The 57671-nt window shown below is 44.0% G+C and carries 59 protein-coding genes (1 of these 59 cut by a window edge); 39 read left to right on the top strand and 20 right to left on the bottom strand.

The window, feature by feature from the left end:
* Positions 1–348: 348 nt before the first annotated feature.
* From EX191_RS04815 to EX191_RS04830, 4 genes are all read left to right on the top strand, one after another.
* Positions 349–1503, top strand: a complete 1155-nt coding sequence (locus tag EX191_RS04815) for an EAL domain-containing response regulator (protein WP_193447248.1) — start codon at positions 349–351, stop codon at positions 1501–1503.
* Between the two features lie 4 nt (positions 1504–1507).
* On the top strand, positions 1508–1657 hold the full coding sequence (locus EX191_RS04820) for a hypothetical protein (protein WP_193447249.1): 150 nt from the start codon (positions 1508–1510) through the stop codon (positions 1655–1657).
* A 6-nt stretch (positions 1658–1663) separates the two neighbouring features.
* A complete protein-coding gene (locus EX191_RS04825; protein WP_193447250.1) occupies positions 1664–3025 on the top strand; it encodes a GGDEF domain-containing protein in 1362 nt (453 codons plus the stop codon).
* Positions 3026–3161: 136 nt separating this feature from the next.
* Entirely contained in the window at positions 3162–4049 is an 888-nt protein-coding gene (locus EX191_RS04830) for a LysR family transcriptional regulator (RefSeq protein ID WP_005395258.1), read from the top strand.
* Here the strand turns inward: EX191_RS04830 and EX191_RS04835 are convergent.
* Positions 4046–4654 (bottom strand): response regulator transcription factor, encoded by a 609-nt coding sequence (locus EX191_RS04835; protein WP_193447251.1) that lies wholly within the window; start codon positions 4652–4654, stop codon positions 4046–4048. The genes EX191_RS04830 and EX191_RS04835 overlap by 4 nt on opposite strands.
* A gap of 478 nt (positions 4655–5132) precedes the next feature.
* On the opposite strand from EX191_RS04835, the gene EX191_RS04840 reads away from it, so the two are divergent.
* A complete protein-coding gene (locus tag EX191_RS04840; protein ID WP_025998672.1) occupies positions 5133–6113 on the top strand; it encodes a chemotaxis protein in 981 nt (326 codons plus the stop codon).
* Between the two features lie 51 nt (positions 6114–6164).
* Here EX191_RS04840 and EX191_RS04845 read toward each other — a convergent pair whose 3' ends face one another.
* Complete coding sequence (locus tag EX191_RS04845) at positions 6165–6689, bottom strand: prepilin-type N-terminal cleavage/methylation domain-containing protein (protein ID WP_074190600.1); 525 nt, start codon at positions 6687–6689, stop codon at positions 6165–6167.
* Between the two features lie 446 nt (positions 6690–7135).
* Here EX191_RS04845 and EX191_RS04850 point away from each other — a divergent pair, with 446 nt between their 5' ends.
* From EX191_RS04850 to EX191_RS04865, 4 genes are all read left to right on the top strand, one after another.
* A complete protein-coding gene (locus EX191_RS04850) occupies positions 7136–7858 on the top strand; it encodes a sulfite exporter TauE/SafE family protein (protein ID WP_005395248.1) in 723 nt (240 codons plus the stop codon).
* A 101-nt stretch (positions 7859–7959) separates the two neighbouring features.
* On the top strand, positions 7960–8865 hold the full coding sequence (gene rarD, locus EX191_RS04855; RefSeq protein WP_005395245.1) for an EamA family transporter RarD: 906 nt from the start codon (positions 7960–7962) through the stop codon (positions 8863–8865).
* Between the two features lie 207 nt (positions 8866–9072).
* Positions 9073–9459, top strand: coding sequence for an MAPEG family protein (locus EX191_RS04860; RefSeq protein ID WP_005395243.1), 387 nt, complete (start codon positions 9073–9075; stop codon positions 9457–9459).
* Positions 9453–9986 carry a DNA mismatch repair protein gene (locus tag EX191_RS04865; protein WP_164665565.1) on the top strand — a complete coding sequence of 178 codons (534 nt, stop codon included), beginning with the start codon at positions 9453–9455 and terminating at the stop codon, positions 9984–9986. The genes EX191_RS04860 and EX191_RS04865 overlap by 7 nt, the downstream gene beginning before the upstream one ends.
* 292 nt (positions 9987–10278) lie before the next feature.
* Here the strand turns inward: EX191_RS04865 and EX191_RS04870 are convergent, their stop codons facing one another.
* A complete protein-coding gene (locus EX191_RS04870; RefSeq protein WP_193447252.1) occupies positions 10279–11643 on the bottom strand; it encodes an endonuclease/exonuclease/phosphatase family protein in 1365 nt (454 codons plus the stop codon).
* 352 nt (positions 11644–11995) lie between these two features.
* Here EX191_RS04870 and EX191_RS04875 point away from each other — a divergent pair, with 352 nt between their 5' ends.
* Together EX191_RS04875 and EX191_RS04880 are read left to right on the top strand one after the other, a co-directional pair.
* A complete protein-coding gene (locus tag EX191_RS04875; protein WP_193447253.1) occupies positions 11996–14101 on the top strand; it encodes a M4 family metallopeptidase in 2106 nt (701 codons plus the stop codon).
* Positions 14102–14251: 150 nt separating this feature from the next.
* Positions 14252–14566, top strand: coding sequence for a DMT family transporter (locus EX191_RS04880; RefSeq protein ID WP_054867402.1), 315 nt, complete (start codon positions 14252–14254; stop codon positions 14564–14566).
* Positions 14567–14648: 82 nt separating this feature from the next.
* On the opposite strand, the gene EX191_RS04885 is transcribed toward EX191_RS04880, so the two are convergent.
* Entirely contained in the window at positions 14649–15554 is a 906-nt protein-coding gene (locus EX191_RS04885) for a DMT family transporter (RefSeq protein ID WP_005395238.1), read from the bottom strand.
* 184 nt (positions 15555–15738) lie between these two features.
* Here EX191_RS04885 and EX191_RS04890 point away from each other — a divergent pair, with 184 nt between their 5' ends.
* The 3 genes from EX191_RS04890 to EX191_RS04900 all read left to right on the top strand — a co-directional run bounded on the left by EX191_RS04890 (position 15739) and on the right by EX191_RS04900 (position 18422).
* Complete coding sequence (locus EX191_RS04890) at positions 15739–16197, top strand: NUDIX hydrolase (protein ID WP_048624976.1); 459 nt, start codon at positions 15739–15741, stop codon at positions 16195–16197.
* A gap of 114 nt (positions 16198–16311) precedes the next feature.
* On the top strand, positions 16312–16884 hold the full coding sequence (locus tag EX191_RS04895) for a GNAT family N-acetyltransferase (protein WP_193447254.1): 573 nt from the start codon (positions 16312–16314) through the stop codon (positions 16882–16884).
* A 125-nt stretch (positions 16885–17009) separates the two neighbouring features.
* The gene (locus tag EX191_RS04900) at positions 17010–18422 is read left to right on the top strand and encodes a coniferyl aldehyde dehydrogenase (RefSeq protein ID WP_193447255.1); all 1413 of its coding nucleotides are present in this window, start codon (positions 17010–17012) and stop codon (positions 18420–18422) included.
* A 165-nt stretch (positions 18423–18587) separates the two neighbouring features.
* Here the strand turns inward: EX191_RS04900 and EX191_RS04905 are convergent, their stop codons facing one another.
* Positions 18588–19067 carry an aminoacyl-tRNA deacylase gene (locus tag EX191_RS04905; RefSeq protein WP_006742302.1) on the bottom strand — a complete coding sequence of 160 codons (480 nt, stop codon included), beginning with the start codon at positions 19065–19067 and terminating at the stop codon, positions 18588–18590.
* Between the two features lie 157 nt (positions 19068–19224).
* Here EX191_RS04905 and EX191_RS04910 point away from each other — a divergent pair, with 157 nt between their 5' ends.
* The 4 genes from EX191_RS04910 (at position 19225) to EX191_RS04925 (ending at position 24213) form a co-directional block, all read left to right on the top strand.
* Complete coding sequence (locus tag EX191_RS04910; RefSeq protein WP_193447256.1) at positions 19225–20766, top strand: glutamate synthase-related protein; 1542 nt, start codon at positions 19225–19227, stop codon at positions 20764–20766.
* A 185-nt stretch (positions 20767–20951) separates the two neighbouring features.
* Positions 20952–23123 carry a catalase/peroxidase HPI gene (gene katG, locus EX191_RS04915; protein WP_193447257.1) on the top strand — a complete coding sequence of 724 codons (2172 nt, stop codon included), beginning with the start codon at positions 20952–20954 and terminating at the stop codon, positions 23121–23123.
* 165 nt (positions 23124–23288) lie between these two features.
* Positions 23289–23741, top strand: a complete 453-nt coding sequence (gene parS / locus EX191_RS04920) for a type II RES/Xre toxin-antitoxin system antitoxin (RefSeq protein WP_193447258.1) — start codon at positions 23289–23291, stop codon at positions 23739–23741.
* Position 23742: 1 nt separating this feature from the next.
* On the top strand, positions 23743–24213 hold the full coding sequence (locus EX191_RS04925) for an RES family NAD+ phosphorylase (RefSeq protein WP_005376497.1): 471 nt from the start codon (positions 23743–23745) through the stop codon (positions 24211–24213).
* Between the two features lie 80 nt (positions 24214–24293).
* On the opposite strand, the gene EX191_RS04930 is transcribed toward EX191_RS04925, so the two are convergent.
* Entirely contained in the window at positions 24294–26144 is a 1851-nt protein-coding gene (locus EX191_RS04930) for an acyltransferase family protein (RefSeq protein WP_193447259.1), read from the bottom strand.
* Between the two features lie 241 nt (positions 26145–26385).
* On the opposite strand from EX191_RS04930, the gene EX191_RS04935 reads away from it, so the two are divergent.
* Positions 26386–26661: a nitrogenase-stabilizing/protective protein NifW gene (locus EX191_RS04935; RefSeq protein ID WP_005498697.1), complete on the top strand. Its 276-nt coding sequence runs from the start codon at positions 26386–26388 to the stop codon at positions 26659–26661.
* Positions 26662–26781: 120 nt separating this feature from the next.
* On the opposite strand, the gene EX191_RS04940 is transcribed toward EX191_RS04935, so the two are convergent.
* Together EX191_RS04940 and gloA are read right to left on the bottom strand one after the other, a co-directional pair.
* Positions 26782–27882 carry an alkene reductase gene (locus EX191_RS04940; RefSeq protein ID WP_140362023.1) on the bottom strand — a complete coding sequence of 367 codons (1101 nt, stop codon included), beginning with the start codon at positions 27880–27882 and terminating at the stop codon, positions 26782–26784.
* A gap of 11 nt (positions 27883–27893) precedes the next feature.
* Positions 27894–28280 (bottom strand): lactoylglutathione lyase, encoded by a 387-nt coding sequence (gloA, locus tag EX191_RS04945; protein WP_005481322.1) that lies wholly within the window; start codon positions 28278–28280, stop codon positions 27894–27896.
* A gap of 210 nt (positions 28281–28490) precedes the next feature.
* Between gloA and EX191_RS04950 the strand changes: the two genes are divergently transcribed.
* Together EX191_RS04950 and EX191_RS04955 are read left to right on the top strand one after the other, a co-directional pair.
* The gene (locus EX191_RS04950; RefSeq protein ID WP_025626181.1) at positions 28491–28919 is read left to right on the top strand and encodes a PaaI family thioesterase; all 429 of its coding nucleotides are present in this window, start codon (positions 28491–28493) and stop codon (positions 28917–28919) included.
* A gap of 26 nt (positions 28920–28945) precedes the next feature.
* Positions 28946–29335 (top strand): MazG nucleotide pyrophosphohydrolase domain-containing protein, encoded by a 390-nt coding sequence (locus EX191_RS04955; protein ID WP_031778662.1) that lies wholly within the window; start codon positions 28946–28948, stop codon positions 29333–29335.
* A gap of 45 nt (positions 29336–29380) precedes the next feature.
* Here the strand turns inward: EX191_RS04955 and EX191_RS04960 are convergent, their stop codons facing one another.
* Entirely contained in the window at positions 29381–30256 is an 876-nt protein-coding gene (locus EX191_RS04960; protein WP_025631890.1) for a universal stress protein, read from the bottom strand.
* 212 nt (positions 30257–30468) lie between these two features.
* On the opposite strand from EX191_RS04960, the gene EX191_RS04965 reads away from it, so the two are divergent.
* The 9 genes from EX191_RS04965 to def all read left to right on the top strand — a co-directional run bounded on the left by EX191_RS04965 (position 30469) and on the right by def (position 38094).
* Positions 30469–31815 (top strand): magnesium transporter, encoded by a 1347-nt coding sequence (locus tag EX191_RS04965; RefSeq protein ID WP_031821972.1) that lies wholly within the window; start codon positions 30469–30471, stop codon positions 31813–31815.
* 294 nt (positions 31816–32109) lie between these two features.
* A complete protein-coding gene (locus EX191_RS04970) occupies positions 32110–32646 on the top strand; it encodes an AAA family ATPase (protein WP_069502110.1) in 537 nt (178 codons plus the stop codon).
* Positions 32647–32759: 113 nt separating this feature from the next.
* Positions 32760–34205, top strand: a complete 1446-nt coding sequence (locus EX191_RS04975) for an AGE family epimerase/isomerase (RefSeq protein WP_193447260.1) — start codon at positions 32760–32762, stop codon at positions 34203–34205.
* A 100-nt stretch (positions 34206–34305) separates the two neighbouring features.
* Positions 34306–34557, top strand: a complete 252-nt coding sequence (locus EX191_RS04980; protein ID WP_048624989.1) for a DUF2999 family protein — start codon at positions 34306–34308, stop codon at positions 34555–34557.
* Positions 34558–34795: 238 nt separating this feature from the next.
* Positions 34796–35566, top strand: coding sequence for a hypothetical protein (locus EX191_RS04985; RefSeq protein WP_048624990.1), 771 nt, complete (start codon positions 34796–34798; stop codon positions 35564–35566).
* Position 35567: 1 nt separating this feature from the next.
* Entirely contained in the window at positions 35568–36107 is a 540-nt protein-coding gene (locus EX191_RS04990; protein WP_048624991.1) for a tetratricopeptide repeat protein, read from the top strand.
* A gap of 440 nt (positions 36108–36547) precedes the next feature.
* Positions 36548–36877: a YceK/YidQ family lipoprotein gene (locus EX191_RS04995; protein WP_005478428.1), complete on the top strand. Its 330-nt coding sequence runs from the start codon at positions 36548–36550 to the stop codon at positions 36875–36877.
* 31 nt (positions 36878–36908) lie between these two features.
* Positions 36909–37367, top strand: coding sequence for an ABZJ_00895 family protein (locus EX191_RS05000; RefSeq protein WP_193447261.1), 459 nt, complete (start codon positions 36909–36911; stop codon positions 37365–37367).
* 220 nt (positions 37368–37587) lie between these two features.
* Positions 37588–38094 carry a peptide deformylase gene (def, locus tag EX191_RS05005; RefSeq protein WP_005395192.1) on the top strand — a complete coding sequence of 169 codons (507 nt, stop codon included), beginning with the start codon at positions 37588–37590 and terminating at the stop codon, positions 38092–38094.
* A 64-nt stretch (positions 38095–38158) separates the two neighbouring features.
* Here def and EX191_RS05010 read toward each other — a convergent pair whose 3' ends face one another.
* Positions 38159–38566 carry a helix-turn-helix domain-containing protein gene (locus tag EX191_RS05010; RefSeq protein ID WP_020842055.1) on the bottom strand — a complete coding sequence of 136 codons (408 nt, stop codon included), beginning with the start codon at positions 38564–38566 and terminating at the stop codon, positions 38159–38161.
* Between the two features lie 84 nt (positions 38567–38650).
* Here EX191_RS05010 and EX191_RS05015 point away from each other — a divergent pair, with 84 nt between their 5' ends.
* The 4 genes from EX191_RS05015 (at position 38651) to EX191_RS05030 (ending at position 42306) form a co-directional block, all read left to right on the top strand.
* Positions 38651–39154: a DUF2938 domain-containing protein gene (locus tag EX191_RS05015; RefSeq protein ID WP_193447262.1), complete on the top strand. Its 504-nt coding sequence runs from the start codon at positions 38651–38653 to the stop codon at positions 39152–39154.
* A 232-nt stretch (positions 39155–39386) separates the two neighbouring features.
* On the top strand, positions 39387–40415 hold the full coding sequence (locus tag EX191_RS05020; protein ID WP_193447263.1) for a phospholipase A: 1029 nt from the start codon (positions 39387–39389) through the stop codon (positions 40413–40415).
* A gap of 94 nt (positions 40416–40509) precedes the next feature.
* On the top strand, positions 40510–40968 hold the full coding sequence (locus EX191_RS05025) for a hypothetical protein (protein ID WP_054867392.1): 459 nt from the start codon (positions 40510–40512) through the stop codon (positions 40966–40968).
* 333 nt (positions 40969–41301) lie between these two features.
* Positions 41302–42306 carry a metal-dependent hydrolase gene (locus EX191_RS05030; RefSeq protein ID WP_182036334.1) on the top strand — a complete coding sequence of 335 codons (1005 nt, stop codon included), beginning with the start codon at positions 41302–41304 and terminating at the stop codon, positions 42304–42306.
* A gap of 40 nt (positions 42307–42346) precedes the next feature.
* On the opposite strand, the gene EX191_RS05035 is transcribed toward EX191_RS05030, so the two are convergent.
* The 4 genes from EX191_RS05035 to EX191_RS05050 form a co-directional block, all read right to left on the bottom strand.
* The gene (locus EX191_RS05035; protein WP_182036333.1) at positions 42347–42739 is read right to left on the bottom strand and encodes a hypothetical protein; all 393 of its coding nucleotides are present in this window, start codon (positions 42737–42739) and stop codon (positions 42347–42349) included.
* A 504-nt stretch (positions 42740–43243) separates the two neighbouring features.
* Positions 43244–44965: an ABC transporter ATP-binding protein/permease gene (locus EX191_RS05040; protein ID WP_193447264.1), complete on the bottom strand. Its 1722-nt coding sequence runs from the start codon at positions 44963–44965 to the stop codon at positions 43244–43246.
* Between the two features lie 117 nt (positions 44966–45082).
* Positions 45083–45610, bottom strand: a complete 528-nt coding sequence (locus tag EX191_RS05045; RefSeq protein WP_193447265.1) for a DUF6795 domain-containing protein — start codon at positions 45608–45610, stop codon at positions 45083–45085.
* A gap of 251 nt (positions 45611–45861) precedes the next feature.
* Complete coding sequence (locus EX191_RS05050) at positions 45862–46476, bottom strand: 3'-5' exonuclease (protein ID WP_193447266.1); 615 nt, start codon at positions 46474–46476, stop codon at positions 45862–45864.
* Between the two features lie 195 nt (positions 46477–46671).
* Between EX191_RS05050 and EX191_RS05055 the strand changes: the two genes are divergently transcribed.
* Together EX191_RS05055 and EX191_RS05060 are read left to right on the top strand one after the other, a co-directional pair.
* On the top strand, positions 46672–46932 hold the full coding sequence (locus tag EX191_RS05055) for a DUF5062 family protein (protein ID WP_005376453.1): 261 nt from the start codon (positions 46672–46674) through the stop codon (positions 46930–46932).
* 240 nt (positions 46933–47172) lie between these two features.
* The gene (locus EX191_RS05060; protein ID WP_193447267.1) at positions 47173–47667 is read left to right on the top strand and encodes a YcxB family protein; all 495 of its coding nucleotides are present in this window, start codon (positions 47173–47175) and stop codon (positions 47665–47667) included.
* Positions 47668–47786: 119 nt separating this feature from the next.
* Here EX191_RS05060 and EX191_RS05065 read toward each other — a convergent pair whose 3' ends face one another.
* Together EX191_RS05065 and EX191_RS05070 are read right to left on the bottom strand one after the other, a co-directional pair.
* A complete protein-coding gene (locus tag EX191_RS05065; protein WP_193447268.1) occupies positions 47787–48527 on the bottom strand; it encodes a helix-turn-helix domain-containing protein in 741 nt (246 codons plus the stop codon).
* Between the two features lie 104 nt (positions 48528–48631).
* Entirely contained in the window at positions 48632–49093 is a 462-nt protein-coding gene (locus EX191_RS05070; protein WP_104972541.1) for a carboxymuconolactone decarboxylase family protein, read from the bottom strand.
* A gap of 241 nt (positions 49094–49334) precedes the next feature.
* On the opposite strand from EX191_RS05070, the gene EX191_RS05075 reads away from it, so the two are divergent.
* Positions 49335–49736, top strand: a complete 402-nt coding sequence (locus tag EX191_RS05075) for a VOC family protein (RefSeq protein WP_193447269.1) — start codon at positions 49335–49337, stop codon at positions 49734–49736.
* Between the two features lie 242 nt (positions 49737–49978).
* On the opposite strand, the gene gcvP is transcribed toward EX191_RS05075, so the two are convergent.
* The 3 genes from gcvP to EX191_RS05090 form a co-directional block, all read right to left on the bottom strand.
* Positions 49979–52843 carry an aminomethyl-transferring glycine dehydrogenase gene (gene gcvP, locus EX191_RS05080; protein ID WP_193447270.1) on the bottom strand — a complete coding sequence of 955 codons (2865 nt, stop codon included), beginning with the start codon at positions 52841–52843 and terminating at the stop codon, positions 49979–49981.
* A 128-nt stretch (positions 52844–52971) separates the two neighbouring features.
* On the bottom strand, positions 52972–53352 hold the full coding sequence (gcvH, locus tag EX191_RS05085) for a glycine cleavage system protein GcvH (protein WP_046876056.1): 381 nt from the start codon (positions 53350–53352) through the stop codon (positions 52972–52974).
* Positions 53353–53405: 53 nt separating this feature from the next.
* Complete coding sequence (locus EX191_RS05090; protein WP_046876057.1) at positions 53406–54701, bottom strand: serine hydroxymethyltransferase; 1296 nt, start codon at positions 54699–54701, stop codon at positions 53406–53408.
* A 377-nt stretch (positions 54702–55078) separates the two neighbouring features.
* Here EX191_RS05090 and EX191_RS05095 point away from each other — a divergent pair, with 377 nt between their 5' ends.
* Both EX191_RS05095 and gcvT read left to right on the top strand, forming a co-directional pair.
* Positions 55079–55702 carry a helix-turn-helix domain-containing protein gene (locus EX191_RS05095; protein WP_005395176.1) on the top strand — a complete coding sequence of 208 codons (624 nt, stop codon included), beginning with the start codon at positions 55079–55081 and terminating at the stop codon, positions 55700–55702.
* A 260-nt stretch (positions 55703–55962) separates the two neighbouring features.
* The gene (gene gcvT / locus EX191_RS05100; RefSeq protein ID WP_193447271.1) at positions 55963–57081 is read left to right on the top strand and encodes a glycine cleavage system aminomethyltransferase GcvT; all 1119 of its coding nucleotides are present in this window, start codon (positions 55963–55965) and stop codon (positions 57079–57081) included.
* Between the two features lie 132 nt (positions 57082–57213).
* Here the strand turns inward: gcvT and vdeR are convergent, their stop codons facing one another.
* Positions 57214–57671 carry the 3' portion of an efflux transporter transcriptional repressor VdeR gene (gene vdeR, locus EX191_RS05105; protein ID WP_006742273.1) on the bottom strand. 271 nt of this gene lie beyond the right edge of the window, so the window shows 458 of its 729 coding nt (coding positions 272–729); the start codon falls outside the window, past its right edge; the stop codon is at positions 57214–57216.

Here is a 57671-nt window from a genome sequence, read left to right on the forward strand (position 1 = left end):
GTTTTTTCTGACTTATTTCAAATTTTTATCTTTATATCAGCAATTTATATTTCATTTCGCTATTAGTCGAAATTTGACTTTTAGCCGACACAAATTAATCTGACTGCCCAGTCCGAGTAAGGCTTTATGCTCAGTACGATAAGTCGTATTACAGCGTTGTCCGTTGCCACATTTTTGCCAGTAGTTTCTTTTTTAACTCATTGATAGTGACAGTTATTGAGAACAGACAAGCAGACTGAGTTTTACATTGAGGCTGAGTAATGCTGGTCGATTTTGATCAGCGAGTGGCAGGATTAATTTAACCAATCGAGCAGGAGATCGAAAATATAGACTATTGGATAGAGATAAATGAATACACAGCTTAATGTGATGGTGATTGATGGTCATCCTCTACAAACCAAGATACTTACCCAAATATTGGGTCATAGTGGCGCTTCAGTCAGTACATTCAATTGTGTGGACACTGCTAGTCAATGTGCACAAGAGCAATATTTTGATGTGATCTTTTGCGATCTCCAGATGCCGGGAAAAGGCGGTATCGACATCTTGGAAGTATTCGACCAAATTCAGTATCACGGGCAAGTCGTGCTAGTCAGTTTGTTGGAGCAGAGCATCATTTCGGCAGTACGAGAAATGTGCGAAGGGTTTAGTTTTGAGATATTAGGAGAACTGCCTAAGCCGTACGACGAAATACAAGTGGTTAAACTCTTCAACCAAATAAAAGATGAAAGAACGCGAAAAACAGCGTTTGCTCAACCTATCGTACTGCAAGACCAAGAGTTTTTATTTGCTTTGGGTGAAGGGCGAGTGAAGAATTATTACCAACCTTTGGTAGACGCACACAGTGGTGAGCTTTTAGGTTATGAAGCGTTAGCGCGTTGGGTGCATCCTATTTATGGCGTGTTGTTACCAAACCACTTTCTTCCGATCGTAAAACGATGCCATTTGTCTTCTGAACTTTTTCAATCAGTGCTGATTAATACAATCTATGACATCAACAATAGGGGATTAACCCAAAAGGTCTCGATTAATGTCGACCACGAAAACTTGAACGACCCTGACTTCTCGCATCGTTTTATTCAACAATGCTCGGAGAGCGGTGTCGACCCGTCACAAATCACCATTGAGATTACAGAGCGGGAAGCTTTCCAAGCTAGCACGTCTATCTACAAAAACCTCATCAAACTCAGAATGAAAGGTGTCACGGTATCAATTGATGATTTTGGTACGGGCTCATCTACATTTGAAAAGTTGGCAAAGTTACCTTTTAACGAGATCAAACTTGACCGCGTTTTTGTCTACGGAGCGAGTGAAGACCTGAAAAAGAAAAGCATTGTCATCGCTATTTGTGCTTTAGCGAAAAGCCTCAATATTCGTATTGTCGCAGAAGGTGTCGAAGACGAAGTAACCTATAAAACCATGCGCGAATGTGGAATAGACATCTGCCAAGGCTTTTACATTGATAAGCCCATGCCGTTAGAGGTAATCACTATTTTGAAGTAAAAATATGAAAAAATTGAACTGTTTGATCTTTGATGAGCAAATGCTTATCTGTGTGGCTATCAGTGATAAAACCGTGAGTACCAAGAAACGTCGATTTCTAGACAAGTTTAATGTGAATGATGTTATTGAACTTGCAAAAGTAGTGGGAACATAAAGTGTTATGAATGTAAGAAGTTTTGTTTCTTCTTTTGCGGTTGCGATGTTGTTATTTATTGTATCGATGACCATGATTGGTGCTGTACTCATCTCTTATGAGGAGAAGCAATTTAATACGTACGCTAACAATTTAGCAAAAACAAAGCAGAAGGTCATTCTGCTAGGCTTGTTGACCGAAGCTCAATTGGCGCAGTATGAAAACTTCAGTATCGAACAAATAGAAGTACTGACTGACTTCAGTTTTCAAGATGCAATTTATGCTTTAAAGCCGTATAAAAACCTAGATTATGTGGAAACTGTTGCTCGTAAAGCACTACACCAAGCAGAAGCTCATTTGTCCAATGTCTACGATAGAGAAGACGCCATATTGTACTTTCGTTCTTACACTAGTGACAAACTCATCTTAGAACGACCAATCCCAGCTCTAGAGGGATCTAAAGAGACGTTTGATATAGAATGGTGCAGAGTGAATTACGCTTGTATTCTTGCCGCGTGGAAAGAGCAGCTCTCCGACCGAGTTCTTATCTCTAAGCCCTTCAAAACCACGTATTCTGATGAGATGGCATTAAGTATCATGAGTCCCGTCTACTATAGAGGGAAGCTTGTCGGCGAATTTTCGGAACAACTGTATTTATCATCGCTTTATAATGAAGGCAAAGCCGTTGACGTAGAGGTTAGTAACGGAAATAAGCAGATAATTATTTACTTTCCGAGCTACCCCTTAGCTCATTTTGCTTATACTCAATCCTATGTTGCCGACAATAATAATCTTGTTATTTACCAATATCCGTTTAGTAAAATAGTGGTGGACTACAGCTTTATTCTTGTCATCTATTCTGTCGTTGCGTTCGCCTATTATCGAAAAGCCAATGAATCTAAACAGAGCAAAATTCAATTAGAAAATGCTCTGAGTGATATAACGCAAGATGACTTAACCGGATTATTAAATCGGCGAGTATTTAAAGAAGAGCGGTTTAAACATCGAATGGAGGTTGAACCATACTCTATCATTGCGATTGACGGAAATCGTATCAAGAAGATTAATGATCGTTACGGACACCATGTTGGCGATGAAGTCATTGTTATTATTGCAGACTCAATGAGAAAGGTTTTTCGGAACAGTGACTACTTAGTCAGGACTGGTGGTGATGAGTTTATTGTAATTTTGCCCGGATGCAGCATGAGCAAAGCTTCCATGTTAGCGAAAAAGCTCCGTGGCGTTGTTAAACACAATCGTTTAAATACATTAGATATAGAGATCAGCGTTAGTACTGGTGTTGCTGTGCGCGAAGAGGATGAAACGCTGCAAGAGGTGATCGTGAGAGCAGATGAAGAGTTATATGAAATGAAAAAACAGCGTGTTTGAGGACAACAATACATAACCATGACATAACTGTTTGATAAATTTGACCAAGCAGTACCCTTGGTCTTTTATATTAGTCGAGCAATGCATAATGCTCCTTTGATTGCTGATTAGCATAAGACCCAACTGGTACTGTATCGTGAACAAAGACCTTGATCTAAACCTATTAAAAATACTGGTTCTGTTAGAAAAGCATCGTCAGCTTAAACCCGTAGCGAAAGCCCTGGGTAAGAGTGAGGCGTCGGTCAGTAAATATCTTGCTCGCTTACGCATCCAACTTGGTGATGAACTATTCATTCGTCACCCACATCATTTAGAACCCACCAACTTTCTGATGCGTCAGTTACCCAAAATTGCAGATGCATTAGATAACTTAGAAACATGCTTAGTTCGATCAGAATTCAAACCAGAAAAATACAGTAAGGATATAACGGTCTGTTTACCCCAAACGGCTCAGTACTCATTTGGACACTTGTTGGCGATGGATTTAATGACGCTGTTTCCTAAAGCTCATATTACTGTCGCAACCATCACGGAATATACGGTGGACGAAATCCTTTTAGGCAAAGTGGATGCCCAGCTTCATTACTTCAATGATGAATTGCCAAAATCTATCCATCAGAAATTTATTGGCTACGCGCCTGCTGTGGTTGTTGTTCCGGAAGAGCTTGGGATCACCACTCTTGAAGAGGCTGCCAAACTGCCATTTATTATGCTTGAAATTATCGGTTGGAAAGAGAAAGAGCAGCTTGCAAAACGAGCAATGGAGAATCACGGTATGGTGATCAATCGAATTGCAGCGCTAGATAACGTGAGCAGTGTGCTAAAGCTGCTCAAACAAAAAAAGGCGGCGACGGTTTTTCTGGAGTATCAGGCACCAATCGAAGGATACCGTTTTATTCGTATTCCTGAATCTTATTACCCCAACGGCTGGCCAAAGGTTGTACTTCAGATGAAGCAAAGCCATCGTCACGACGCAATGCATCAGATATTAACCGATGCCATTGCAAAATATATGAAGAACTAACGATCGTATTGAATGTTTTCAGCGCTTGGGATCGTATGCAGTAATTCAATCAATGAATCTGCATGGTATTTTTTCAAAATACGAGTTTTGTAAGTGCTGATGGTTTTAGCGCTGAGCGATAGTTGTTCTGAAATACGTTTATTTGAATAGCCCTGAGCTAAGTAGTGGAACACCATGGCTTCGCGATTGGATAGCGTGACATCACCAGCAGAAGGAGCGTGAGTAGACTTAAACATAGAGTACCCACGTGAGACACTCACAATCGCGTCAGTAATCGCTTCTTTTGTCTCGTTTTTATTCAAGAAACCATGAGCTCCCATCTCGTAAGCCGCTTTAGAAAGGCTGGAATAGTCGCGTGAAGAAATGAAAAGTAATTTACCTTGATAGCCCGTTGCTAAAATATTCTTCGCCAAACGCATACCATCTCGATCACCAAGGACAACGTCTAGAATAATAAAATCAATTTTTGTATTTCGAACTAAGTCCATTACTTCTGCGCTGTCTTTCGACTGAATGACTTCGGCTGTGTTGATTACGCTCTCAACAAGAGAAGTCAGTGCTTCGCTGTAAAGTGGTTGGTCATCAATGATAAGAACATTATTCAAATGGAGCCTCACTACTATCCGAACTGTCATACCGCCCAACGCAATATGATTGTATTAAGAGGGATTGTAGGAAAAACCTTTCTGATGGAAAGGAAAATGACATTTTCTATAATTGAAATTCACTGAGCACAATTGAATAAGATACTGTCGAATACGCCAATACACGAGGGATTTCATATGTGTGGGTATAGTGATAGGCCAACGAAAAACATCAATATTAACCCTAAACTTTTCATCGAAATGGCCGCTAAAAGTGGGAAGGTAAGGTCGCACTAAGTTAACTCATGTTATCCTGTTCAAAAATGAGACATTTTTTCACAGTTTGATATGGAAATGTGCGTTGGCCGTCCTTTTGGTGGTTTACAAACTTTGTTGTAACGACTAAAAAGGATGCTTGGATTTTTAGCCTGAGAATGGCTTCTCATGGCGTTTGCATCAAACTTTTTCTGATGCGTATTTTGGTTGGATAATTGGCTTTATGAGTAACGTAACCAGCACCATTTTGACAGAAAGTGGTACCAATGAGCTTGAAATCATCGAGTTTCATTTAGAAAAAACATTGCCGGATGGCAGCACAAAAACTTGTTATTACGGCATCAACGTTGCGAAAGTACGAGAAGTGATTCGCGTACCAGAGACAACCGATTATCCAAACGCACAACCTCACATGATAGGGGTGTTTTCGTCCAGAGATGTATTGACGCCTTTAGTTGATTTAGCTGGTTGGTTAGGTGTACCAACACGCCAGGACCTAGAGCGTAAGTTTGTTATCGTTACTGATTTCAACAAAATGACCAATGGCTTTCTGATTGATAGTATTTCACGTATTCATCGTATCTCTTGGAATGATGTGGAATCACCAAGTCAGTTTTTGGAAGCGGGCGAACAAGATTGTGTAGTGGCAGTTGTCCGCAAAGAAGGCAACCTGATTATGATTCTCGACTTTGAAAAAATCATCGCGGATATTAACCCAGAGCTGAGTATGGAAAAATACGATGTGAAAGGGGATAAGTCGGTAGATCTAAACCAGAGAATGGTGGGTAAGCGTAATGCTAAAACGATCATGGTGGTGGATGACTCAGCATTTATTCGCTCTTTGATTCAAGATACATTAGCTTCTTCAGGTTACAATGTGATCACTTGTAAAGACGGTGGTGAGGCTCATGAGAAATTAATGAGCTTAATCGAGGTCGCGAAAGAAGAAAACTTGCCAGTTAAAGAGCTGTTAGATGCGGTGGTTACGGACGTAGAAATGCCTCGAATGGATGGTATGCACTTAGTGAAGAGACTACGCGATACTGAAGCGTTTCATGAAATGCCGATCATTATGTTCTCATCATTGATGAGTGAGGATAACCGAGCGAAAGCACTGTCTCTTGGCGCAAATGATACGATTACCAAGCCAGAGATTGGCCGTATGGTGAATATGATGGATAAATACGTATTTAACTTTGCGTAAACAAACCCGATAAGATTAAAAATAAGGCTGCCGATGGGCAGCCCTGTTGTTTTAAGAACAATGATTAATTACTAGAGTATAGTCTTGGTTTTCTCTAAGTGGTGGACCATAAATGATACTGCACTTCTCTTTTGACGCACTCTTGTCATCTCTTGCCATTATCGCTACGAGCCTTTTATCTTCAAAAGCCTCAATTTTCCAATCTGTTGTACCGTACTGATGTTCAAGTTCATGAACAAGCAACCCCAAAGCAGTCTCATCTGCATCAGGGTATCCGTATAAGAAGACGCATCGCTTGTTGGCGCCAATAGTACAGCCTTCGAAAGGCAGCTCTGCTTTGGTGAATTTATTATCAAAATTTGCAACATATGCTTTGCTCTCCAACCCTGCAATCGCCATTTTCCCATAACCGACACCGAGCGCTGATGCAATCGCGCCCTTCATGCCTTCTAAACGCGCTTCACGCGCATCACTTTGAAGGTTTAAAAAGCGTGGTGCGGCAGTGACAGCAAGAATGCCAAGCACGACAATAACTACGACTAACTCTATTAGAGTAAATCCAGTTTGTTTTCTCATATTATTTTCACAGCAAGTTAAAGGTAGAAAAAGTAACACTGACCGTACACTTGTTGTTGTGTAAATAAGTACGGTAATGACAAAATGATTAATAGTATAAAGCGATGAGTCATAAAGTGCTATACCGACGTAGTGAGAATCGATTACGCCTATATAGAGCGGGAGGAGGGTTCAAAGATCTAATGCGGCCGTTTGTGAGCAGTCATTAATTCCGTGGAAGAAATGCTGCATGAACAGTCGAGCATGAATTCGCCTAGATATAAGCATACGCGTACATCGGCTGAATGAAAGACGAAAAGAAGTGACGGCAAACCGCACAAATGGATTGTCTTTTTGTTCACTTTGATGAATGCTACGCGAGATTCATATCACAACACACTCGACGCATTCATCGTGCGAATGTGCTTTGCTTTCGTGTTTGGCTTTCAAATATAAGAATAATCTAAATGGAATTCGATTCGATAAACTTGCTTGCGATAGGGCTAATATTTCTTGGCTCTTATGTACAAACCGCAATAGGCTTTGGCTTGGCAATTGTTGCCGCACCTTTACTGATTCTTTGGGCGCCGGAGTATGTGCCTGCACCAATCTGTTTAGTCGCGTTATTTATTTCGTTGATGAATGCGATGAAGCACCGCAGTAGTGTTGAAATCGGCGGTTTAAAAATGGCATTGATTGGGCGTGTGCCCGGATCGGTCGCTGGCGGCTTGCTACTGTTTTTTGTCTCGACTCAAGCTCTTACACTTTGGATTGGTTTTTTGGTGTTATTCGCGGTTGTGGTGAGTGTTTTACCGTTTCGGGTTGAACCCACACCAGCGCGTATGACATTAGCAGGATTCTTTTCTGGATTGTTTGGTACCAGTTCGGCGATTGGAGGCCCACCGATGGCGCTGTTGTTGCAACATCAAGAAGCGAATCAGTTACGTGGTAACCTATCGGCATTTTTTGTTTTCAGTTCCATCATTTCGCTCGTTGTTCAAATTCCTGCTGGTTTCTTCACATTACACCATTTGGTGATTACTATTCCGCTATTACCTGCGGCAGCGCTTGGGTATTGGCTCGCGATGAAAACCACCCAATCGTTACCAAAAGAAAAAATTCGGTTTGGAGCACTTATGTTGTGTTTTGTGAGTGGGTTTACAGCAGTAGTACAAGCGTTGAACCAGTAATGCCCTCAGCATCTTAAACTCACAGGGATATCAATCTCCTTTTATTATGCATAGCGCCATTTGTTTGCGCTGACTTATTCGTTTAGATGAGCGATAGTTTTATGAATAACACTCGTTATGGCACTTTTATGGCAGCATTCTCCTTTGTAATTTGGGGGCTGCTACCCATTTATTATCGTTATTTACCGAATGCTTCAATGGATGAGTTGCTGGCATGGCGAATCATCGGCTCAGTTCCTGTAGGTTTTTTAATTGTGCTTGGTATAACCCGTCGAGGACCGAATTGGAAAGAAATCTGGTGTGACAAAAAATCTTTGTGGTACACGTTTGTCGCGAGCAGCTTGATGTGTATTTCATGGAGTGCGTTCACTTGGGCTTTGACTCACCATCGAGTCATTGATGCAAGCTTAGGCTTTTTTATTGGACCGTTGGTGTCAGTGGCGTTAGGCGTGTTTATTCTTGGAGATAAGCTTTCAAAAGGCAAACTCATCGCAATTGTGCTAGCAACAATTGGCGTGATGTATCAAGTGATTCATTATGGCCAGTTGCCTGTTATCGCACTAACGATGGGGTTGTTCTTTGCTTTGTATGGGTTGTACAAGAAGAAGATAACATACGACTGGAGCACCACCTTGTTTGTTGAGGCGCTGCTATTGACTCCAGTTGCAGTGGCGTATTTGTTTTACAAACAATGGACAGTGGGTGAGTTGGCTTCAGGCGTAGATATCACAACATTGCTTTTGTACTTTGGCAGCGCACCGATCACGCTTTTACCACTGATTTTTTATTCTATCGCGATACGTATAACAAACTTATCGACAGTTGGTTTAATGCAATACATTGAACCAAGCTTGCAGTTTGTTTTGGCTGTGATGTTTTTTGGTGAACTGTTTGATGAAGTAAAAGCAGTGACTTTTGCCTTTATTTGGGTAGGGCTGTTATTTACAATCTTTGAAAGTATTGTCAAAGGGCATAAGCGTAAAAAGCTGGCCAACCATCCTTTATAGTGCACTATTCTTGAATATTCACGATTCCACTCTCACGCCCTCTATTCGAGGGCGTTTTTAGTTCCATAAAGTATTCTCTTACTCGTTTTCTTATATTCGAGTCAAAGCATAATTTGAGGTTAATTGACGCATTATCATTAGGATACCGCTATATTTATAGCCAAGTGACACGCTATATAATGAAAACCGGATCAAAAAGGACGACATATGATCACAGCTCTATACGCTAGCATTCTTGCAATACTGATTATTTGGTTGGCCGTTCAAGTGATTAAGCAGCGTCGCTTAAATCAGGTTGCTTATGCTGACGGAGGAGTAGAGGCTCTCCAAATCGCTCGTAGTGCACAGAGTAACGCGACAGAATATATTCCCATTACTCTGATTCTAATGGCACTATTAGAATCCAATAGTGCTTACCCAACCTGGATACATCTCACAGGCATTATTTTCGTGATCGGTCGAATTATCCATGCTCGAGGTATATTGAAAGAGGACTTAAAAAGGCGTGTTAGGGGCATGCAGGTGACATTTCTAGTGATACTTTCTCTGGTTGTGCTGAATATGATTTATCTTCCGTACGATAAGTTATGGTAAGTCTTCGTAGCTATATCCCGCCGCCATGGGTACTCGTTCTGATTGGGTTAGTACTGAATATTGGCGCGATCGTTCTTACTAGCTTGGTCCTTGATAGGCTTGGCAAACAGTATTCGCAACTCGCAGAGCAAAAGGCGGAAAACTTGTATTCCATCCAACTCGCGTGGAATAGCGTTGAAACTCTAGAAAGAAAAAGAGAGGCGTTGCTGCTTCACTTGCACATAGGTCAGAGCGCAGCGATACCTTTGGAGATAGAACAGATATTGGAAGGGCACTTATCCTCTTGGACTCATCACGAATCGGATGAAATACAAATAGATAAACTCCCTCAGCTAATGTCAAAGATAAACCAAGCACAAGCTTCGTATAGAGATCGCATTGATGACTATTACATTGAGAATGTAGAGCTCAATGAGCTAATGGCAAAGCAAGATGAAAAGATCGCTTGGTACAAGAATATCGGGCTCTTCTTGCAAGTATTCGGACTCGCATTAATCCTCGCACGTGATTTGTCTAGGAAGCCATAGAACAAAAGTTAATGGTAGGGTTTATTGCGAAATGCCAATAATAATTTGCAAATTGCAATTCATTGCGTGAGCAAACAGTGGCTATTGGTGAAGTTTTAATGAAAGTGATTAAATAACAACCTGTTTTTGTGCGCTACAAAGTTGGCACGCCTCATGCTTTAGTATGAGTGACCCTTTCTAAGCCGAGGGTCACCTAGCCAACTGACGTTGTTAGTGAACCACTTTGTTCACAAATATATACAGCCAATCACGAATCCTTGTGGTTGGCTTTTTTTTATTTAAATGACACAGTTTAGAACTGTGCTTTAATCCAGATCATGCGATGGTCGGAAGACACATCTTTGCCATCACCATACTTACCAATACGCGCATCGTTAAATAGCTTACGACCTTCTTCATAAGAAGCTGACCAGTATACACCAGAGTCCACCACATTTAGGTTTGCAGAAGGCAAGGCATAATCTACACCCAAGCCAAACGTCGAAGTGATGCGATTCGGATATGGGTGAGTGGAGCTGCGGTCAACAGCGTGTTCGGCTGCACCAAAGCTTGTCGGATAAAGCTCGCCATTCATCACGGTTTGGTTAACCAATGGATCATTATGCAGTTCTTGCATTACAGAGCTAATACCGTCACCGGCTACTGGATCAAGGTTTTGATCGCCCATCATTACGAATTTAGCCCCGCTCGCTAAGCCATCTTGCTTACCTGCATCGTCGTAGAAATAGTCTTTACCTTGAATGTAGTGATGCCAGAACTCTACTTCGGCTGCGTTTTGCGCTTTGTTTTTACCTGGGTCGAATACTGGTGGAGTAGGGTGCGACATCAGTAGATGCACAACTTCCTCGCCACTGCGAGTCGGAATGATAATTGGTGCATCTACGTGGTTTTTAGAAGATAGGCGTACTTGATCCCATTCTTCTGCAGAGTACCACTCATCACCACACTTCATGCCATCTGGAATTTTTTGTGAGCCGTCACAGATAGTAATGGTTGGAATCTTCGCACCTTCCATATCTTTCCATTTAAACGCTTGGAACGTACGCGTATTTGCCGTATCAATCTTGTATTTAGACATTAGGGCAAAGGCGTATTGACCGTGGTACATGCCAAAGCCCCATGCATCGCCCGGCATTTGACCTGCTGTTCCATTGTTGTCGAGGTCAAACTCGCTTAGCAAACCTGTGTTGGTAGAATAAGACTCCGCGTAAGGATATTCGATAGGTTCAAGGTTCGCTTCACCGCCTGCACCATTGATGCTTTGCGCGACAGACAGGTAGTTCTTCTGGAAGCCTTCAAGGGCTGCTTTGTTTTCGCCTGTTCCGTCGTTGTTGTATTCCGCCATCATAAGAACATCAGGGCGATTCTTCTGAATAATCGCAGCAACGTTTCGAATTTGAATGACTTTTTCCGCAGTGGTTTTGTCTTCAGCGGCGATAGAACCGTCTAAATAGGCAGTAACCAATACAGTTTGCTGCGCTGGTTCAATTTGCATTTCACTCACTAAAGCTTCAAAAGTTGCACGGTCAAAAGAGAGGTTGTAAGTCGCTATTTTTACTTCTTTAGGCTGAACATTGACGTATTCAGTGTCGTCATTACATCCAGATAATAGAGCGGCGCCAACAAGGAGAGCGATAGAGGTTTTGATTGTTTTCATGGGTACGTCATACCTTATAATTGATTCGGCTGAATATTAAAGTCATCAGTAATTGTTTTAAGCGATATCAATCACACAAACGTTTTCATATTTACATGTTCAATTAGTTTTTGTGTGATTTGTGCAATAAACGCAACACTTTCAACACCAAAAGGTTATATGCAAATTGTTAAAAAACGGTGTCGCTTTTAATAGATGAAATGGCACTAAAACATAAGCTGTATGATTGTGTGTGCTAAAATCAATGAGCGGGATGATTACGATAAGTTTGACTTCACTTTCGGGTGAGAAACAAACAAATAAGAACTGGTCAGTTTGGCTTTGCTATTGATGCAAAATAGGGGGCTAACCGATGGGTTCAGTATCAAGCTATCAGAGCAGGCTATTTGTCACGGCAATGCTTGCTTCACCACTTCTTTTTTCAACACCTTTATCCGCCGCTCAGTCCGAACGGCTAGAGCAAAACCATGGTCTTGTTGTTGCTTTAGAAAAACGCAACCTTGCAGCCACACAAAATATAGATCGTGTGTTAGGTTTACAAAATGGAAATCGTTTACAAGAGCTGAAAACCAACCAAGGTAAAAACGGCGGTACGCATAGTCGTTATCAGCAGATGTTTAAAGGCGTCCCGATTTGGGGCAAGCAAATTGTCGTACATCGTGATAAACAGGGCAAAATCAAGCATATCAACGGCACTCTCGTAAAGGATATTGCCCGAGACATCAATGATATGGTGCCTAAATTGTCGCTTTCTCAAGTAATGTCTTCAACGCAAAAGCCGTACCGTGAAAACGGATACCAAATAGAGAATCAGCGCCAAGGTTTGCGTATTTATGTCGATAAAAGTGACGTAGCGCACTTAGCTTATATTGTCCAGTTTTTTGCTGATAATGAGCATGGTGGTAAGCCTACGCGTCCCACCTTTCTTGTTGATGCTAAAACAGGAAACATTTTGCTGCAATATGAGGGGTTAGCGCACGTAGAAGCGAATGGTCCGGGAGGAAACCAAAAAATTGGTCGCTATCATTATGGTGTGGACTTTGAGTCTCTATTAGTCCAGCAATCTGGTGATACGTGTTTGATGGATATTCCTGGCGTGGTCAAAACCATCAACTTGAATGGTAGGACGTCTGGCAATACACATACGTTCGTTTGTCCAACCAATAGTGTTAAAGAAATTAATGGAGCGTACAGCCCGTTAAACGATGCGCATTACTTTGGCAAAGTGGTATACGACATGTACAAAGATTGGCTGAATACTGCTCCCTTAACGTTTCAGCTTCAAATGCGAGTGCATTACCGCAAACGCTATGAAAACGCCTTTTGGAATGGCTCGAGCATGACTTTTGGCGACGGTGCGAGTTATTTCTATCCTTTAGTGAGTTTAGATGTCTCAGCGCACGAGGTTAGCCATGGATTTACAGAACAAAACTCTGATCTGATTTATTCAGAGCAATCAGGCGGAATCAATGAGGCTTTCTCAGATATGGCAGGTGAGGCGGCTGAATTCTATTCACGTGGTTCTAACGATTGGAAAGTTGGGTACGATATTAGAAAGGCTGCCAATGCGGCGTTGCGCTATATGGATAATCCGCCCCTTGATGGTCGTTCAATTGATCACGCGTCTCAGTATGTGAGTGGCATGGATGTGCATTATTCAAGTGGTGTGTTTAACAAAGCGTTTTATCTATTGGCGGTTGAGTACAATTGGGGAACGCGACAAGCGTTCGAGGTTTTTGCGTACGCTAACCAGAACTACTGGACGCCAAGTGAAACGTTTGACTCTGCAGCTGCGGGTGTATTGGCGGCCGCCCAAAGCTTAAGCGTGGCGGCGAATGATGTGACCGACGCTTTTGCTCAGGTCGGTGTTTCAGTTGATGGGGGAGTCGTCGAGCCACCGTCTAGCACGTGTGAAGCTATCGCCCTAAACAATGGTGTTTCCAGCAAGATAGACTCTTCATCTACTGGTGAGTGGCATTGTTTTACGATTGATGTGCCTACCAATAGTTCAGATTTTACTGTTACCACATCGGGAGCAAACGGCGATGCGGATCTTTACGTTAAGTTGGGAAGTGAACCAAGTTTAACCAGCTACGATTGTCGCTCATACAGTAGCAACAGTAATGAAGCATGTAGTATTACTTCTCCGAATGAAGGAACGTGGCACATTGGCGTGTACGCTTACAGCAGTTACAGTAACTTGAATGTGGAAGCAAGTTATGTAGGACAAGAAGCGCCACCACCATCTGGTGAAGTTACTACACAATCAATCAACAATGGTAAAACATGGACGGCGATTATTACTGGTTCTGGCTTGATGAGTGGCGTGTGGAATGTTATTTCAAATACGCCGTGTGATAACGATAACGAGTGCAGTTTATCCGGTATCGGAAAGAAAACCAGTGAGGTTAGCTTTACGTTGACGGATGGTACCGTATTCATCATCGCTAAGCCCTAGCGATTTTTATGTAAAGAGGCCCTGAAATATCAGGGCCTTATTTTTTTACGTTCAATTTTCTGTATATAATAGCGAGTCACAAAGAAGTGAGGACGACCTCACCGCTCTATCTTTTCTCGGGGACGACCCCATCTCGTTGGGAAATATGACATGGCTTGGGGAATTCTCTTCATTGCTGGCTTATGCGAAGTGGCATGGGCTGTCGGACTAAAATACTCACAAGGTTTTACCAAATTGGCGGCATCTGGCTTTACCGTTACGTTTATGGTGTTGAGCTTTTGGTTACTTGGAATTGCATTAAAGACGCTACCTCTCGGTATCGCTTACGGCGTTTGGGTAGGTATAGGAGCGATTGGAACGGCAATCGTCAGTATCTACATATTTAACGAGCCCGCGACGCTGATAAAATTGCTGAGTTTACTGCTTATTGTAGCTGGTATCGCTGGATTAAAATTATCCGCTTAACGTCAGGTTAAACATAAAAAGAAAGCCAGAGTCGACTCTGGCTTTTTACGTTTTAGTGTTATCTCGCTTTGGGGCTGAAGGGTTAAGCGCTGCGCTTAACGAATGGCAATCGCAAATGGTGACCAAATACGTTAATGAGTGCGCCCGCTACAATTAGTGCACCACCGATGTACGTCCAAATGAGCGGGATTTCGCCGAAGAAAATGATGCCTAACAACACAGAAAATACGATCTGAATATACGAGTAAGCAGACGCTTTGCCCGCTTGCTGAGTTTGCATTGCTTTGGTTAATCCCAATTGCCCAACTTGGGTGAATACACCAACCAAAACCAACATGAAAGTCAGATACAGGTCGGGCATAACAAAATCATCGCCAATCAGTAAGAGTGAAGCGGGCAGAGCAACCAGAGGGAAATAGAAAATGATCACTGAACTATCTTCAGTTTGGCTAAGTTTTCTAACAATGACATAAGCAATTGAGCTACCAAATGCGCCCAAGATTGCAATCATTACGCTAAACATAGGTAAAGTGCGCTCTGCTTCTTGTCCTGTTTCTGGACTTACCATTATATAGATGCCGAGTAAGCACAAGGCAATACAAAGGAACGTCGATGGTTGAATGCGTTCCTTCAAGAAAAAGACGGCTAGGAGCGCAGTAAATACTGGGTGAATGTATTGGAATATGGTCGCTTCTGCCAAAGGTAAGGTAGTCACCGAATAATATACGCACATCAATGCCATGGTGCCCACTGCGCCACGCGCAAACAGTAATGGCTTATTATTGCCCCATACAGAAATTCGTTTTCGCTTAACATCTAAATAGCTGATAACAAGTGAGACGAGTGCCCTCGCTGCAACAATCTCAAATACAGGGATACCATGAAGACTGACATGCTTTACTGTGGCAGACATTAGCGCGAAACCGAATGCGGAGAGCACCATAAAGCGCACACCAATGGGAACCAGAGTGTTGAAGGAATTAGACATTTTACTGCTCATTTGTTGCGACAGATCGCACTTTAGCATACTCAGCTCACAAAATGATCCGTGATATTCAAACACATCTGCCGAGAGTGAGAATAAGCAGTAGACTATGGGTTCTCAAGCAACCCTATCTTTCATTCGCGCATGGAGCGCATCTAGGAAATATCTAGATATTTAAGGAGCATACATGATCCCAGTACAAGCAACGCATACTTCTGGCGTTGTCATTTCTAAAATTGATGGCGTCGATAAAATGCTGTTGCTCAAACGTGTTAAAGGTGGTTATTGGTGCCATGTTGCTGGTGGTGTAGAGGCCGGTGAAACCGGATGGCAAACTATTCTCAGAGAACTGAAAGAGGAGACGCAAATTGACGATGTTGAGTTACATACTGCAGACTTTCTAGAACAGTTCTACGAAGCAAAAAATAACCGCATCATGGTTATTCCATGCTTCGTATTACTTTGTCCACCTAACCAATCGGTTGTACTTAACGAAGAACACACTGAGTATTGTTGGTGTACGCTTGAAGAAGCAAAACGACTAGCCCCGTTTGCAAATCAACACCACCTTTACGAACATGTGTGGAGGCATTACGTGGATGTGGAGTCGTTGACGCCATTTACGTTGATTGAACAAACAGACTAGACGAGAACGCCATCCTTTTAAGCACGTTTGACATAATGAATATGGAAGTTTGTTCTCAACGCAATGAGGCGGTAGGATTTGTGAGTAGTGTTTACTGAAAAAGGGATAATGTGGATGGATGAGGTCATGTGCCAAAAGGCGTATCAAGGAAATAGCATGCAGGCCAGTTTTTCTGTTTCAGACAGGGTCTCAATTGAGCCTCTCACCACCAAACACGCGACTGTTTTACTGGAAGTGGTGAACACGTATCGACACAGCCTCTCTGGCTATTTGCCTTGGACGGACTTTGTGACCAACCGCAGAGAAGCGGTGAACTACATCTCTCAGCGCGTGAACAGCAAAGCGTTAGATGCCCACTGGTGCGCGATTTATTTTGATGAGCAGTTTACGGGTGTTATTGGCATAAAAGGTGTGGATTCGCGCACACGCGTCACTGAGATTGGCTATTGGCTTGCCAACAATGGGCGAGGACACCGAGTGATCGACCAAGTACTCGCGGTGTTGATTCCTTTTTTGAAGCAGAAAGGGCACGCGCAATTCATCCAATTCCACTGTATGGAAGACAACATTGCCAGCATCAATATTGCTGAGCGTGCTGGTGCTACATTAAAAGAATACGTTGATCACGAGTTCGAGACGCTTGACCGCTCTCAACGGCTCGGCATTTATGAGTTGCGTCTGACTTAGCTCCAAACCCACTAATATTTTAATCAGAGTTCGAACTCTAATTTCGCGAGCGCTACAATAGTAACATTGTTGCGCTCGTGTTAATTTGGAGCGTCATTGGTTGAAACTAGGTTAGGAGAAGCATCATGAACGCAATCGCAGAGGTTGAAGTGGACAACCTGTTACAACAAAGCCTTGATCGCTTAAAAGCGGCGTATGCCGCCGAACCTTATCCTAGTTTGGATGAGCGTAAGCAGCGCCTTGTCTTGCTAAAACAAGCTCTGATTGCGAATAAACAAGCATTGGTGGAAGCGCTGAGTGACGATTTTGGTTATCGTTCCGAATTTGATACCGCCATGACCGACGTTTTGCCGACGGTCTCGCACATCAATTACACCATCAAGCAGCTAAAAAAGTGGTGCAAACCAAGTAAGCGTGAATCCGGTCTGTTGCTTGCTCCGTCGAAAGTGACTGTTCAGTATCAGCCACTCGGCGTGGTCGGGATCATTTCGCCGTGGAATTTTCCTGTCATTTTGAGCCTTGCGCCTTTAGTTACTGCTTTGGCCGCAGGTAACCGTGTGATGATGAAGCTCAGCGAATTTACGCCCAAAACCAATAAAGTCATAGTCAATATTTGTCGCGAGTTGTCTGAATATGTCGAAGTATTTGAAGGTGAAGCGGACGTTGCACGATCATTCAGCCAACTGCCATTCGATCATCTTTTGTTTACTGGCTCGACAAATGTTGGTCGCGCTGTGGCAAAAGCAGCGGCTGAAAACCTGACTCCAGTGACGTTAGAACTGGGTGGAAAATCTCCGGTGATCATTGCAGAAGATGCAGACATGAAGAAAACCGTTGATGCGATTTTGTTTGGTAAATGCATCAATGCCGGTCAGATTTGTGTCGCGCCTGATTACGCGTTTGTACCACAAGAACGCGTCGAAGAGTTCATTGCGCTGTTCTTAAAACGTTTTGAAAAACTCTATTTGAAATCCAACAAGAATCAAAAGCTGACCCATATTATCAATCAACGACAGTATGAGCGTTTGACTGCGCTGCTTGAGGATGCCAAAGCTCAGGGCGCAAGCATCCATACTGTTGAAGCGTCACCTCAACAGGAAAGGCTTTTGTATCCTCATTTGATCACTGACGTGTCGAGAGATATGCGCATCATGCAAGAGGAAATATTTGGGCCATTTCTACCCATCAAGCCTTACAAAGCGGTAGATGAAGCGATTGACTACATTAATCAGCACCAGCGACCACTTGCGCTGTATGTTATGTCGGACAACAAATCGACCATCAGACATATTGTACGCAACACACACAGTGGCGGCGTCGGCATCAACGACACGGTATTACACGTTGGCGCTGAAGATGCGCCTTTCGGTGGCGTTGGTGAGTCAGGCATTGGTCATTATCACGGAGTGGAAGGATTCAGAACCTTTAGCCACGCGAAAACCGTACTCCACACGCCGAAATGGCTACCAAGGACGGGGGCATTAATGCGTCGCAGAGCTATGGCGATAAAAGCGATTCAAAAGATTTTTGTTCGATAGTGGTTGGATTGTTAAAACCGCTCAAACGGGCGTTTTTTGCTTCTATGTGTTCTGAATTGCGGATTACCTAAGGTCGGGAAGTTTCCACCACGTGCTGCCAATAGAGAAAGAAAGGCTCTTTTTGAAAGAGCCTTTTTCACGAAATGTCGACAGATTTTTGGAAGTTTAATGCAGAACTTCACTGCTGAATCTTAAGTATTTGCAGTCGTTCATTAGCTCTTTAAATGCCTTTCTATCTAGCTTAATCAGAGTTTCATGATCGCCGGCTTCAAGATAGACATGTTCCAAGTTTGCTAATCTTTCATCACAAACGGTCGACATGTGGTAAGGACTACCAATCGGTGGAATCGCGCCGTGCTCACAATCAGTGAAGAGTCGGTAAACCATACGCTCTTTCACCAAGTGGAAAGTAGCGTTAAATTCATCGTTTAATCTCGACAAACTGATTTTGTTGTTGGCAGGTAAGACTGCCATCATATGATGCCCTTCATGATCCTCAAGAATGACGCCTTTTGCGATATTCATTAAAGGCACACCTGCGGCAACACCACTTTGTAGCGAGCTATGACTGTGGCTGTGATTCACGGTTTGAAAGTGAATGTTATGCTCAGTCAAATATTCATCTAATCGGGTTGCAATCGTCATATAGCCTCCACGTGTATGAGACCCATAAAGAGTATAGGTGAGGCAAGCGACAATCGCGTATTTTACTCTGGTTTCGCTGACGCTCTTTCCGCTCCTGTTCTACGCTTATTGCAAGCCAGCGAGAAAGCGTGGTTAACAATAATAAACAGGGGGCAACATGAGCAAGCCAATCATCGCCGATAATAAGCCGATTAAAGTGAATCTAACCGAAGGGCAAGAATATTACTTTTGCCGATGTGGACGTTCTAAAAATCAACCTTATTGCGATGGGTCGCATTCGGGAACAGGCTTAAAGCCAATGAGCTTTACTGCGGAAAAAGATGAAGAAGCGTATCTCTGCCAGTGCAAGCACACCTCTAATGCCCCATTTTGTGATGGAACACATAAGCGTTTTTCTGCTGAGCAAGTCGGCAAAGAAGGCCCTGAGAAAACGCGAGAGAAAAGTGACAAACCGACTGCGTCCGTTACTCAAGAAGAACCAACCCTAGAGTTTATCCACCAATTAGCGAGAGAAGGGCTCTCTAAACTCGGTCATCATGGTCCGATGGCTGCAATGGGGGTCCCTAGGCATTTGCTACCACATTGGGATGCTATACAAATCATGGTGGCGCAAATGGCGACACAACCGTTGTTAGAAGACGTTCCCGTATCAACTGAGTTGATTGTGGGGCCAAACGCGCGTAAGCCGCTCAAACTTGCTATCCCTTTATTGGTATCGGACATGAGTTTTGGCGCACTTTCGGAGGAGGCGAAAATTGCGCTAGCAAAAGGTGCTGAGTTGGCAGGGACTGGGATTTGCTCCGGTGAAGGGGGGATGTTACCTGAAGAACAAGCTGCAAATTCGCGGTATTTCTATGAGCTTGCCAGTGCTCAGTTTGGCTACGATGAATCTAAGCTTCTTAATGTTCAGGCTTTTCATTTTAAAGGTGGGCAGGGCGCCAAAACAGGCACGGGTGGTCATCTTCCAGCAAATAAAAATGTGGGTAAGATCTCTCAGGTGAGAGGTATCCCCGAAGGCCAACCAGCAATCTCACCGCCAACATTTAAAGATCTTCATACTACTCACGATTTCAGAAAGTTTGCTGACAGAGTCCGTGGCATCACTGGCGGCATTCCAATTGGCTTTAAACTCAGTGCCAACCATATTGAGCAAGACATACAATTTGCGCTCGATGCGGGTGCCGATTACATCATCTTAGATGGTCGCGGTGGTGGCACGGGAGCGGCGCCAACTATGTTCCGTGATCATATTAGCGTGCCAACTATTCCTGCGTTAGCTCGTGCGCGTAAGTACTTAGATGAAAAAGGCGCAAGTGACCGCGTCACATTAATCATCACTGGTGGGTTGCGAGTTCCTACGGATTTTGTCAAAGCGTTGGCACTTGGGGCAGACGGAGTGGCGATAGCAAACAGTGCGATGCAATCGATCGGTTGCGTCGCGGCCCGGGTTTGTAACACCAATAATTGCCCTGCGGGGATCGCAACGCAAAATGCCGATTTGAGGCAGCGTCTCGATATCGAAAAATCATCTCAGCAACTGAGAAATTTCTTCGAATCCTCGGTCGAGCTCATGCAAGTTATGGCAAGGGCATGTGGTCACCACGCTCTGAATGAATTTAGTCGCCATGATTTAGCGACCTGGGATCACAACATGGCGAGGCTGTCTGGGATCAAGTATTCAGGTATGGACTTAAACTGATCTCTATCCATATTTTCTGCATATAGGTACATGTTTGATAACAATTATTTATTAGCCGAGATATGGAAATTTTGACTTGGCGTTAACTAAAAATTCAGTGTATGAACTACGCTGTTTGAGGTGGATATTCGATTTATTGAATAACAAAGAGTGGTTACCACAACCACGATACGAAGGAGCATTATATGAGCAACACAAACGGCGGTTCGGTAGGTAAATGTCCAGTTATGCATGGTGGGCAAACATCTACAGATAAGTCGGTGATGGATTGGTGGCCGAATGCCTTAAACTTAGACATCCTGCATCAACACGACTCCAAAACCAACCCATTTGGCCAGGACTTTAATTACAAAGAAGAACTGAAAAAGCTAGATGTCGAAGCACTTAAAAAAGACTTAAAAGAGTTAATGACTGATAGCCAAGACTGGTGGCCTGCCGACTGGGGACATTACGGTGGTTTAATGATCCGAATGGCATGGCACGCAGCGGGTAGTTATCGTATCGCGGATGGACGTGGCGGCGCTGCGACAGGCAACCAGCGTTTTGCTCCTCTCAACTCTTGGCCAGATAACGCAAACCTCGATAAGGCTCGCCGCCTTTTATGGCCCATCAAGAAAAAATATGGCAACAAATTAAGTTGGGCCGATCTGATTGTCCTTGCCGGTAACATGGCGTATGAATCCATGGGCTTTAAGACCTTTGGTTTTGGCTTTGGGCGAGAAGACATTTGGCATCCCGAAAAAGACACCTACTGGGGTTCCGAGCAAGAATGGTTAGCCACAAGTGACGCTGATAACAGCCGCTATTCTGGTGAGCGAGATTTAGAAAATCCACTTGCCGCAGTAATGATGGGGCTTATCTACGTCAACCCAGAAGGGGTGGACGGGAACCCAGAGCCTCTCAAAACAGCACATGACATGCGTGTGACCTTTGCGCGAATGGCAATGAACGATGAAGAAACTGTCGCGCTCACAGCGGGTGGTCACACGGTCGGTAAGTGTCATGGTAATGGTGATGCCGCAAACCTTGGTCCAGAGCCCGAAGCAGCAGACGTTCATGAACAAGGTCTTGGCTGGATTAACCACAAAACACGTGGCATTGGCCGTGACACGGTAACGAGCGGCATTGAAGGTGCTTGGACGACACACCCTACACAATGGGACTACGGATACTTCCACCTACTATTTAAGTACGATTGGGAATTGAAGAAGAGCCCAGCAGGTGCGTGGCAGTGGGAGCCAATCGACATTGAAGAAGAAGACAAGCCTGTCGATGTTGAAGACGGTTCTAAGCGCTACAATCCAATCATGACTGACGCCGATATGGCGCTCAAAATGGACCCTGAATATCGCAAGATTGCAGAAAAGTTCCAAAATGACCCAGCGTACTTTGATGACGTTTTTGCTCGTGCCTGGTTTAAGTTGACACACCGCGATCTAGGACCAAAATCATGTTATTTCGGACCTGATGTGCCAAGCGAAGATCTTATTTGGCAAGATCCAACGCCTGCAGGTAAGACAGACTACGATGTCGATTTAGTGAAAACAAAAATCGAAGCAAGTGGCCTATCCATTAGTGAGCTAGTAAGTACGGCGTGGGATAGTGCGCGTACTTACCGTGGCTCTGACCGCCGAGGTGGTGCAAATGGTGCGAGAATTCGTTTGGCTCCGCAAAAAGATTGGCAAGGAAACGAGCCAGAGCGTCTAAGTCGTGTTCTTGCTGTGCTAGAAAAAATAGCAGCAGAAGAGGGCTGTAGTGTTGCTGACGCTATCGTGCTTGCTGGTAACGTAGGTATTGAACTGGCTGCGCGTGCCGCAGGTCATGATGTTTCCGTACCATTCGCGCCAGGCCGAGGTGATGCCACCCAAGAGATGACGGATGTTGAATCGTTCGAAGTTCTTGAGCCTGTTGCTGACGGTTTCCGAAATTGGTTGAAGAAAGACTACGCGGTTAAGCCGGAAGAGTTGTTGCTCGACCGAGCGCAGCTTATGGGTTTGACAGCACCAGAAATGACGGTACTCATCGGTGGTATGCGCGTTCTAGGCAGTAACTACGGTGGTGGAAAAGAGGGCGTATTTACTGACCGAGTAGGCACTTTGTCGAATGATTTCTTCGTGAACCTTACTGACATGGCATATACGTGGAAACCAGTGAGTGCTAATCAATATGAAATCCGTGATCGTAAAACCGACGCTGTGAAGTGGACGGCAACCCGTGTGGATCTTGTCTTTGGTTCAAACTCGATTCTACGTTCATACGCAGAAGTGTATGCGCAAGATGATAATCAGGAAAAATTCATCCACGACTTCATCGCTGCATGGACGAAAGTCATGAACGCCGACCGTTTTGACTTGTAATAAGTCAAACGATGCAAATCGGTAGATGCGTAAACAAAGTTAATGAATAAGTAAGAGAGGCGGGCGCAAAGCTCGCCTTTTTCTTTACCTGTCTTTTTACTTTGATTGAAAATTGAGCTCATTTGAGCCATAATGACTAGACCATATGAACTATAGGAGCTTGATATGGCAACTGCAGCATTAAAAAGCTTTAAGCCGAAACAATCTCATAAAGCCAATTTCTGGTTTATGTTGGGTATTGAAGACGCCGAGACAGGTCGCACTGATGCGGTTCACAAAGGTTTTGAACCTAAGGTGTATCGCAATATTGTTGAGCGTGTGAAGCTATCTCAAAATGAGTTTCAAAACGTCACATTGATACCTGTCAGCACGATCAAGCGTCGTCTAAAAAACGATGAACGCTTCAATACGCAAGAAAGTGATGCGATTTATCGATTAGCGATGTTATTAAAACTCGCGACAGAGCTGTTTGACGACGAAGAACGCGCGCTTGAATGGATGAAAGAGAATGTTTACGGCTTAGGTGGAAAAAGGCCGCTAGACATGGTCTCGACCACGGTGGATTTTGAAATCGTGAAAGATTTGATCGGCCGTTTAGAGCACGGGGTATTCTCGTAATATGAAGCTCTATCGTCTCACACAAAAGAAATTTGCTGACACGCCATTCAGCCCCGTTGGCGCAAAGTTATTTGGAGGGCGATGGAATTCAAAAGGAACCGAAGCCCTCTACTTCTCTGAATCGGAATCCCTTTGCTCGTTGGAAGTGTTTGTTCACGTAAACAACGATCCTGCTATCACCAAGTTGTACGATTTATATCGTATCGAAATGCCTGAATACCTCATCGCCACCTTAGATGAAGAAGATCTCCCAGTGACGTGGCGAGCAATACCGGCGAGCGAGTCTACGCAATACATTGGTGATCAGTTTCTCAATGATCCTCACCCTGAGTTTGCCGCGCTGCAAGTGCCTTCAACGATTTCACCTCGTGATAAAAACTACGTGGTGAACCCAAATCATCCCAAAATGAAAGAGATCATCAAGAAAGCTGAAAAGCTTGATTTCGCGTTTGACCCGCGCATTTTCAAATAGAGGCGTTGGCTTTCTCTTGCTCTAAAATATTCAGCGCTTACCTGAGATAAGCGCTGAAGCATAAAAGCTTATTTTCTTGGTTATTGTCGGTCGTAAGTGAACTGTTGAGTTTCATTCGTACTGCTGTGGTAATGCCCAAGCACCAACTCAGCACCTTTGTAAGATAAATGGCTGTCATCGGTATACATGGCGTTGTTCGCACCAACTTTCATTCGACATACGCCATTTCTGCAAATGGCATCGGTCAAGTCGACAAACTCAACGTGCTCAAATTGATCAAAGTAGTTCACTAACTTCGCCACGTTTTGAGGGTGATGTCGCTTGGGAGAGAAATCGCATGCGGACTCTTCCGTCTCGCCAAACAAACGCGCTTTCCAAAGGCATTCACCCACCGCAAACGGTGCAGAAGGCGTTGGGCCGAAAACGACCACTTCTTTCCCTTCCAGTTCATTCAACAATCCAGTTAATGATGCCTCATAATCTGCTTGTGAAAGCTCTTTATTGAAGTTGGAAGAGATAACGACGCGACGAATAGAAGGGGTACGCAAAATGGTATCGACTGCCTGTTTGAAGAACTGTCGGCAAGAAATTGAGCCAGCAGCTTCGAGGATGTCGACATAACCGACCGCACAGGAATCTTGAGTAAGTTGCACCACGCCAGTTGGTGTTACTTCGGACAGACGCTTCACGTAAACCATGCTGTGACTATTGCCTAACACAGCAATGGTGGGCTGCGGCGCAGACGAGCACACATCGTTAACGTCGGTGTTGCCGTTGCAATCTAAACCGTAACCGTTGTTAACGCGCATGGCCTCGAAAAATGCACTTCTTTCTGGAAAACCACCGTTTTGATGACCAATAACGCCGAACGTCAGCAAGGGCAGCGTCAACAACACAACAACCGCAGACACAGTGCGCATGCTCATGGCTTTTCGGCTGCGGAACGGCTTTTCCACAAAGCGCCAAGTGAAGTAAGACAGTACAAAAAGAGCGGCAATGTAAAGCGAGATATTGACGTCTTGAGTTGCGTCCAGCATGTAGCGGTAAAACACAAATAGCGGAATATGCCACAAGTACAAGCTGTAGCTGATTAAGCCAACGAACACAACCCATTTTAGGCTCAGTAATCTACCGCAGACATTGTCTTTTGAGGCAAACAAAATCACTAACGCGCTACCGATGACCGGCACCAGCAAAGTGATACCCGCGCCATCTTGCGATTTTTCAAACAAAAGTGCAGAGGCCAATATCAAAACGATGCCAATGGTTGCCAGCGTATCGTTGGATTGAACTTGAGCTTTTCTCATTATTAATGCGAGTAATGAACCGGTTGCCAGTTCCCAAGCACGAGAGAAGATCATGTAGAAGGCGAAATCAGGATCGTTGCTCGCATAGACAATAGTCATCAAACTCAGCGCAAATACCGCGATGAAAAAAGTTAGGTAAAACGCGTTTTTGCCACGAGCGAGTAGCATGAGTAGCAAAGGAATGACAATGTAGTATTGTTCTTCAACGCCCAAGCTCCAGGTGTGAAATAGCGGATTGGCTTGATCTTCTAAACCGAAGTAATTGTGACCTTTTAAATACAGAAGAATGTTGGATGAAGAAAGTATAGAAGACACTGCGAACTGACCAACGTCTTTGTGTGCTTGTGGCAAAAACAGCCACCAAGACATCAAATAGCTGACGGCAATCACCACCAGTAGCAGGGGAAGTATGCGGCGAATGCGTCGCTCATAAAAATCACCGAGGCTGAACTTCTGGTTTTCCAAATCGTTAATCACGATGGTGGTGATCAAATAGCCGCTGATAACAAAAAATACGTCGACGCCAATAAAGCCACCAGCGAATTGCTCAACTCCTGCATGAAACAAAATCACCAACGTGACAGCAATCGCCCTTAATCCGTCCACTTCCGCTCTGTAAGTCATATTGTGTCCCTCCAACATTCCGTTTAACGAAGTAGAGCAAAATATGAACCAGAAATAATATTGCTTTAAATCAGCACCTTAAATTGAGTGTCAAAATGAAAAGGCTGGGGGAAATAACGAATTCCCAAATTGAATTTCAATATGGAAACCCCAGAAAGAGTGATGTTAAGAAGCGCTAAATCAAAGAACGTAAAGCGCGAGGCTCTTAGACTTCATTGAAAATGATAACGCTAAAGAAACAATGACAGAGAATACGATTCAGGAAAAAATTGCCAGCTTTACTTGTATCGAAGAAGCGTTGGATTACTTCGAAATCGAGTTTGATAGCCGATTTATCGAAAACAACCGAACCGAGTTGGTTAAGAGATTTAATGGCTACTTAATCCTCACTAAACCGGATGATTGGTTTTCAGGCCGCCGCGCACTGAAAAATGCCTACTGTAAAGTACAACGCAGTTTACTAAGTAAAACGACGCGCTCTGCGTGCCGAGGTTGCACATCTTGTCAAAGACGTTAATTCTTGGTGGCTTAGCCTAAAAAAGAACCCTGCATCTTGGCGTCACAGGGGGAAGAGCAAGGTTCTTTTGGGTTAGCTATTGGTTTGTCGCGAGTTGCGAATCGGCTTTACGTAGATGAGTTAACCCGCGTGATAAGCAGGGTAGTCCACTAAGCCTTTTTCACCGCCGCCGAACAATGTGGCAGGGTCATGTTCTGCCAGTGGATAGCCATGCTTGATGCGGCTTGGTAAGTCTGGGTTTGCAACAAACGGACGACCAAAACCGATCATGTCGGCTAAACCACTTTCAATCGCGTGTTGCGCCTTTTCTGCGTTGTAACGACCGGCATAGATCAGTGTGCCTTTATACGCCTCACGAACTGCGGTTTTAAAGTCGTGCGGAGTGTCTGGCGCGTCATCCCAATCCACTTCTGCAATGTGAATGTAAACCACATTGAGTTTATCAAGCAGCGCAGCAGCAGCGGTGTAGGTGTCGACAGGTGTGCTATCAACGGTGCCGTTTAACGAAGTGAATGGTGCAAGGCGAACACCAACACGCTCTGCGCCAATGGCTTGCGTCATCGCTTCGACCACTTCACCAAGAAAACGCAGACGGTTTTCAATTGAGCCGCCGTATTCATCAGTGCGGTTGTTCGCTTCAGAATCGATAAACTGGTTAACCAAGTAGCCATTTGCTGCATGAAGTTCGACACCATCAAACCCAGCTTTTATCGCGTTTAATGCGGCTTGGCGGTATTCTTCAATAACATTCTTGATGTCTTGCTTGGTCATTTCACGTGGCTCAACCACGTCGACAAAGCCAGGTTCGTCTGTGCCATTGTCGATAAATACTTTCACGTTTTCTGCTTTAAGCGCAGAAGAAGAAATAGGTTGCTCGCCGCCGATGTTGTCAGGATGAGTCACACGACCAACGTGCCATAATTGCGCGAAGATAACGCCGCCTTTCTCGTGCACTGCATCAGTTACTTTTTTCCAGCCAGCAATTTGTTCTGGGCTATAAATACCCGGTGTCCACGCGTAGCCTTGCCCCATTGGTGAAATTTGCGTGCCTTCAGCAACAATTAATCCCGCTTCGGCGCGTTGAGCGTAGTAGGTCGCCATCATGTCGTTAGCGACATTACCCGGTTGAGAGGATCGAGAGCGCGTCATCGGAGGCATGACGATGCGGTTTTTTAATGAGAGAGAGCCAAGTTGAATCGGTTGAAATAATGCGTCTGTCATAGAAAACCTCGTTATTGTTTAGTTTGAATCAGTTCGATTGGGTAGCCGTCGGGATCTTTAATGAAGGCGATGTGCGTTTCTCCTCCTTTCATTGGACCGGGTTCGCGAGTGACGTTGCCACCAAGCGCTTTGATTTTTTCGCAAGCTGCGTAAATGTCTTCACACCCAAGCGCCATGTGCCCGAATGCGTTACCTAAGTCGTAACTGCCGGTATCCCAGTTATAAGTTAGCTCGATGGTCGCGCCATCTGGTTGATCAGGGCTACCAACAAACACCAGTGAGTAACGGTATTCTTGGTTTTCAAAACGATCCAAAACGCTCATACCCAGAACTTTTGTATAAAATTCGATAGATTTGTCTAGGTCAACAACACGGATCATCGTGTGGAGAAACTTCATAAGTCGCCTTTCATAACGTTGCGTAATCACGATGCAAACCTTATCGCCACTCTAAATAAACTGGAAATTATCGTTAATTATGAAAATGATTATTTAACGTTATGGATAATGAGGTTGTTGGCCCTACAACGTGCAAACAAAGATTACTCGCCGTTTCTTTTTGATAATTGGCATATGCTAATTACTCTTTTTACAAGCTGAGTACTTAACATGTCCGCAAACAGTCACTTTCATTCCACTCACGAATCTCATTATCAATGTGCGGTTTGTTCTTCAATCGATGCAAATCCTAACTCTTTGGCTGTGAACTACCAGTGCCTAGCCGATGGTTCTGTTGTCGGAGAGTTTCACGTTTTACCGCGTCATCAAGGTTACACAGACCTGTTGCATGGTGGTATTGCGAGTTCGCTGCTCGATGGTGCAATGACGCACTGTTTGTTATTTAGAGGCATTCAAGCCCTTACCGCGCAGTTGGATGTGCGCTACCATGCACCTATTGAGCTAGATGAGCACGTCACGATTACTGCACACTGTGAAGGTGAACGCCGCGGTATATACCAATTGGTGGCTCAATTGCTGGTCAATAATGCAGTTAGAGTGACGGCAAAAGGGAAGTTTATTCGTCCTAAAGAGGCGTAAATAAAAACTCGTTCTACGGAGAGATAATGAAGAAATTTGATGAGTTGTACGCAATTGCGACGAGAAAATCTCAATATGACCAAACCAATACTTGGTTTAAAGGCGTAGAGACTTATCTGGAGGCCATTGGCAAAGAAGTCGATGAAGTCCGTGAAGAGATTCGTGAGGACCGCCTTTGTCATTTGGAAGACGAGTTAGGCGATGTGTTGTGGAACTATCTTAACGTATTAAAAGCGTTGGAAAGAGAAAAGGGCATAGATCCTGAGAAAGTACTCGAAAGAGCCTGCACTAAATACGAGCAGCGTGTATCTGCGATTGAATCGGGACGCAGTTGGGATGAGGTTAAACAGCAGCAGAAACAAGCCTTGAACGCGGAACATGAAGCCACGCAGTTAGAGACCATGAAGAGCCAATAACTGCGCGTGATATTATTTAAGATGCGGCGGAATGGGGAAGCCTGATCAATCCTTCGTGCTATTGACCAACAGCAGGTCACAAGGCGGTTGATCAAGTAACGTGTCTACAGTGCTGCCAGACCAAAATTGGGATGACATGCTTCGCTTACATGCGCCCATAATCAGAATTGCCGCTTGTGATTGCTTAACTGCTTTTGGTAACGCCGTTTCAGGGTTTCCTTCTGGCAGCAGTAGTGGTACTCGAGTTAACTTTTGCGCAGTAATAAAGTCCGTAATGCCTGCTTTTTGGTTGCTCAAAATCTCTGCACGATAGCGAGACAGATAAGGCGCAACGTAGCGGCAGTAAACTAACGTCATTTTTCCGCTCAAGGTTTTTTCTAGCTTTGAGCCTCGCGATACGATGGCTTTATCTACGACTGATTTTGCATCTCCGCGATGAAGCGGATCTATCGCGCAAAGCATGTTGGCGTGAGAAGGCCATGAACGCTCACTTAATAGCAATAAATCACAATCGTTTTTTGCTAGCTCGGTGAGTAAGGTTTGAATGTCGTGCTTGTTAAAATGCCCCACGAGCAGTAAATCTGTGTGGTCGACAAGCCGTTTCGCGACTTGAGCAATCCAATGACTCCCTTTGAAATGCTCGTAAGAGAGTGTTGGCGTTTCAACTTCCTCTTCTCCACAAAGTTCGATAACGAAGTCTTTAAATTTTGATGTCCAAGCTTCAAACTCAGCTTGTCTCTTTTCTATATGGTCAGAGTTGAAACTAAGGAAATGCGCGAACGCGTGATCTTCACTCCGGCGGTGATCTTCCACCAATACCACGATGGGTTGGGCCAGCGCTGTCGCAAACTGAATCACTTTACGAAGCACCTTACGACTTGGTAAGGCGGCTTGTTGAGTCAGAAAAAATACTGGTGCCATTGATTACTCCATTATCAAACGAGGCAAATGCGCCTAATGCACACTAAAAGTTTATACCATCCCCTTATGCAAAGACGTTCTGTTTCTGCGAGCAAAATATAAATTCCGCAATTGTGCGTGCCATTGCCTAGAATTTTAACATCAGGATCTCATGCCTTTAGGTAATAGACATCGTGTTGACACTAACGTGATGCCCAAGGAAATCGGTGACAATGATGATAGATTCCAGCCAATTACAAATTAATCGCAAAGTGCCTCATTTGCTTGCCGAGATCATTAAAGCGATAGAGTCGACCGAAGACCTCAGTTTTTTGAAAGACTATCAGGAAGCGCAAATCGCGAACATTTTGGAGTCGGTCAACATTGCTTATCGTAAACGCGTGATAGAAGCAGTGCCGCCAGAGAAGTACTGGACGGTATTAAATTTGCTGCGATACGACACCGCCAAGCACATTCATCAATCACTCAACAAAGAGCTGCAACATGAACGCTTAGCGTACATCACGGATTCGGAACTGATCATCTTTGCAGACTTTCTACCGACCGAGTTTGTGGATGAGTACCTTATCGACCAAAGTGAAGAGTCGGTCGCGCACATTCAACAAGCGCTGTCGTATGAAGATAACAAAGTGGGGAGGTATGCCGAGCCGCATTTTTTAGTCGCAAATCCTAAAAACAGCGTAGGAGGCATCAAAACCGAGTTGTTAAAACGCGGACAAAGCCCGGTGCGATTGATCATCGTGCGTGATGTCGGAGGTGTTATTGGGACGATAGAACCTCAAATCCTGTTGCTGCATGAGAACCATACCAAACTCGCAGACTTGACCGTAGTCACGCCGATTCTGGAAGATATCCAAACGATTCAAAGCGTCAGTAAACAGGTCTCGATTGATGGTGGAGCGCATTGGTTTCCTATCATGGCTGGTGGCAAAATTATGGGCGTTTTGTCGATGGCGACCATCGCGATTACCTTGCGTGAACTCAGCCTACAAGCTGTAGTGGCAGAAAACGTACGAAGTGAAGAAGATTTGTTCACACCATTAACTGTGGCGACAAGGCTAAGAGCACTTTGGTTGGTGATTAACTTGCTGACCGCCTTTGTTGCCTCTGCCATCATTGGTATTTTTGATAATGTGGTTGAGCAAGTTGTAGCGCTTGCTATCTTAATGCCCGTTGTGGCGAGTATGGGCGGCATCGCAGGTAGCCAAACCTTAGCGGTGGCCATTCGGGGTATCGCATTGAACCACTTGCACCAAAGTAACTTGAAGCTATTGGTGAATAAGGAATTAAAAATCGCCACCATTAATGGCTTGATCATGGGATTAGTCATCGCGGGTGTCGTCTACATGGTGTTTGACTCTTGGCCATTGGCGCTTATTATCTGTTGTGCAATTTTCCTCAATAGTTTGGCGGCCGCGGCATCGGGTACGTTGATACCATTCACGTTGAAGAAGTTTAACATTGACCCCGCCGTGGCTGGCTCGGTAGTATTAACAACCGTTACCGATGTCGTCGGTTTCTTTGCGTTCTTAGGCTTAGGTGCCATCTTCTTGATATAGAAAGCCAATTGACGCGTTAACCTGATGATCCAATCTCTTCATTTCCCAACCCAATATTTTGGGCAAGTTTGATTCGCTCAAAATTCCTCCGTTTTCATAAACGCTGAACACGCCGTTTAAGCTTTCATTTCATCAATATTTTTCACTGCTCATTTCTATCCCAAAACTTTCGACTGCCGATCTCGCTTAACGCTGGCGTGCCAAATGCCATGCCAATTTCAAACGCCAGATGATGCCAATTTTCTTGGCTGTACACGCATTACTTCACTCAAACAAAAAAATAAGGAAAAGATTTTGAACAAACTCATCGTATTCACTGGTGGTCCCGGTGCAGGAAAAACCTCGGTTATCGAACAACTAAAAATACAAGGCTTTATCTGCGCGCCAGAAACTGGTCGTCTCGTGATACAAACGCAGGTTGCGAATCACGGTTCAGCATTACCTTGGAATGACAAACAAGCCTTTCGAGATGAAATGACAAAAGAAGAAGTGAGCAACTACCGATCTTTCAATGTCCGCCAAGGGGACGTATTTTTTGATCGCAGTATTGTGGACGTATATGGCTACAGCAAGTTGGAACAACTGCCAATCTCGCATGAGCTCATCGCGCATTGCCAGACGCTTCGTTATCATCCTCAAGTATTCATTTTTCCACCGTGGGCATCGATATTCAGTAACGATGAAGAGCGAAAACAAGATTTTTCTGAAGCGGTCGCCACGTATCAACAGATGGTCGATGCATACCACAAGTTCGGTTATCAATTGATCGAAGTGCCCAAAATGTCAGTCGAAGACAGAGTGGCGTTTATTCTCGACTCAGTCATCGAATAAGGCAGACAGATGAATAATGCAAACAAATGCGTAAGGCGATTGTGACCACGACGACAATATGTGTAAAGGGAGTTATTTATACTGGATAAAATTCAATAACTTAATTGAGTATTATGTCTTTTAAATATCTTACCTTATTGCTCGCAACGACGAGCATGAACAGCTTTGCTGATGTGGACCTGCCTTCGGGGGATGATTGGTTAAACCATGTGACAAATGGCCTAGCGCCATATTGGATGATGGAAAGCGCGCATGGGCAACCTGTGGGGAATTTTCCGACATTTCGTTGTGATAACGGTGTCATTCTCGACCCACAAAAGCCCTGTGAAGAATTAAACAAAGGGTGGATTAGGCCGCACTTCGATCGCGAATACACACGCATGAAATCGCGTCAAACTTACGCTTATGGCGTGCTTTTTCATCTTACGGGTGACAAACAAGCATTAGAGCTAGCCAAGAAAGGGGCTTATTACCTGATTGATCATCTACAAGATGAGAAAAACGGTGGCTTCGTGAGCTTTACGCGTAGTGGAAAACCGGGGATGGAGTGGCAACAGCGAACTTCTCAAGACCAAGCTTACGCCTTGGTGGGCTTGGCGATGTACTACTACTTGACGCAAGATCCAAAGGTTGAACAAGCACTTATCGACCAGCAAGCGTTTATATTTAAACAATACCGACGAAGCGATGATCGCGGTCTGGCGTGGGTTTTGAAAGATGGTGATGGGGAAAGTGAGAAGCAGCAAGAGTTAGTCGCTCAACTTGACCAAATTAATGGCTATCTGTTGCTAACGGCGCCACTTTTACCAGAGCCAGCGCAAGCCAAGTGGAAGCAAGATCTGCAATGGCTGACGCAAGTGATGCTGGATAACTACCACTCCGACAAAGAGCAGCGCTTTTATGGCGCGATACACCACAAAGCGGTAATGATGCCAGATGCGAAACACAATGATTTTGGACACACCATCAAAGCGTATTGGATGACGTATCTCACTGGTCAGTTGTTGGAGAATTACAATTGGACAGAGTTTGGTTTCAAAGGAATGAAACACACGCTTAAACAAGCGCAATACCAGCAAAACTTTGAGCAAGTCAAAGCGCTATTCTCACTAGAATGGCAGAGTAAATGGACGCAAGAGAGCATTCTTGCTTGGCAATCAAGACCGCACAAGCACTATAGCTCGTCTTGGGAATGGGCAGAACTCGATCAAGCGGCGATGACGGTTTCTCTTGTTGATGGTTCGATGAAAGAAACGCTTCAATACACGTTACCCACCTTTATGGACGTGTGGGTGGATCATCAGTACGGAGGTGTTGGTCTGAATCCTAAATCAACCAAAGCGTTCCATTGGGGGAATGGTTACCATCAGTTTGAACATGCGTTGGTCGGGTATTTGTACGCGCAACAAATGGCAAAACAGCCTGCCAAGCTTTACTACGCGCGACCAGCCGAGAGTAAAATGCCACTTAATCCATATTACTTTAACGCGGATATAAAAGCGTTTTCATCGCAAAGTGATGGAGTCACTACCGCAACGTTCACCAATATTCGACCATAACTTGGTCGATGATGGAGTGGTGGTTAAAGTCTGCGTGCAAACTAACAAAACCCAATGGTAAACTGCGGGTCTGTTTTACATAGTATTTAAAGGTAATTTGATGAACCCGATTCTTGCGATGTTGAAAGAAAACAATATTAGCGACGAGCAAATCAACGAGCTATTTCAGGCGTTAACTCAAAACCCTCTGGCTGCAATGGCAACTATCAGCCAACTAGGTCTGCCACAAGATCAGCTTCAAGCGTTAATGGCGCAGGTAATGCAAAACCCTGTATTGATGAAAGAAGCTGTGGAAGAGTTAGGCCTAGACTTCTCCAAAGTAGTAGAAGCCAAAGCTAAGCTACAGCAGTAATATCAATAAAGGCTAACCAATTGGTTAGCCTTTATTTTTAATGTTCTTAAATGTAATGGTACAACACATGTAGATTATAGTTAACGAATGTTTATTTGTAATGTTCACCAAGTGTTTTTAATAAGCATTTAACGATAAATTAACTTTTATTGTTTAGGGAATATCTCACAACTAGGACAACTTAGAGCTTTGAAAGCTATGCATTCTTGTTCATAATGGTGGTTTTGAGAGGATCATTATGTACATTTCTATACTAACACATGAGAGAGATACGCCGTTATCAATAAACTACATTAATTACATGTATCCAGCGGACAAACTATTTAACTCTTGTGTCGAACTAAGAAGCAAAATAGACAATGAGAAAATTCCCGTTAGTACCATAAAAGATACTTCTCTTGCGGGACCATTACGTAAGCTTCCAAATGATATTACTGGTGAGAAAAGGTTACAAAAGCTTAAGGAACAGATAGATCGCAACATGGCCGTCAAGTCTAATATGTTAACAGATCGAATGCACTGGAAAAACAAAGCTGTTATTCCTTCACGTAATTTTTCGTCTCTAGCTCCAATACAGCCGTCAACTCTAGCTTCTACTGCAATGAAAGCAAATAGTGGAAGGGCTATGGCCTTAGGGATGGTTTTACAGAAAGGCAGAGCTATGCTTCTCTTTGATATTATCCGACAAAACGTTAGAGCGCTAGCTAATAGAGTACACAATGCAAATCTAGAATCATCTGGCTGCATTTTGATTGTGAATGTGAAGTATTTGAAAGTCGAGAGGGAATATGGGAAAGCGCCTCAACTATCTCGAGTTTCATTAGCAAGTATAATTTCTCAAGAAGACAAATATAACTTTGATTCGAGTGCCTATGTTCGTGGTCAAATTGCCAATATATGTGAAGCTAGTGCTAAAGCTCCGATCAATACAAAGTTTCAAATTGTAAGCGGTCAGTATGGCGAGTCATACTCGACAGCGGTCTTGTTTATCAAATGTACATGGGAATAACATGAGAATTGTTAACGTTTTATTAGTAGCCCTCTTTGTTACGGCATGTAACGATACTACGTCAAAGTTTGAGGCAACTAAAACGACAGAAAGCCTCCTAGTTAAGAACCGAGAAGCTACAGAGAAGTTGTATAACGAAGCAAATAAATTTTATGAACAAGGTGATGTGCAAGGAGCAAAGTCTTTATTGATCAAAGCTATCGAAGTAAATGATGTACATAGTAAAGAGCTTTTAGGGATCATCCTTCTAAAAGAGCCAAAAGTCATGGATGTTAAGAGGGGCTTTTCTTTAATCTCAGAGGCTGCTGATGATGGGTTGGCGAGTGCACAATTTTATTTAGGATCATGTTTGTATGATGATGGCTGTAGTTTACCTGAAAACAAGGTGCTTTCGGCCTATTACCTGACTCAAGCGTTAAATAACGGCGAAGGCGGCGCACAAATGTTACTTGGATTTCTAGATGAAGAAATAGGTGATACTGCGATTGATCAAAAAACATATGCGGTAGAGCTGAATCGCTACATAGAACAACTCAATTAACATTTCAGGCTTCATTGAAGTATAACGGTACTTTTAATTTTTTATAGGGTTTTAATCGAGTCTCAAACGCAGAGAGTGCTAGACGTCGCCAAAGTAGTAGAAGCCAAAGCTAAGCTACAGCAGTAATCGAGTTTTCGATAAAAACAAAAGCCGCCAGAGCCAAATGGTTCTGGCGGCTTTTTTACATCAGATGAAAGGTACGCGACTCCAACGGGAAAACGAATAGGTTGAGCTTAACTTGGTGCTTGCATAAAAAATTAAGTGCGATTCTAGTCACGTCGCATGAACTCACGGGTGCTATTGGAAATAAATGAATTGTTTCTAATACATAGAACGTATTAACATGGTTGCACTAGGCCCATATGAGTAAATTCATTGAATATACAATTTGAGAGAGGGTTTAGTTTTAAAAAATAACAGTTAGTTGGAATCTAGGTTAAATGAAAATAAATATATTTAAAAAGCTACAAGTTGTATTTCTTGTGGTGTCAGCATCTTTAATGGTGGGGTGTTCGTCTATAGATGCGCATGCTGGTGGCGGATACGGAAAGCCGTTTTCAGGCACAGCGTTATCAGTCGCACGACAACCTTGCTATTTAAGAGCTGATATTACTTCCATCGCGTTATACCCACTATCATTGATTGACATTCCTTTGTCGTTAGCAACGGACGTTGTGTTTCTTCCTGTTGATTTAATCATGGTAGCTACACCAACAACGAGTTATGGCGGTGTTGTTTCTCTAGGTTGTCCAAGCGGCAGCATGATCTAAAGTCTGATTTTATTGAAATAAATGGAAGGAAATGAAAGTGGAATCGAAAAATAATTACTCAACAGAAAACAACGCTCCCTCGGTGCTCTTTGTAACGTCGCTTTTGTGTCTGGCATCAGTTTGTTTGGCCATACTGCTATTTATTATTGAGTACATTTCTGGCATGGAAATGAACGGTGTCGGCTTTCTTGGGACGTTAATACCAGCGATGAGTGTAGGATATTATTTTGGCTATAAAACAGGGGATATAATGCCTTCGACAACGAGATGGTATTCAGTGCTGCTTTGGAATTTATCGAGCTTAGTGGTGTTTTCTCTCATCTTAATGTTTTTGGGCATCTCTATATTTGAATTGATAGCGGAACTAGGCTGGTTCAGTATTATTATCGTTGTATTAACGTTAATAACCGTTTGTCTCGGGTACTTTATTTTCAAGAGTGGTGAAAAAATGGCGATTAAGGTTTTGCTAAAAGCGCAAAAGAGTGCGTAACTCACATATAACGAACGCTTAAAGATAGATACGTAAAAAAGACGCCAGCCATATCGTGCTGGCGTTATTGTTTTCTCTTTCTTTGTGCCTCTTTGGTCTCTAGCAAAATTGAATGTTTTAGACGAAACGGTCTTTCCACGAAAACTCAACATGTTTATGTCTGCCGAAACGTGTGTATAATTCTCCAGAAATTACGATTTACAGATAACGAAAGGTAAGTATGGCAGTCCTCGAAATTCTCTCCATTCCAGACCCAAGGCTTAAAGTAAAAGCAGAAAAAGTCACTGACGTATCGACAATACAAACGTTGATCGACGATATGCTAGAAACACTTTACGCAACGGGCAATGGTATCGGTTTAGCTTCAACCCAAGTGGGCAGAAAAGAGGCGGTTGTTGTCATCGATATCTCTGACGAACGCAATGATCCTTTAATCTTAGTCAACCCAGAAGTGGTGAGCGGAGAAAACAAAGCGCTTGGTCAAGAAGGGTGCCTATCTGTTCCCGAATACTATGCCGATGTAGAGCGTTACACATCAGTTGTTGTGTCTGCATTGGACCGTGATGGCAACCCGATTACAATCGAGAGCGATGAGTTCTTGGCGATTGTGATGCAGCATGAAATCGATCACCTATCTGGTAACTTGTTCATTGATTACCTTTCACCGCTAAAGCAAAAAATGGCGATGAAAAAAGTGAAGAAATACGTAAAAGCGCAAGCTAAGTAAGATGGGAGGAAGTAACTCACAACCGCGATTTGCTTCCTTTTAAATCAAGAATAAGTAGAGTGGTTTATCTCGGTTTTTTGGGGACATAACGCTTTACGACCTTCATAAGCCTCTGAAATGAAGAGCAGTCCATATGTGACTCATGAGGGCAGGAGGCAACATGGTTTAGGCTGTCTCGCACCGCTTTCAAACGTGTTATTTGCTCATCAATCTCAAGCGCCTTTTTCGCCAGTAAGTCACGATCAATGTATGGTTTTGAACCTTCTGAGTGATTCAACATTTCCGCCATTTCGTTAAGTGATATTCCAGCGATACGCCCTAAACTAATTAAGTTGAGTTTACTGAGTACCTCTGGCGAATATTGACGTCTCAATCCATTCCTTCCTATTGAGCGAATTAACCCCAATTGTTCGTAGTATCTGAGCGTTGAGGTCGGCAATCCTGATTTTTTAACCACTTCTGCAATATCCATTCTATTTCTCATTGACTTCAAGTTGGCTTTAAGTTGTAGCATGCAACTAAGACCTTAACAAATCAAAAACTTGAGGAGCGAAAAATGCTGCTTTTAATGGGATTGCAAGCGGTGCTAATAGGGATTGGTGCGACTGTGATAATGGATTTATGGGCTTGGCTACAAAGGAGAGTGTTTGGTATTCCCTCATTAAACTATGCATTGGTTGCGCGCTGGGTTTTGTGCATGCCAAAAGGGAAGCTTGTGCATGCGCCAATTATGTCAACAGACCCGATGCCGGGAGAAAAAGCACTCGGTTGGTTTTTGCACTATGCCATTGGCGTTGTTTTCGCTTTGGCTCACATTGCTGCTTTTGGGCATCATTGGTTGCTAGAGCCTAGTCTAGTGCCCGGCTTAGCCACTGGTGTGGTCACGTTGGTCTTCCCATTTTTTGTCATTCAACCTTGTCTAGGATTTGGTTTTGCTGCCAGTAAAACCCCAACACCTTGGAAAGCCCGTTTTCTTAGCACATTGGCGCATTTGGCTTATGGCTTGGGTTTATTCATAGCCGCGTTTGCAATCAAAGTGGCGAGCCAGTATTTTGCATAGGGAATATGAGCATCATGCAAACGAGTCTTTTTTGTTTTTATTTATGATGCTCAACTCTTGGTCGTTTTTGGCGCGTTGCTCATAGTGGGCCGATATGTTTGAGGTCTGTCGTATTTATCCAAGACGTAAAGTCGGCGAACATTTAACATTGCCTTAACGCCAGAATGGCAAGCGGTTTACCAAGAAAAATTAAAATTATCTGGTTTGACATAAAGAATATTAAGGGTTTCAGATGGCTTCAAAAGTGGCAGGGATATCAATACTGAGCTTATTGGCAGCGCCAGTTGCGATGGGAGAAACAGCCAGTGCTTATGATTTATGTTTGCTAGACAAAATCAAGCAAAGCGAAGGTGAGGAAACCATAAAGAGCATTCGCGCGCAGTGTGAGCTCGATGCAGTAACAAGTACAGTGCCCGCTGATCCAGAAATTGAAGAACCTGAGGAGCTTCAGGAAAGCTTGGTCGACAAGCGTTTGGAATCAGAACGAGAAAACGCCTTTGAACCATTTAGTTTGGTGGCGCATCGTGTTAACTACATCTTGCCGTTCACTTACAGTGATCGCGTAAATAAGCGTGCTTATGCGGACACTAAGTACGGGGATGAGCTGCGTAAGGAAGAAGCGGAGTTCCAAATTAGTTTTAAAGTGCCAATGAACTACGACGATTTGTTGTTTGATGGGGATGGTTTGTTCTTTGGTATGACGCTAAAGTCATTTTGGCAGGTGTATACAGGAGCAGCATCGCGTCCATTTCGTGAAACCAATTATCGTCCTGAGCTTTTTTATTATACCCCGACAGACTGGAAGCCACTTGATGGTTCGACTTGGTTAGGTTTTGGTATTGAACATGAGTCGAATGGGCAGAGACAAGAGTTATCGCGCAGTTGGAATCGTGTTTACGCCAACTTAACCTTTGCGAAAGACAATTTTGCGGTTTCTCTTCAACCGTGGTGGCGTATACCTGAGGATGAAAAAACATCTCCGAATGATCCTAAAGGTGATGATAACCCGGATATCGAAGATTACATGGGGCACTTTGAGCTATCGAGTGCGTACAAATGGAATGGTTATGAGTTTACCTTCTTAGGCCGCCAGAACTTCCAAACGCATAAAGGCTTTGCCGAATTAGGGGTGTCATTTCCGATCTGGGGCAAACTTCAGGGATACGCACAGTACTCGACGGGGTATGGTAAGAGCTTGATTGACTATGATCATAATCAGCAGCGTATTGGTGTTGGTATCGCGATCAACGGTGTTCTGTAGTTTTTCGGTAGCTCAATAGAAATAAACGCTGGCAATTGAGATTTCAGTATTTAGAATGCGTGGCTGAAATTGATTTCCAACCTAGAGTGATTTTATGCTTCGTGATTACACCTTCGATTGTCTTGTAACCATGCCTCGTCATGAACTGGAAGAGTTTAGTGCTCGCATGATCAGTAAAATGGTGCCAGAAGACGTGATGAATGAGCTGTTTACTTTCGATCAAGAAGAAGTGGCTAGCGAAGACCGTATGTTGTCTGCACGTCTTGATGCCATGTTACGCATGACAGCAATCGCACTGAGCGAAATTCAACAAGCGTTTGATGACTCAGACAATGCGAAGCAAAATAGCGAGCGAATGACGCGACTGGTTCTTTGGCATTTCTATGCGATTTCATTCCATTTGGAAGAGGCGATCACGTTAGAAACACACTGTGCACTAGTGGAAAAACTACTTGAAAATACACCTTCGGATGTTTTTGTTTGGGTGAAAACTCTGACAGAGCTTCTGCACACTTACGCTGAAATCAACGCGAAAGAAAACCCTCAAGACTAAGGTTTTTGTCGTTAATCGTTCAGTAAACAAGGCGAGCCATTCGGTTCGCCTTGTTTTATTTTTGCATCTGTAAAATCCGCAGTTTTGGACTTTTGACGTACACCATGAGCCTCGCTTTAGGTTCGCTTCTCACTAGCGAATAGGGCGATTTCTTCTTACACTAAAATCAAAGTATTTGTTTTCGAACACTTTAATACGTCATTAAGGTGTGTCTTCCAATCCACTTAAATACGGATAATTTATGTCGGAGAGCGTTCTGGTTTTTAAATTTGAGTCTATTTTGAAGCGCATATGCTTTCTATCTCGGCTACATTTTCGTTGCGGGCGTAAATAATGGACCCGTTAACGCAAGGTTTACTGGGCGCTGCTTTGCCACAGTCTGCGAGTAACAAGCGGCACATTGTGGCTGCTGGCGTGTTAGGCGTGGTTTCAGGGATGGCGCCGGATTTGGACGTACTTATCCGTTCATCAACTGACCCATTGCTGTTTTTGGAATATCACCGACACTTTACCCATTCATTGTTGTTTATCCCTTTTGGCAGCTTTCTCTGTGCTTTAGTGTTGTATCCGTTGTTTGCAAAAAAGCGAGGACTAAGCTTCCGGCAGAGTTGGTTTTATTGTGCCCTTGGTTATAGCACCCATGCGCTGTTAGATGCTTGCACCAGCTATGGGACTCAGCTTTTTTGGCCGATAAGCAACACACGCTATGCCTGGAATACGATCTCTGTTATCGATCCCGCTTTCTCACTTCCGATTTTGATCCTGCTTTTCTTTGCCGCACTGAAGCGAAATCGAAGCTACGCGCGTGTCGCATTTCTATGGTCTCTGGCTTATCTGACTCTTGGGGTTATTCAACGAGATAGAGCAGAAGCGGCCGGGTGGAAAATCGTCCAAGAGCGACAGCACAGCGCTGTGCAGCTAAAAGCAAAACCAACCTTCGGGAACCTTTTGGTCTGGAAAGTGATTTATGAAACGGAAGATAACTACTATGTGGATGCGGTAAGAGTGGGGCGTTCAATAAAAATCTACCCAGGCGAATCCACACCAAAGCTCAATGTGAAAACACAATTTCCATGGCTCGATCCGCAATCGCAGCAAGCGAAAGACATCGAACGTTTCCGTTGGTTTTCAAATGGTTTTGTAGCGCAAGACCCGAATAACGAAATGCGAATTGTTGACGTGCGTTACTCTATCGTTCCAAACCATATTAACGCGCTGTGGGGCATCAATTTATCACCCAAAGCTAGCCCGAACGAGCATGTTGAATACACTGCTCATCGAGGTAGTACAACCGAAGATCGCCAAACTTTTCTAAATATGCTTACGGATTTTGAGTGATGGTTTTGCTTTGGATGCCGATGTGGTGTCGTAATAACTATTACGCAGACTGAAAGTCCTTCACTAGGGTCGGCTTGCTGGCGAAGAAAACTTTGCCAAACAGAGACTTGTACTTCCATCCAAGGGACAACAGTCGTTTTGCTAAGCTTTTGTTTTCAATGATAGCGACTTCAACGCCTTGGTAATGATATGGATGGCTTTTAATGTAGTTGATAAATGCAGTAAGCACGCCTTGCCCACGAACGGAGGGCGCAAAGTTGACTGCAACAATGGAAAAGCGCTGACTGCCAACAGGGCAACGGACAAAGCAGTGTCCAAGCGGATGAGTGATGGTCTCGGAAAACTCAGGAAACGCGCGAGACTCTAGATCTTGAGAGAGCGCATCGTATTGCTGACATAAATGATAAAAAAGTTGTTTCGCTTCGCTGTTCATATCGGTGCCGCTTACTTGTAACTTGGTTTAAAGGCATTGATTTCACGAACATTGTAACCATAGGCAGAAAGACAAAATGCGGTGAATTTTTACAGTGGTGATTTCCTATTTTTGAAACCTAACTTGTTACAAATGAAGCTGATTGGTTTTTATATGGTACGTGGGGATGAGTGTTTCTAGTTGAAGGGAGAGTACGCTGGTTACTGGATTCTTACCTGAGTTCCTGTATTAAAAGGAGAACCACTTGGTTTAATGCCGCTCGTTTAACTACGAGTGGCATCTTTTTATATTTCGTCATCTTGTACAGCGGCGAAGGTGCGTGATATAGGATCTTCTATCCTAGCTCTTTATGGTCAAAATTGTCTCTTTAACCACTCCTCAGCACGTTGCTATTAGATTCCTAGTCTCGCCAAGGCTCGCAGGAATGACACAAAAACATCGTTAAGCTATTGGCATTAAATCACTTGGTCCGTTTTTGCTTATTCTTGAGGGCTTAACTAGGCGTTACTCTAAGTGCTTAAATTGTAACGCCACGAGTCGCTGATACAACTCACAGCTTTGCATTAATGATTGGTGGTTACCAACATCGACTAACTCACCATTGTCCAGCACCGCTATTTTATCCGCATGTTGGATAGTCGAAAGGCGATGAGCAATGATAAGTGTTGTGCGTCTTTTCATCAGTGCTTCAAGTGCTTGCTGAACGTGATGTTCACTTTCACTATCAAGGGCGCTGGTAGCTTCGTCTAGTAGTAAGATTTTTGGATCTTTTAGAATCGCGCGGGCAATCGCAATGCGCTGCTTTTGACCACCTGATAGTCTAACGCCGCGCTCGCCTAAAAAGCTGTGATAGCCTTCGGGAAGCTTCTCAATAAACTCATGGGCATGAGCTTTTTTGGCGGCTTCGATGACTTGTTCATCCGTGGCTTCTGGATTGCCGTAGCGAATATTGTGGAACACATCATGGCTAAACAGCGCTGGCTGTTGTGGTACGAGTGCCATTTGGCGTCGAAGCTCTTTTGGGTCGAACTGTCGAATATCTTCGCCACCAAACAACACTTGCCCCTGTTGTGGGTCATAAAAGCGTTGCAGCAATTCGAATAGTGTTGTTTTACCTGCACCAGAAGGGCCAACCAACGCCAATACTTTGCCTTGTTCTGCGGTTAGATTTAATTCTTTGATAGCTGGTTGATTTGGGCGAGAAGGGTAGTTGAAACTCACCGAATTATAGTTGCTTGGCGCTTTAATATCGCTGTCTACTTGAAGAATCTCAATCAGTCGCTCGGTAGCACCTGCGGCCCTTTGTAGTTCACCCATCACTTCAGAAATGGTTGCAGTCGATGAGGCAACCATAATGGCATAAAACACAAATGCGGCTAGGTCACCCGCAGACATCTTTCCGTGAATCACATCGCTGCCGCCAACCCAAAGCATGCCTGCAATTGCGCTGAACACAATCACAATAACGCTAGAGATTAGGATTGCGCGCTGTTTTACTCTCTGTCTGCCTACTTCATAAGCTTTTTCCACCTCGACAGCGAAAGCCGCTCGTTCGTACGGCTCTGAGCTAAAACTTTGCACGGTTTTAATATGTTCTATCGCTTCACCTGCGTAGCTGCCGACATCGGCCATTGAGTCCTGACTTTGGCGAGAGAGCGCACGCACGCGTCGTCCATAAAACAAAATCGGAACGAGAACCAAAGGCACAGAAGCAAGCACAATCAGCGTGAGCTTAACGTTGGTGGCAAACAACATTATGATGGCCCCAAAGCACATCAAAGCGCTACGCATCGCCATCGAGAACGATGAACCAATAATGCTTTGCAGCAACGTGGTATCGGTAGTCAGGCGCGACATAATATCGCCGCTACTGTTGGTCTCAAAATAGCTCGGATGCAGCGTAATCACATGGTTGAACACCGCAAGGCGAATATCCGCACTGACGCGCTCACCCACCGAAGATACAAGGTAAAAGCGAAAGAAAGTCCCAATGGCAATACAGAGTGTGACACCGACAATAAACTGAATCGCATTAGTAAGCTCTTGCAATGATTGCTGAGCAAAGCCTTGGTCGATAAGAATACGTACTCCATAGCCAACGGATAACGTCAAACTTGCCGTCGCGACAAGGGCAACCAAAGCCGCCGCAACCCGCCATTTATAAGGTGCAATAAAGGTGTTGATTTTAAGAAGAATGCTGAGATTTTTGTTATTTTTTCTGCTCATGAGTGGCTCACAAAGCGTTTTAGGTAACTGGCATAGTAAGCCAGTTTTGTAGGGGAGACCAGTGAACTACCGCTTTCGGAGTAGGAAGTTGAGGAGTTTGATAGAGTAAACATTACCCTATCTGTTTACTTTTAAGTAATCACTTAAGTCACATTGACTACTTACGGAATCCCCATGGGATTGAAATTCAAACTTTCTGATGGGATTGGTGGCTTCGCAGTTTAAATTAGACATATTTACTCTTTCCTTCACACCGATGACGTGATGCCTGAAAATTCCTTTCCAAATAACAACCTTTTGATTGGCAACGGTTGTGGTCATTTCTACACTGCATATTGTTTGAAATAGACCATCGAAAATACTTAGAACTTTGCTCCTTTTTCTGAAAACAGGATCAAACTTGAATTCCCCATTTGTATTCGTGGTGAAGCTACGTTCGAAAGAACGATTTTCTGACTGAATATTAAGTACTACATTTGCATTCTTTATGGGAGCATCGTTCTTCGTAATACGTCCTTTTATGCTTGGTGTAAACTCTTGAGCTTCCTTACCTAAAAATAAAAAGCCAACAGCAAAAACAGAAATCAGTACGAGTAAGAGTAAAGCTGCAAACTGTTCTAAGAACAGAAAAACATTGTTGATCATACGTTATAAATCAGTAGTCAGTGAATACACCTCGAATTGTTGCGTATTGTCTTGAGTGACTATAGCGAGTATCTAAATCGGTGAGACATAATTCACGATTTTTTAGAAGTTTTGGAGGATAGAGTGACCTAGCCAATCTTTGTTTTGAATAAGAAGCACTGCGATATTCACTGATATAGCCAATATCGCATGTATATCGAAAATCATTTAAACGTCTAAGAGACTAGAGTCAGCTTTTAGCTAGGAGGGAATTAAGCTCGGCTTTTGGCGAGTAGCAGATCGACCTTTCCTTTTGCTGTTTTACTAACCGTTTGCATCAACTGAAAACTTGGCTTAACGATACCTGAGTTTTCTAATCCTTCGACCATTAAGAGCCAAAGCTTGGCTGTCATTTGCGCATCGGCTAGTGCGCGGTGAAAAACACCGTCGTTGTCGATATTTTTATAGCGAACAAGTTCACCTAGCTTGTGTGATGGGGCATCTTGAATGAGCCGTCTTGCTACCAGCAAGGAGCAAGCAAACTCACCCGAATAACCACAGTTGATTCGTTCAAGCTCTGCATCTAAAAATCGTTTATCGAAAGACGCGTTGTGAGCGATAAGGTTCTCGCCAGCAATGAACTCACTAAATGACGCCATTACCTCTTCGCAGCTTGGTGCCGAACGTAACATATTGTTGGTAATGCCGGTATAGTTCTCAATGAAAGAGCTCACTCTGAAACCGGGATTCATGAGTTGCTGAAAACTATCAACAACCTCGCCATCGACTAACTTTACCGCACCAATTTCTATTGCGCGATCACCTAAAGTAGGAGAGAGACCTGTGGTTTCAAAGTCGAGTACGACCACAGAGTTTGCTTGAGGCATAAAATTTTCCAGCTGAGTAATATTGCGCAAGAGTATTATCGAAAGTGACAGAAAAAGAAAGGCGAACCAATTGGTATATCTTTGTCGATGTAGATTCCAAAAAATCGACGCTACGTAATCAATATGAGAGTTTTATAACACGTTATTGGCGATACTTAATGTATTCTTAGCCGAAGCGAAGAAGAGGATTTATCAATGTCAAAAAGCTCCAAGCTTCACAATGAAGACAAACTGGTTAAGAAGGCACTAGAGATTGGTGGGAAGATGGCGAAGCTACAAGGTTTTGACCTTCCTCAGTCACCACAACCTCTAAGAGTAAAAGCGATTTACCTATTCTTGGTCGATGCAAAACAGATAACACCACTACCGGAAAGTAAGCTAGACGGCGCAAGCATCAAACACCGACTGGCAGTATGGATACACAGTGCATTGCCAGACAACGACCCTCTAAAGTAGAAAACTCAAGAAGTCACATAGGTCATTACTTAACACAGGCCATTAATTAACAAGGCGAGCCAAATGGTTCGCCTTGTTTGATCTTGGTGAGTGCACCGAGGTCTTTTTGCGTGGCGGTATCATTGATTTACAAAACAGAATCAAAAGGACTAAAGATAAATCCCGAGAAGCGCTACAATGCAGGCGTTGCGAGAGTGCAACCAAGATTACTCATTTACAGAAGCCTTGAAGTAACCATAGATGTCTAAAAATTTCGAATTCACTACAGAATACATACTCGACAAACCTTTCTTTGCTGAGTGTTATGATCAAACTAGCCAGCCAACGAAGTTCCCACAAGCGTACCTAAAAGGGATGCTGTTTCTTATCTTTGGTGTGGTATTATTAGAGTTTGAACTGCTACCTAACGGTTACGTAGGTTGGTTCTTTATCGTATTGAGTGTGATTGAAGCGTGCAGCGTTTATTTCAAAAGAACTTGGTGGCTGTGGCGTCAAACCATCAGCTCAAGTCGCGGCAGTAAAGTGGCTTTTGAAGTGAATGCAGATGGCGTGCGCTACAAAAGTGGTAAAGTTGACCGCAGCCTCGCTTGGAATGATATCGACCAACTCGAACAAACTGATTTGGGCTTTATCCTTCACCTTGGTAAACAACGCCAATACATCAGCAAATCTTGCTTAAACGAAGAAGTGAGCGCGTTTATGGTAGAGCAGCACGCGGCATCAAAAGCGAGCTAACAAATTCACATCAAGCTGGAGTGAGCGATCTAAAAAGTAGGTGATATATGATCGAACATCATAACAAGTGCTTGGTTGATTCTGAATCAACTGGGTTTGATGTACAAAACTAATAGGGTTTAGAGATTTCTCTTTCGGACAAACTGCTTCGGTGTCATGCGCGCAATCTGCTTACACTCTCTAGTCATGTGTGCTTGATCGGAAAAACCTTGCTCCAGCGCCAACTCCGATAAAGTAAGATCGGGTTGCGCTCGGAGTTGCTCTAAAGTGTGCTTCACTCGTTTAATGCGTTGGTAATGTTTAGGAGTAATCCCCAACCATTTCTGAAAATTGCGCTCTCTCTGGCGCTGACTGATGGTCCCTGTAGGCTGGTCAATGATGTGGCGGACGTACTGTGGTTCATATTCCTCAATCAGTGCTTGAACCCAGCGATACAAAGTAGAAATCCTTGCAGACGGCGAACGCGCTGTTTGCAGAGACTCAAATGTTGCTAGCGCAGAAGAAGCCAAAGGGTGGTCATCTTGAATCCGCAATAGCTGATCTAGGCGTTTACCAAATAGTTGATAACCAACTGCAGGATGAAAGCGTACGCCAGTCATCACCGCGCCTGGCGGTAGGCAGACCTGATGTGCAAGAATGCTCACAGGTAGTAGGACAACCCCCGGCGCCTGCCGTTCACCATCCATTTGTACTTCATTTTGTAAAATGAATACCACACCTGTACCAGCATCACTGAGTAATTGTTTACATACGGTTTGCGTCGTATCAGGTTTGACGGATGCTGACCAAATGGCTTGAACATAGCCAGCTAAAGCCCTTTGAGGTTTTAAAATATCAAATTCTAGGTTCAAATGAATCATCCTATTTAACCTCAACTTAAATGAGAAAGTGATATACATGTACTTTTCATCATATTAAGCTGAGGAATAAGCAGCGACTTATAAGTAAAAACTGTCAGATAGAATTATCTAGGTTTATAGTCTCCAACCTTTGGCTTAAATGCCTTAACTATTCGGTTCCAACTATTGATCGCGTTGATCGCAATTGTTAGGTTGACCATAGCCTCTTCTCCGAAGGTATTCAAGGTCAGCTGATAGGTATCATCATCTACTGGTAGGCCAGCAGTTAGTAATTCAGCCCAGCCTAGCGCAACGTGTTCTGCATCGCTGTAGAATGGCATATCTTTCCACGCACTAAGCCCCCATATGCGTTCCGGCTTTTCACCTAACTTAAGCGCATCTTTACTATGCATGTCGATACAAAATGCACATTGATTGATTTGCGATATGCGTAACTTAACCAGTTCCCATATGATCATGTTCATGGTTTCTGATTGGTTAAATTGTTCATGGAAGTAAGCTTCCTGAGCGTACAGGATTTCTATTGCCTTTGGCGCTACTTCAATATAGTTGAGTCGTTTTTTCATGGTCATTTTCCTCTGTTTTTCACATAATAAAAAACGCTCTTAGCAAAAGATTGAAGATTTTCGACATGCACTCAATAAAGTTAGATAAAGGAGTGAACGAAGAAAGCGAAAAAGGATGTCTATTTGATGCTATGCGTAAACATTTGTATTGTGTGCCTTACACATTTGCAAGGCGTTACGTGCTTTCTAGAAAAGTCTCAAAATAGCGTACAATTAGCGTTTTGACACAGCGGAAATCATCATGTCCAAAACTGTTCAGCAGCAAATCGGAAACATTGCTCTAGTCGTTGAAAATTACGACGATGCTATCGAATTTTATACTCAAAAACTTCAATTCACTCTGGTTGAAGATACCAACCTAGGAGGTGGTAAACGCTGGGTTCAAGTTTCTCCTCCAAACTCCAATGGTACAAACCTACTTTTAGCTCAGGCAAGTACACCGGAGCAAACGCATGCAGTAGGAAATCAAACAGGTGGTCGTGTTTTCCTGTTTCCGCAAACTAATGATTTTTGGCGTGACTACGAGTTGATGAAGAAAAATGGTGTTGTATTTAATGAAGAGCCTCGTGTGGAAGAATACGGGACAGTGGTGGTGTTCCAAGATCTCTATGGTAATAAATGGGACTTACTGCAACTGAACTGAGAAACTACACAGCACCTGCATAACATAGTGTTCATGAGGAGTTTCCAACAAGCTTTTAAGGTTCTGAGATATTAGTGCTAATTCTAAGGTTCTCAGAAGTTACAATATTTCTAAATCACTTTTGTGCAAACAATAACTAGTTATCATTCCTTCTTGATGTACCAACAAATGTCAGGGCGGCACAGCAAAAACAAAAAGGCGAACCAAACGGTTCGCCTTTGTCGATTTAGAGACTACAAGAATTAATCTTCGTAGTTATCGATGCTTGGGCATGAACAGATTAGGTTACGGTCGCCGTATACGTTATCTACGCGGTTTACTGTTGGCCAGTACTTCCAAGATTTGGTCGCTTTAGAAGGGAAGCAGCCAAGCTCGCGAGAGTAAGGACGGTCCCACTCTTCAGCAGAAAGGTCAACTTGCGTGTGTGGCGCATTAACGAGAGGGTTGTTCTCTAGTGGCCATTCACCGTTTTTCACTTTTTCCATTTCTTCGCGGATAGCGATCATCGCATCACAGAAGCGGTCTAGCTCTTCTAGATCCTCCGATTCCGTTGGCTCAACCATTAGCGTGCCCGCCACAGGGAACGACATAGTTGGTGCATGGAAACCGTAGTCCATTAGACGCTTCGCAATGTCTTCTTCGCTTATGCCTGTTTCTTCTTTCAGTGGACGAATATCGATAATACATTCGTGCGCTACACGACCATTTTTGCCACGATAAAGAACAGGGTAGTGTTGGCGAAGTGTTTCCATCACGTAGTTTGCGTTCAGAATTGCTACTTTTGTTGCATCTGTTAGGCCTGCTTCGCCCATCATTGCGATGTAAGCCCAAGAGATCGGTAGGATAGAAGCGCTACCCATATCTGCTGCTGATACTGCAAAATCTTCGCCTTCTACGCCGTCTTCAATATGGCCTGGTAGGAAAGGCGCTAGGTGAGATTTCACACCGATAGGACCCATACCCGGACCGCCACCACCGTGCGGGATGCAGAAGGTTTTGTGTAGGTTTAGGTGAGAAACGTCTGAACCAATAAAGCCTGGTGATGTTAGACCAACCTGCGCGTTCATATTCGCGCCGTCTAGGTAAACCTGACCGCCAGCGGCATGAACCATTTCACACACTTCTTTCACTTTCTCTTCGTAAACGCCGTGCGTAGAAGGGTAAGTGATCATAATGCTTGATAGGTTGTCTTTGTGCTTCTCGATTTTCGCTGCTAGGTCGTCGATGTCGATGTTGCCTTCTTCATCACACTTAACCACGACAACTTTCATTGACACCATAGATGCTGTCGCAGGGTTAGTACCGTGCGCAGAGCTTGGGATCAAACATACGTTGCGGTGACCTTCGCCACGGCTTTCGTGGTAGCGTTGAATCGCGATAAGACCTGCATACTCACCCGATGCGCCAGAGTTTGGCTGAAGTGAGAATGCGTCGTAGCCTGTGATCTCACAAAGCTTCTCTTTTAGATCTTTCGCTAGTGCTGCATAGCCCGCCGCTTGTTCTGCTGGCGCGAATGGGTGGATAGAACCAAACTCAGGCCAAGTGATTGGGATCATCTCTGCTGCTGCGTTCAGCTTCATCGTACAGCTGCCTAGTGGGATCATGCCATGCGTTAGCGAGAAGTCTTTGTTCTCTAGCTGTTTCAGGTAACGCATCATTTGCGTTTCGCTATGGTGCGTATTGAATACAGGGTGAGTCAGGTATTCTGTTGTGCGGCGTAGCGCTTCTGGAATTGCCGCAAACTCGTTGCCTGCGATTTCCGTCGATAGTGCTGCTACGTCTTCTTTTACACCAAAGACTGCAAATAGTGCTTCTACATCAGCGACCGTGGTTGTTTCGTCACAGCTAATACCTAGCTTGCCAGGTAGTAGACGTAGGTTGATGTCTGCTGAAAGTGCTTTTGCGTAAAGCTCTTCTGTTTTTGAACCTGTGTTGATCGTGATGGTATCGAAGAAGCTGTTATGAGCAAGTTCAAAGCCACCTTTGGTTAGGCCAGCGGCGATAATCGCAGTCATATGGTGTGTACGGCGAGCAATAGTGCGTAGACCTTCTGCGCCGTGGTAAACCGTGTAAAAAGACGCCATGTTAGCTAGCAATGCTTGAGCGGTACAGATGTTCGATGTCGCTTTTTCGCGGCGGATATGCTGCTCACGAGTTTGCATTGCCATGCGCAGTGCTTGGTTGCCGTTAGTATCGATAGAAACACCGATCACACGACCTGGCATGGTACGCTTGTGTTTGTCACGCGTTGCCATGAATGCCGCGTGTGGACCGCCGTAACCCATAGGAACGCCAAAACGTTGTGCAGAACCGATTGCTACGTCTGCGCCCATTTCACCAGCAGGCTTCAATAGGGTAGAAGCAAGCAGGTCAGTCGCAACAGTGACAAGCGTTTTGTTTGCTTGCGCTTTTGCGATGATGTCGGTTAGGTCACGAACTTCACCTGTTGTGCTTGGGTATTGAACTAATGCGCCGAACACGTCTTGCTCTGGTAGGGATTCTAGTGAACCAACCAGAACTTCAAAGCCGATGAATTTTGCACGAGTTTTTACTACTTCTAGCGTTTGTGGGTGAACATCGTCAGCCACAAAGAATACGTTACTCTTGCTCTTACCCGCGCGCTTACACAGAGTCATTGCTTCTGCCGCTGCTGTTGCTTCGTCTAGCAATGAGGCGTTCGCGATTTCCATACCAGTTAGGTCGATGATCATTTGTTGGAAGTTTAAAAGGGCTTCCAAGCGACCTTGAGAAATTTCAGGTTGGTAAGGTGTGTAAGCGGTATACCAGCCAGGGTTTTCTAGCACGTTACGTAGAATGACGTTTGGAGTAAACGTGTTGTAGTAGCCCTGGCCAATGAATGTACGTTTAATTTGGTTTTGTTTAGCAAACTGCTTCATCGTCACTAGCATGTCTGCTTCGCTTTTCGCTTCTGCCAACGTCATTGGTTGTTCTAGGCGAATTTGTGCAGGCACGGTTTCTTCGATGAGGGCGTCAAGGCTTACCGCGTTGATGGCATCCAACATTTTTTGTTGGTCTGATTTGCTTGGTCCGTTGTGGCGTCCAACGAACTCATTTTGTGTGCTGAGGCTTTGAAGTAATTCAGTCATTGTCCTTTACCTACTCCTTGGCTCGGGTAACGGAAATGGTCGTTAGTGACACATTTAATTATACGTCCGAACCTAGAAAAAAAGCTGCTCTCTAAACAGGCTAGGGAACAGCTTTCGTCACATCCTAATTACTCTTCTTCGATAGAGTTTAGGTATTCTTCCGCGTCTTTTAAGTCATCCAACTCAGATGGGTTTGAAAGCTTCACTTTCACAATCCAGCCACCTTCGTACGGTTCTTCGTTGATTAGCTCTGGGCTGTCTTCTAGTTCTTCGTTGATTTCTACGATTTCACCGGTAACAGGAGAGTAGATATCTGACGCTGCTTTTACAGACTCAACCAAAGAGAAGCTTTCACCTGCTTCTACTTCGTCTTCTACGTCTGGTAGGTCAACGAATACTACGTCACCCAACATTTCTTGCGCATGCTCAGAAATACCAAGTGTTACTGTGCCGTCACCGTTGTCACGTACCCACTCGTGGCTATCTGTAAACTTCAGTGTTTTGTCCATTGCTTAATCTCCAAATAACTTGTCAGGAATTATTGTGATTTTTAAAAAATCGTTTATTGGTAAAGAGGGAAGCGACTGCAAAGTTCTTTTACTTCTTTGCGAACGCGTTTTTCAACGTCTGCGTCACCTTCTGGGTTGTTCACCAAACCATCCAGTACGTCACCAATCCAATTACCGATGAGTTTGAATTCTTCAGCGCCAAAGCCGCGGCTTGTACCCGCAGGCGTTCCTAAACGGATGCCCGATGTAATCATAGGCTTCTCTGTATCGAATGGGATGCCATTTTTGTTACATGTGATCCCAGCACGTTCTAGAGCTTCTTCTGCTTTGTTGCCTTTCAAGCCTTTAGGGCGAAGGTCAACCAGCATTAGGTGCGTGTCTGTGCCACCAGTTACGATGTCGCAACCGCGAGTTTGCAATACTTCCGCTAGGACTTTTGCGTTATTGATCACCGAATCAATATAAGTTTTAAATTCAGGGCCAAGCGCCTCTCCAAATGCAACCGCTTTTGCTGCGATAACGTGCATTAGTGGGCCGCCTTGTAGGCCAGGGAATACGGCGGAGTTGATTTTCTTAATGATGTCTTCGTGGTTAGTCAGGATCATACCGCCGCGAGGGCCACGCAATGTTTTGTGTGTTGTGGTGGTCACAACATGCGCATGTGGCAATGGGCTAGGGTGTGCACCTGTTGCGATAAGGCCAGCAATGTGTGCCATATCGACCATAAGAATTGCGCCAACTTCGTCAGCGATTTCACGGAACTTAGCAAAATCGATAACGCGTGGAATAGCACTGCCGCCCGCGATGATCATCTTTGGTTTGTGTTCTACTGCAAGTGCACGAACGTCGTCGTAGTTGATTTCCAGTGTTTCGCGATCAACGCCGTATTGAACTGCGTTAAACCATTTACCAGAAAGTGCTGGGCGTGCACCGTGCGTTAGGTGGCCACCAGCGTCCAAAGACATGCCAAGAATGGTGTCACCTGGTTGAAGAAGAGCCAGCTTCACCGCACCATTTGCTTGAGCGCCTGAGTGAGGTTGAACGTTTGCGTATTCGCAACTAAAAAGTTTTTTCGCGCGTTCGATAGCAATGGCTTCCACTGTATCTACGTGCTCACAACCACCGTAGTAACGACGACCTGGATAACCTTCAGCGTATTTGTTAGTTAGGCATGTGCCTTGAGCTTGCATTACCGCTTTAGAAACAATGTTCTCAGAAGCGATAAGTTCGATTTGTTCGTTTTGGCGAGCGGATTCCGCCTGAATTCCAGCAAAGACAGCATCATCTGTCGCAGAGAGGTTGGTAGAGAAAAAGTTTTCCAAGCTGTGGTTAGGGTAACTCTTATTCATGGTAGTTGACCTTCCAAATCTTAAAATGAACCCGCAATAGATGAATTATGATTTGCGGTTGTGGTTCATTTGTCCTCAAAACAGCTGAACTGCATAGCAGAACAGAGTGAACATCCGGCCCTAAATGTGGGCAAAAACTCCGTCGGATTGCGTGTTTCCTTTACCAATCTCTTACGGAAATATGCATCTCTACATCTAACAAGTTGGTAACATAGCGCCTGCAGCGGGAACAATCAACCAAAAATTTCCTATAGGAAACAAGATTTCAAAAATTGTTAACAAGAGCACGGTTTAATTCACTTGGTGGACTTTTATCCACTATGTGCTTCATGCACAATGCTAGTAGGACAAAAATAAGGATATCTATAGAGGGATTTATGGCAGAAAGTATTTACGATGAGTACCCATCGATGACGTTAGCGAAAGAGCAAAATGATCAAAATATCGAGCCATTAAAGCTGGGTCAGCGTATCAAGGATATCCGCTCAAAACTTGGTATTACACTAGAAGAAGCCAGTCAGCGAACGGGGCTTGCTCGTTCTACACTGAGTAAAATAGAAAATGAGCAGATCTCTCCGACATTTCAAGCAATGCAAAAATTGGCGCTTGGCTTACAAATTGATATGCCGCAACTCTTTGAGCCACCTAGAAAAAAGGTTGCTACAGGGCGTAGGGATGTTACCAAGAAGAATGAAGGCAAACCACACCCAACGCAAACCTATGAACATGAGCTTCTTGCTACTCAACTTTCCAATAAGAAAATGATGCCGTTTAAGAGCCAAATTCGTGCTCGTAGTTTTGATGAATACAAAGACTGGGTTCGTCATGATGGCGAAGAATTTCTGCTTATCTTATCTGGTGAGGTCATGTTCTATTCTGAGTTCTACGAACCTGTGGTTCTAAGCGAGGGCGACAGCGTCTATTACGATGCGAACATGGGACATATGTTGACCAGTGTTAGCGAGGAAGATGCGCACATTTTGTGGGTGACAGCCAAATAGTGATAAATAGTTGTAAATTTCCTATAGTGAAAGCAAACGATTGCTGCTGGTGGTCGTTATGATGGAAAGGCGCTTTTTTGATGAGAATACACTCATTAAAGCGCTTTTTTTGTACGATTTGTTGTGATTAAAATGTTAAGAGTCACACTTTTGCAAGTCGATCTACGTCTTGTTCGTGCAAAATAGAATGAGCCGTGTTTATTATTGGAAACACATCGAATGCCGATAGCATTCTCGGGTCTATCTAAATGGAGACGAAAATGACTCAAGAACTACTGAAAACACCACTACACGCACTTCACGTTGAAGTTGGTGCCAAAATGGTCCCGTTCGCGGGTTACGATATGCCTGTTCAGTATCCTCTAGGCGTAAAAAAGGAACACTTACACACTCGTGATGCGGCAGGTCTGTTTGATGTTTCTCATATGGGACAACTTCGCCTAATTGGTGACGGTGCAGCTGCGTTCCTAGAAACATTAGTGCCAGTGGATATTGTGGATCTTGAGTCTGGTAAACAGCGTTATGCGTTCTTCACTAATGAAGAGGGCGGCATCATGGATGACTTGATGGTAGCGAACCTAGACGATCATCTTTTTGTGGTTGTGAACGCGGCATGCAAAGAACAAGACATTGCACACCTACAATCGCATTTGCCATCTGGTGTTGAGTTAGAAATTATTGAAGACCGTGCTCTGCTTGCGATCCAAGGCCCTAAAGCGGCAGCTGTATTGGCGCGTTTTGCCCCAGAAGTTTCTGACATGCTGTTCATGGATATTCGTAAAGTCGATATTTTAGGCGCCGAATGCATTGTTTCTCGTAGTGGCTACACTGGCGAAGATGGTTACGAGATCTCGGTTCCTGCTGACAAGGCAGAAGATCTCGCACGTAAACTGACCGCGGAAGAGGAAGTTGAATGGATTGGCCTTGGTGCTCGTGATTCACTTCGTCTCGAGTGTGGTCTTTGCCTATACGGTCATGACCTAGACACAACAACTACACCTGTAGAAGCAAGCTTGTTATGGGGCATCCAAAAGGTTCGTCGTATCGGCGGTGAACGTGAAGGTGGTTTCCCAGGTGCGGATATTATTCTTAAGCAGATCGAGACCAAAGATGTGGCGCGCAAGCGTGTCGGTTTGGTTGGCCAAACAAAAGCACCAGTCCGTGAAGGCGCGGAATTGTTTGATGCTGATGGGGTTAAAATTGGCGTTGTAACCAGCGGCACTGCGGGTCCAAATGCAGGTAAGCCTGTCTCAATGGGTTATGTGCGTGCTGATCTTGCTGCGATTGGTACCGAATTGTTCGCTGAAGTACGCGGAAAAATGCTACCAATGACGGTTGAGAAAATGCCGTTTGTACCGCAACGTTACTACCGCGGTTAGGTTACTCATTATTGTCATTCTTCGCGTATTCGGAGGCAAGAAACAAGCAAAAATGCCGAGCTTTCTAGCTCGGCATTTTTATGTATATCGGTTTTATTTATACGCTTGGAAGTTATCGTAGTTTCTGCAGCCTTATCCGACCGCTTTGTCGATTGTACAACACATGTCGATAACGATATCTTCAAGTTTTTCCGGATGAATCATGTCTTCTTTTGCAATCCCAAACTGAGACGCCATGATCGTATTGAACAGCTCCCAATGTTTGATCAGCATTTTTTCGCGATTATCAGCGATGTCAGGCCATGTCTCTTGCATCATCGGAGTAAGACTGATTGCACCATGTGCAAAAATCAACATCTGCCACTTTGATTCCCACTGATCAAATTGGGCGTTAGGGTTTTCACTGTTGTACTGCTCAAAAATTCCGGTAAATATCGCAGCAAACTCATCTTTTGACTTTAAGAAATACTGCAGCAGGGCACCATCATCGCCTTGGCGAATAGCATCAGCGATCATCTGTACTGGGTGAGGATTAACGAGCGCAAATGCCAGCATGCGAACCATGAACAGATAAATTTTTCTATTCGAAG

Origin of the sequence: Vibrio chemaguriensis (assembly GCF_012275705.1) — a bacterium.
Lineage (GTDB): Bacteria > Pseudomonadota > Gammaproteobacteria > Enterobacterales > Vibrionaceae > Vibrio > Vibrio diabolicus.

Bases quoted from the DNA above. Each gene is read 5' to 3' on its own strand.
- parS (WP_193447258.1), top strand. From the start codon at position 23,289: ATGGCAACTGCAGCATTAAAAAGCTTTAAGCCGAAACAATCTCATAAA.
- EX191_RS04910 (WP_193447256.1), top strand. From the start codon at position 19,225: ATGAGCAAGCCAATCATCGCCGATAATAAGCCGATTAAAGTGAATCTA.
- EX191_RS04965 (WP_031821972.1), top strand. From the start codon at position 30,469: ATGATGATAGATTCCAGCCAATTACAAATTAATCGCAAAGTGCCTCAT.
- EX191_RS05060 (WP_193447267.1), top strand. From the start codon at position 47,173: ATGTCTAAAAATTTCGAATTCACTACAGAATACATACTCGACAAACCT.
- EX191_RS05055 (WP_005376453.1), top strand. From the start codon at position 46,672: ATGTCAAAAAGCTCCAAGCTTCACAATGAAGACAAACTGGTTAAGAAG.
- EX191_RS04880 (WP_054867402.1), top strand. From the start codon at position 14,252: ATGGCTTGGGGAATTCTCTTCATTGCTGGCTTATGCGAAGTGGCATGG.
- EX191_RS05045 (WP_193447265.1), bottom strand. From the start codon at position 45,610: ATGATCAACAATGTTTTTCTGTTCTTAGAACAGTTTGCAGCTTTACTC.
- EX191_RS05050 (WP_193447266.1), bottom strand. From the start codon at position 46,476: ATGCCTCAAGCAAACTCTGTGGTCGTACTCGACTTTGAAACCACAGGT.
- EX191_RS05095 (WP_005395176.1), top strand. From the start codon at position 55,079: ATGGCAGAAAGTATTTACGATGAGTACCCATCGATGACGTTAGCGAAA.
- katG (WP_193447257.1), top strand. From the start codon at position 20,952: ATGAGCAACACAAACGGCGGTTCGGTAGGTAAATGTCCAGTTATGCAT.
- EX191_RS05015 (WP_193447262.1), top strand. From the start codon at position 38,651: ATGCTGCTTTTAATGGGATTGCAAGCGGTGCTAATAGGGATTGGTGCG.
- gcvH (WP_046876056.1), bottom strand. From the start codon at position 53,352: ATGGACAAAACACTGAAGTTTACAGATAGCCACGAGTGGGTACGTGAC.
- EX191_RS05070 (WP_104972541.1), bottom strand. From the start codon at position 49,093: ATGAAAAAACGACTCAACTATATTGAAGTAGCGCCAAAGGCAATAGAA.
- EX191_RS04860 (WP_005395243.1), top strand. From the start codon at position 9,073: ATGATCACAGCTCTATACGCTAGCATTCTTGCAATACTGATTATTTGG.
- EX191_RS04865 (WP_164665565.1), top strand. From the start codon at position 9,453: ATGGTAAGTCTTCGTAGCTATATCCCGCCGCCATGGGTACTCGTTCTG.
- EX191_RS04925 (WP_005376497.1), top strand. From the start codon at position 23,743: ATGAAGCTCTATCGTCTCACACAAAAGAAATTTGCTGACACGCCATTC.
- EX191_RS05010 (WP_020842055.1), bottom strand. From the start codon at position 38,566: ATGGATATTGCAGAAGTGGTTAAAAAATCAGGATTGCCGACCTCAACG.
- EX191_RS04890 (WP_048624976.1), top strand. From the start codon at position 15,739: ATGATCCCAGTACAAGCAACGCATACTTCTGGCGTTGTCATTTCTAAA.
- EX191_RS05030 (WP_182036334.1), top strand. From the start codon at position 41,302: ATGGACCCGTTAACGCAAGGTTTACTGGGCGCTGCTTTGCCACAGTCT.
- EX191_RS04975 (WP_193447260.1), top strand. From the start codon at position 32,760: ATGTCTTTTAAATATCTTACCTTATTGCTCGCAACGACGAGCATGAAC.
- EX191_RS04850 (WP_005395248.1), top strand. From the start codon at position 7,136: ATGGAATTCGATTCGATAAACTTGCTTGCGATAGGGCTAATATTTCTT.
- EX191_RS05090 (WP_046876057.1), bottom strand. From the start codon at position 54,701: ATGAATAAGAGTTACCCTAACCACAGCTTGGAAAACTTTTTCTCTACC.
- EX191_RS04960 (WP_025631890.1), bottom strand. From the start codon at position 30,256: ATGGCACCAGTATTTTTTCTGACTCAACAAGCCGCCTTACCAAGTCGT.
- EX191_RS04995 (WP_005478428.1), top strand. From the start codon at position 36,548: ATGAAAATAAATATATTTAAAAAGCTACAAGTTGTATTTCTTGTGGTG.
- gloA (WP_005481322.1), bottom strand. From the start codon at position 28,280: ATGAAGTTTCTCCACACGATGATCCGTGTTGTTGACCTAGACAAATCT.
- EX191_RS04990 (WP_048624991.1), top strand. From the start codon at position 35,568: ATGAGAATTGTTAACGTTTTATTAGTAGCCCTCTTTGTTACGGCATGT.
- EX191_RS05075 (WP_193447269.1), top strand. From the start codon at position 49,335: ATGTCCAAAACTGTTCAGCAGCAAATCGGAAACATTGCTCTAGTCGTT.
- EX191_RS05025 (WP_054867392.1), top strand. From the start codon at position 40,510: ATGCTTCGTGATTACACCTTCGATTGTCTTGTAACCATGCCTCGTCAT.
- EX191_RS05040 (WP_193447264.1), bottom strand. From the start codon at position 44,965: ATGAGCAGAAAAAATAACAAAAATCTCAGCATTCTTCTTAAAATCAAC.
- EX191_RS05000 (WP_193447261.1), top strand. From the start codon at position 36,909: ATGAAAGTGGAATCGAAAAATAATTACTCAACAGAAAACAACGCTCCC.
- EX191_RS04875 (WP_193447253.1), top strand. From the start codon at position 11,996: ATGGGTTCAGTATCAAGCTATCAGAGCAGGCTATTTGTCACGGCAATG.
- EX191_RS04940 (WP_140362023.1), bottom strand. From the start codon at position 27,882: ATGACAGACGCATTATTTCAACCGATTCAACTTGGCTCTCTCTCATTA.
- EX191_RS04985 (WP_048624990.1), top strand. From the start codon at position 34,796: ATGTACATTTCTATACTAACACATGAGAGAGATACGCCGTTATCAATA.
- EX191_RS05035 (WP_182036333.1), bottom strand. From the start codon at position 42,739: ATGAACAGCGAAGCGAAACAACTTTTTTATCATTTATGTCAGCAATAC.
- EX191_RS04825 (WP_193447250.1), top strand. From the start codon at position 1,664: ATGAATGTAAGAAGTTTTGTTTCTTCTTTTGCGGTTGCGATGTTGTTA.
- EX191_RS04905 (WP_006742302.1), bottom strand. From the start codon at position 19,067: ATGACGATTGCAACCCGATTAGATGAATATTTGACTGAGCATAACATT.
- gcvP (WP_193447270.1), bottom strand. From the start codon at position 52,843: ATGACTGAATTACTTCAAAGCCTCAGCACACAAAATGAGTTCGTTGGA.
- EX191_RS04895 (WP_193447254.1), top strand. From the start codon at position 16,312: ATGGATGAGGTCATGTGCCAAAAGGCGTATCAAGGAAATAGCATGCAG.
- EX191_RS04955 (WP_031778662.1), top strand. From the start codon at position 28,946: ATGAAGAAATTTGATGAGTTGTACGCAATTGCGACGAGAAAATCTCAA.
- EX191_RS04980 (WP_048624989.1), top strand. From the start codon at position 34,306: ATGAACCCGATTCTTGCGATGTTGAAAGAAAACAATATTAGCGACGAG.
- EX191_RS04870 (WP_193447252.1), bottom strand. From the start codon at position 11,643: ATGAAAACAATCAAAACCTCTATCGCTCTCCTTGTTGGCGCCGCTCTA.
- rarD (WP_005395245.1), top strand. From the start codon at position 7,960: ATGAATAACACTCGTTATGGCACTTTTATGGCAGCATTCTCCTTTGTA.
- EX191_RS04900 (WP_193447255.1), top strand. From the start codon at position 17,010: ATGAACGCAATCGCAGAGGTTGAAGTGGACAACCTGTTACAACAAAGC.
- EX191_RS04950 (WP_025626181.1), top strand. From the start codon at position 28,491: ATGTCCGCAAACAGTCACTTTCATTCCACTCACGAATCTCATTATCAA.
- EX191_RS04935 (WP_005498697.1), top strand. From the start codon at position 26,386: ATGACAGAGAATACGATTCAGGAAAAAATTGCCAGCTTTACTTGTATC.
- gcvT (WP_193447271.1), top strand. From the start codon at position 55,963: ATGACTCAAGAACTACTGAAAACACCACTACACGCACTTCACGTTGAA.
- EX191_RS04845 (WP_074190600.1), bottom strand. From the start codon at position 6,689: ATGAGAAAACAAACTGGATTTACTCTAATAGAGTTAGTCGTAGTTATT.
- EX191_RS04820 (WP_193447249.1), top strand. From the start codon at position 1,508: ATGAAAAAATTGAACTGTTTGATCTTTGATGAGCAAATGCTTATCTGT.
- EX191_RS05065 (WP_193447268.1), bottom strand. From the start codon at position 48,527: ATGATTCATTTGAACCTAGAATTTGATATTTTAAAACCTCAAAGGGCT.
- def (WP_005395192.1), top strand. From the start codon at position 37,588: ATGGCAGTCCTCGAAATTCTCTCCATTCCAGACCCAAGGCTTAAAGTA.
- EX191_RS04840 (WP_025998672.1), top strand. From the start codon at position 5,133: ATGAGTAACGTAACCAGCACCATTTTGACAGAAAGTGGTACCAATGAG.
- EX191_RS04930 (WP_193447259.1), bottom strand. From the start codon at position 26,144: ATGACTTACAGAGCGGAAGTGGACGGATTAAGGGCGATTGCTGTCACG.
- EX191_RS04885 (WP_005395238.1), bottom strand. From the start codon at position 15,554: ATGTCTAATTCCTTCAACACTCTGGTTCCCATTGGTGTGCGCTTTATG.
- EX191_RS04815 (WP_193447248.1), top strand. From the start codon at position 349: ATGAATACACAGCTTAATGTGATGGTGATTGATGGTCATCCTCTACAA.
- EX191_RS05020 (WP_193447263.1), top strand. From the start codon at position 39,387: ATGGCTTCAAAAGTGGCAGGGATATCAATACTGAGCTTATTGGCAGCG.